General features: G+C 50.7%; 51 protein-coding genes, 8 tRNA genes, 1 pseudogene and 1 riboswitch (1 of these 61 running past the window's edge). Of the genes and pseudogenes, 52 read left to right on the top strand and 8 right to left on the bottom strand.

The genetic code is table 11. The features are described from left to right. The first annotated feature begins 170 nt into the window (after nucleotides 1-170). From V8I28_RS10705 to V8I28_RS10675, 7 genes are all read left to right on the top strand, one after another. Nucleotides 171-1,268, top strand: coding sequence for a GntR family transcriptional regulator (locus tag V8I28_RS10705; protein ID WP_341780083.1), 1,098 nt, complete (start codon nucleotides 171-173; stop codon nucleotides 1,266-1,268). Nucleotides 1,269-1,901: 633 nt separating this feature from the next. Beyond that, nucleotides 1,902-3,302 carry a sugar porter family MFS transporter gene (locus tag V8I28_RS10700; protein ID WP_341780082.1) on the top strand — a complete coding sequence of 467 codons (1,401 nt, stop codon included), beginning with the start codon at nucleotides 1,902-1,904 and terminating at the stop codon, nucleotides 3,300-3,302. Between the two features lie 37 nt (nucleotides 3,303-3,339). Beyond that, nucleotides 3,340-4,941, top strand: coding sequence for a xylulokinase (locus V8I28_RS10695; protein WP_341780081.1), 1,602 nt, complete (start codon nucleotides 3,340-3,342; stop codon nucleotides 4,939-4,941). A gap of 17 nt (nucleotides 4,942-4,958) precedes the next feature. Next, nucleotides 4,959-5,687, top strand: a complete 729-nt coding sequence (locus V8I28_RS10690) for an L-ribulose-5-phosphate 4-epimerase (protein ID WP_168898982.1) — start codon at nucleotides 4,959-4,961, stop codon at nucleotides 5,685-5,687. 50 nt (nucleotides 5,688-5,737) lie between these two features. Beyond that, entirely contained in the window at nucleotides 5,738-7,162 is a 1,425-nt protein-coding gene (gene araA / locus V8I28_RS10685; protein WP_233668382.1) for an L-arabinose isomerase, read from the top strand. 94 nt (nucleotides 7,163-7,256) lie between these two features. Then, the gene (locus tag V8I28_RS10680; RefSeq protein ID WP_341780080.1) at nucleotides 7,257-7,820 is read left to right on the top strand and encodes a sugar O-acetyltransferase; all 564 of its coding nucleotides are present in this window, start codon (nucleotides 7,257-7,259) and stop codon (nucleotides 7,818-7,820) included. Nucleotides 7,821-8,233: 413 nt separating this feature from the next. Next, a complete protein-coding gene (locus V8I28_RS10675; RefSeq protein WP_341780079.1) occupies nucleotides 8,234-9,643 on the top strand; it encodes a sugar porter family MFS transporter in 1,410 nt (469 codons plus the stop codon). A gap of 616 nt (nucleotides 9,644-10,259) precedes the next feature. Here the strand turns inward: V8I28_RS10675 and V8I28_RS10670 are convergent. Further along, nucleotides 10,260-10,454: a hypothetical protein gene (locus V8I28_RS10670; protein WP_341780078.1), complete on the bottom strand. Its 195-nt coding sequence runs from the start codon at nucleotides 10,452-10,454 to the stop codon at nucleotides 10,260-10,262. A 177-nt stretch (nucleotides 10,455-10,631) separates the two neighbouring features. On the opposite strand from V8I28_RS10670, the gene V8I28_RS10665 reads away from it, so the two are divergent. The 6 genes and pseudogenes from V8I28_RS10665 (at nucleotide 10,632) to V8I28_RS10640 (ending at nucleotide 15,477) form a co-directional block, all read left to right on the top strand. After that, nucleotides 10,632-10,949, top strand: coding sequence for a glycine cleavage system H protein (lipoate-binding) (locus V8I28_RS10665; RefSeq protein ID WP_341780077.1), 318 nt, complete (start codon nucleotides 10,632-10,634; stop codon nucleotides 10,947-10,949). Between the two features lie 15 nt (nucleotides 10,950-10,964). Further along, a pseudogene (locus V8I28_RS10660) lies at nucleotides 10,965-11,852 on the top strand (RluA family pseudouridine synthase). A gap of 2 nt (nucleotides 11,853-11,854) precedes the next feature. Then, nucleotides 11,855-12,631 (top strand): DUF1003 domain-containing protein, encoded by a 777-nt coding sequence (locus V8I28_RS10655; RefSeq protein WP_341780076.1) that lies wholly within the window; start codon nucleotides 11,855-11,857, stop codon nucleotides 12,629-12,631. Between the two features lie 206 nt (nucleotides 12,632-12,837). Continuing rightward, entirely contained in the window at nucleotides 12,838-13,425 is a 588-nt protein-coding gene (locus V8I28_RS10650) for a GNAT family N-acetyltransferase (RefSeq protein ID WP_341780075.1), read from the top strand. A gap of 144 nt (nucleotides 13,426-13,569) precedes the next feature. Next, nucleotides 13,570-13,977, top strand: coding sequence for a hypothetical protein (locus V8I28_RS10645; protein WP_341780074.1), 408 nt, complete (start codon nucleotides 13,570-13,572; stop codon nucleotides 13,975-13,977). A gap of 228 nt (nucleotides 13,978-14,205) precedes the next feature. Further along, complete coding sequence (locus V8I28_RS10640; RefSeq protein WP_341780073.1) at nucleotides 14,206-15,477, top strand: uracil-xanthine permease family protein; 1,272 nt, start codon at nucleotides 14,206-14,208, stop codon at nucleotides 15,475-15,477. A 473-nt stretch (nucleotides 15,478-15,950) separates the two neighbouring features. Here the strand turns inward: V8I28_RS10640 and V8I28_RS10635 are convergent, their stop codons facing one another. Together V8I28_RS10635 and V8I28_RS10630 are read right to left on the bottom strand one after the other, a co-directional pair. Further along, entirely contained in the window at nucleotides 15,951-16,286 is a 336-nt protein-coding gene (locus V8I28_RS10635; protein WP_341780072.1) for an AzlD domain-containing protein, read from the bottom strand. After that, nucleotides 16,277-16,981 carry an AzlC family ABC transporter permease gene (locus V8I28_RS10630; protein ID WP_341780071.1) on the bottom strand — a complete coding sequence of 235 codons (705 nt, stop codon included), beginning with the start codon at nucleotides 16,979-16,981 and terminating at the stop codon, nucleotides 16,277-16,279. Before V8I28_RS10630 ends, V8I28_RS10635 begins: the two co-directional genes overlap by 10 nt. 347 nt (nucleotides 16,982-17,328) lie before the next feature. Between V8I28_RS10630 and V8I28_RS10625 the strand changes: the two genes are divergently transcribed. Next, nucleotides 17,329-17,610: a MerR family transcriptional regulator gene (locus V8I28_RS10625; RefSeq protein ID WP_341780070.1), complete on the top strand. Its 282-nt coding sequence runs from the start codon at nucleotides 17,329-17,331 to the stop codon at nucleotides 17,608-17,610. A gap of 184 nt (nucleotides 17,611-17,794) precedes the next feature. Here V8I28_RS10625 and V8I28_RS10620 read toward each other — a convergent pair whose 3' ends face one another. Together V8I28_RS10620 and V8I28_RS10615 are read right to left on the bottom strand one after the other, a co-directional pair. Next, entirely contained in the window at nucleotides 17,795-18,520 is a 726-nt protein-coding gene (locus tag V8I28_RS10620; protein WP_341780069.1) for a DUF4811 domain-containing protein, read from the bottom strand. After that, on the bottom strand, nucleotides 18,517-20,004 hold the full coding sequence (locus tag V8I28_RS10615; RefSeq protein WP_341780068.1) for an MDR family MFS transporter: 1,488 nt from the start codon (nucleotides 20,002-20,004) through the stop codon (nucleotides 18,517-18,519). The genes V8I28_RS10620 and V8I28_RS10615 overlap by 4 nt, the downstream gene beginning before the upstream one ends. Nucleotides 20,005-20,220: 216 nt before the next feature. On the opposite strand from V8I28_RS10615, the gene V8I28_RS10610 reads away from it, so the two are divergent. The 7 genes from V8I28_RS10610 to V8I28_RS10580 all read left to right on the top strand — a co-directional run bounded on the left by V8I28_RS10610 (nucleotide 20,221) and on the right by V8I28_RS10580 (nucleotide 26,192). Further along, nucleotides 20,221-20,664 carry a MerR family transcriptional regulator gene (locus V8I28_RS10610; protein WP_341780067.1) on the top strand — a complete coding sequence of 148 codons (444 nt, stop codon included), beginning with the start codon at nucleotides 20,221-20,223 and terminating at the stop codon, nucleotides 20,662-20,664. Between the two features lie 793 nt (nucleotides 20,665-21,457). Further along, on the top strand, nucleotides 21,458-22,021 hold the full coding sequence (locus tag V8I28_RS10605; RefSeq protein WP_341780066.1) for a GNAT family N-acetyltransferase: 564 nt from the start codon (nucleotides 21,458-21,460) through the stop codon (nucleotides 22,019-22,021). A 274-nt stretch (nucleotides 22,022-22,295) separates the two neighbouring features. Then, the gene (locus V8I28_RS10600) at nucleotides 22,296-23,195 is read left to right on the top strand and encodes a cation diffusion facilitator family transporter (protein WP_341780065.1); all 900 of its coding nucleotides are present in this window, start codon (nucleotides 22,296-22,298) and stop codon (nucleotides 23,193-23,195) included. Nucleotides 23,196-23,247: 52 nt separating this feature from the next. Beyond that, on the top strand, nucleotides 23,248-23,895 hold the full coding sequence (locus V8I28_RS10595; protein WP_341780064.1) for a metal-dependent transcriptional regulator: 648 nt from the start codon (nucleotides 23,248-23,250) through the stop codon (nucleotides 23,893-23,895). Nucleotides 23,896-24,158: 263 nt separating this feature from the next. Then, nucleotides 24,159-24,941 (top strand): threonine/serine exporter family protein, encoded by a 783-nt coding sequence (locus V8I28_RS10590; protein ID WP_341780063.1) that lies wholly within the window; start codon nucleotides 24,159-24,161, stop codon nucleotides 24,939-24,941. A 12-nt stretch (nucleotides 24,942-24,953) separates the two neighbouring features. Next, a complete protein-coding gene (locus V8I28_RS10585; RefSeq protein WP_341780062.1) occupies nucleotides 24,954-25,403 on the top strand; it encodes a threonine/serine exporter family protein in 450 nt (149 codons plus the stop codon). 120 nt (nucleotides 25,404-25,523) lie between these two features. Next, nucleotides 25,524-26,192, top strand: coding sequence for a phosphatase PAP2 family protein (locus V8I28_RS10580; protein WP_341780061.1), 669 nt, complete (start codon nucleotides 25,524-25,526; stop codon nucleotides 26,190-26,192). A 234-nt stretch (nucleotides 26,193-26,426) separates the two neighbouring features. Here V8I28_RS10580 and V8I28_RS10575 read toward each other — a convergent pair whose 3' ends face one another. After that, entirely contained in the window at nucleotides 26,427-27,215 is a 789-nt protein-coding gene (locus tag V8I28_RS10575; RefSeq protein ID WP_341780060.1) for an alpha/beta hydrolase, read from the bottom strand. A gap of 163 nt (nucleotides 27,216-27,378) precedes the next feature. Here V8I28_RS10575 and V8I28_RS10570 point away from each other — a divergent pair, with 163 nt between their 5' ends. From V8I28_RS10570 to rpoC, 17 genes are all read left to right on the top strand, one after another. After that, nucleotides 27,379-27,927 (top strand): GNAT family N-acetyltransferase, encoded by a 549-nt coding sequence (locus tag V8I28_RS10570; RefSeq protein ID WP_341780059.1) that lies wholly within the window; start codon nucleotides 27,379-27,381, stop codon nucleotides 27,925-27,927. Nucleotides 27,928-27,983: 56 nt separating this feature from the next. Beyond that, nucleotides 27,984-28,165, top strand: a riboswitch (Lysine riboswitch). Between the two features lie 118 nt (nucleotides 28,166-28,283). Beyond that, nucleotides 28,284-29,801 (top strand): amino acid permease, encoded by a 1,518-nt coding sequence (locus tag V8I28_RS10565; RefSeq protein WP_445928205.1) that lies wholly within the window; start codon nucleotides 28,284-28,286, stop codon nucleotides 29,799-29,801. A gap of 239 nt (nucleotides 29,802-30,040) precedes the next feature. Continuing rightward, the gene (locus V8I28_RS10560) at nucleotides 30,041-30,673 is read left to right on the top strand and encodes a deoxynucleoside kinase (protein WP_341780058.1); all 633 of its coding nucleotides are present in this window, start codon (nucleotides 30,041-30,043) and stop codon (nucleotides 30,671-30,673) included. A 786-nt stretch (nucleotides 30,674-31,459) separates the two neighbouring features. Continuing rightward, nucleotides 31,460-32,731, top strand: coding sequence for a serine--tRNA ligase (gene serS, locus V8I28_RS10555; RefSeq protein WP_341780057.1), 1,272 nt, complete (start codon nucleotides 31,460-31,462; stop codon nucleotides 32,729-32,731). A gap of 884 nt (nucleotides 32,732-33,615) precedes the next feature. Beyond that, nucleotides 33,616-33,688 (top strand) — tRNA-Val (locus tag V8I28_RS10550). Nucleotides 33,689-33,727: 39 nt separating this feature from the next. Further along, nucleotides 33,728-33,809: transfer RNA gene (locus tag V8I28_RS10545), tRNA-Leu, on the top strand. A gap of 36 nt (nucleotides 33,810-33,845) precedes the next feature. Continuing rightward, nucleotides 33,846-33,918 (top strand) — tRNA-Thr (locus V8I28_RS10540). A 27-nt stretch (nucleotides 33,919-33,945) separates the two neighbouring features. Next, nucleotides 33,946-34,017, top strand: a tRNA-Gly gene (locus V8I28_RS10535). 11 nt (nucleotides 34,018-34,028) lie between these two features. Next, nucleotides 34,029-34,114: transfer RNA gene (locus V8I28_RS10530), tRNA-Leu, on the top strand. A gap of 20 nt (nucleotides 34,115-34,134) precedes the next feature. Next, nucleotides 34,135-34,208: transfer RNA gene (locus tag V8I28_RS10525), tRNA-Arg, on the top strand. Nucleotides 34,209-34,242: 34 nt separating this feature from the next. Next, nucleotides 34,243-34,316, top strand: a tRNA-Pro gene (locus V8I28_RS10520). Between the two features lie 37 nt (nucleotides 34,317-34,353). Next, nucleotides 34,354-34,427 (top strand) — tRNA-Pro (locus V8I28_RS10515). Between the two features lie 273 nt (nucleotides 34,428-34,700). Then, entirely contained in the window at nucleotides 34,701-35,168 is a 468-nt protein-coding gene (locus tag V8I28_RS10510; RefSeq protein ID WP_341780056.1) for a CtsR family transcriptional regulator, read from the top strand. 17 nt (nucleotides 35,169-35,185) lie between these two features. Further along, nucleotides 35,186-37,678, top strand: coding sequence for an ATP-dependent Clp protease ATP-binding subunit (locus V8I28_RS10505; protein WP_341780055.1), 2,493 nt, complete (start codon nucleotides 35,186-35,188; stop codon nucleotides 37,676-37,678). A gap of 729 nt (nucleotides 37,679-38,407) precedes the next feature. Further along, the gene (locus tag V8I28_RS10500) at nucleotides 38,408-39,007 is read left to right on the top strand and encodes a TetR/AcrR family transcriptional regulator (RefSeq protein WP_341780054.1); all 600 of its coding nucleotides are present in this window, start codon (nucleotides 38,408-38,410) and stop codon (nucleotides 39,005-39,007) included. A gap of 239 nt (nucleotides 39,008-39,246) precedes the next feature. Continuing rightward, complete coding sequence (rpoB, locus tag V8I28_RS10495; RefSeq protein WP_341780053.1) at nucleotides 39,247-42,861, top strand: DNA-directed RNA polymerase subunit beta; 3,615 nt, start codon at nucleotides 39,247-39,249, stop codon at nucleotides 42,859-42,861. 21 nt (nucleotides 42,862-42,882) lie between these two features. Then, nucleotides 42,883-46,530 carry a DNA-directed RNA polymerase subunit beta' gene (rpoC, locus tag V8I28_RS10490; protein ID WP_341780052.1) on the top strand — a complete coding sequence of 1,216 codons (3,648 nt, stop codon included), beginning with the start codon at nucleotides 42,883-42,885 and terminating at the stop codon, nucleotides 46,528-46,530. Nucleotides 46,531-46,652: 122 nt separating this feature from the next. Here rpoC and V8I28_RS10485 read toward each other — a convergent pair whose 3' ends face one another. Both V8I28_RS10485 and V8I28_RS10480 read right to left on the bottom strand, forming a co-directional pair. After that, nucleotides 46,653-46,820, bottom strand: a complete 168-nt coding sequence (locus tag V8I28_RS10485; protein ID WP_341780051.1) for a hypothetical protein — start codon at nucleotides 46,818-46,820, stop codon at nucleotides 46,653-46,655. Nucleotides 46,821-46,932: 112 nt separating this feature from the next. Then, complete coding sequence (locus V8I28_RS10480; protein ID WP_341780050.1) at nucleotides 46,933-47,589, bottom strand: prepilin peptidase; 657 nt, start codon at nucleotides 47,587-47,589, stop codon at nucleotides 46,933-46,935. A gap of 267 nt (nucleotides 47,590-47,856) precedes the next feature. On the opposite strand from V8I28_RS10480, the gene rpsL reads away from it, so the two are divergent. The 14 genes from rpsL to rpmC all read left to right on the top strand — a co-directional run. Continuing rightward, nucleotides 47,857-48,270: a 30S ribosomal protein S12 gene (gene rpsL / locus V8I28_RS10475; RefSeq protein WP_011668504.1), complete on the top strand. Its 414-nt coding sequence runs from the start codon at nucleotides 47,857-47,859 to the stop codon at nucleotides 48,268-48,270. 72 nt (nucleotides 48,271-48,342) lie between these two features. Next, nucleotides 48,343-48,813, top strand: coding sequence for a 30S ribosomal protein S7 (gene rpsG / locus V8I28_RS10470; RefSeq protein ID WP_020090150.1), 471 nt, complete (start codon nucleotides 48,343-48,345; stop codon nucleotides 48,811-48,813). 192 nt (nucleotides 48,814-49,005) lie between these two features. After that, the gene (gene fusA, locus V8I28_RS10465) at nucleotides 49,006-51,105 is read left to right on the top strand and encodes an elongation factor G (protein ID WP_168900804.1); all 2,100 of its coding nucleotides are present in this window, start codon (nucleotides 49,006-49,008) and stop codon (nucleotides 51,103-51,105) included. 226 nt (nucleotides 51,106-51,331) lie between these two features. Then, a complete protein-coding gene (locus V8I28_RS10460) occupies nucleotides 51,332-52,660 on the top strand; it encodes an MATE family efflux transporter (protein WP_341780049.1) in 1,329 nt (442 codons plus the stop codon). 377 nt (nucleotides 52,661-53,037) lie between these two features. Beyond that, complete coding sequence (gene rpsJ / locus V8I28_RS10455) at nucleotides 53,038-53,346, top strand: 30S ribosomal protein S10 (RefSeq protein WP_003638059.1); 309 nt, start codon at nucleotides 53,038-53,040, stop codon at nucleotides 53,344-53,346. A gap of 38 nt (nucleotides 53,347-53,384) precedes the next feature. Further along, nucleotides 53,385-54,035 carry a 50S ribosomal protein L3 gene (gene rplC, locus V8I28_RS10450; protein ID WP_020090147.1) on the top strand — a complete coding sequence of 217 codons (651 nt, stop codon included), beginning with the start codon at nucleotides 53,385-53,387 and terminating at the stop codon, nucleotides 54,033-54,035. A gap of 21 nt (nucleotides 54,036-54,056) precedes the next feature. Continuing rightward, complete coding sequence (rplD, locus tag V8I28_RS10445; RefSeq protein ID WP_341780048.1) at nucleotides 54,057-54,680, top strand: 50S ribosomal protein L4; 624 nt, start codon at nucleotides 54,057-54,059, stop codon at nucleotides 54,678-54,680. Continuing rightward, nucleotides 54,680-54,967: a 50S ribosomal protein L23 gene (gene rplW / locus V8I28_RS10440; RefSeq protein WP_020090145.1), complete on the top strand. Its 288-nt coding sequence runs from the start codon at nucleotides 54,680-54,682 to the stop codon at nucleotides 54,965-54,967. The genes rplD and rplW overlap by 1 nt, the downstream gene beginning before the upstream one ends. Before the next feature lie 26 nt (nucleotides 54,968-54,993). Next, nucleotides 54,994-55,842: a 50S ribosomal protein L2 gene (gene rplB / locus V8I28_RS10435; RefSeq protein WP_341780047.1), complete on the top strand. Its 849-nt coding sequence runs from the start codon at nucleotides 54,994-54,996 to the stop codon at nucleotides 55,840-55,842. 78 nt (nucleotides 55,843-55,920) lie between these two features. Continuing rightward, nucleotides 55,921-56,196, top strand: coding sequence for a 30S ribosomal protein S19 (gene rpsS / locus V8I28_RS10430; RefSeq protein WP_168848736.1), 276 nt, complete (start codon nucleotides 55,921-55,923; stop codon nucleotides 56,194-56,196). Between the two features lie 16 nt (nucleotides 56,197-56,212). Next, on the top strand, nucleotides 56,213-56,569 hold the full coding sequence (gene rplV, locus V8I28_RS10425) for a 50S ribosomal protein L22 (RefSeq protein WP_048735501.1): 357 nt from the start codon (nucleotides 56,213-56,215) through the stop codon (nucleotides 56,567-56,569). A gap of 3 nt (nucleotides 56,570-56,572) precedes the next feature. After that, complete coding sequence (rpsC, locus tag V8I28_RS10420) at nucleotides 56,573-57,232, top strand: 30S ribosomal protein S3 (protein WP_020090141.1); 660 nt, start codon at nucleotides 56,573-56,575, stop codon at nucleotides 57,230-57,232. 1 nt (nucleotide 57,233) lies between these two features. After that, on the top strand, nucleotides 57,234-57,668 hold the full coding sequence (gene rplP / locus V8I28_RS10415) for a 50S ribosomal protein L16 (RefSeq protein ID WP_341780046.1): 435 nt from the start codon (nucleotides 57,234-57,236) through the stop codon (nucleotides 57,666-57,668). After that, on the top strand, nucleotides 57,658-57,671 hold the 5' end (the start) of the coding sequence (gene rpmC, locus V8I28_RS10410) for a 50S ribosomal protein L29 (protein ID WP_020090139.1). Its footprint extends 181 nt past the window's final position; only the first 14 of its 195 coding nucleotides appear in the window; it begins with the start codon at nucleotides 57,658-57,660; its stop codon lies beyond the right edge, outside the window. Before rplP ends, rpmC begins: the two co-directional genes overlap by 11 nt.

The raw sequence follows: 57,671 nt of genomic DNA, 5'->3' as shown, positions 1-57,671 counted from the left end.
TGGTGAATTGGCATTTCGGTGAAAATTTGCTATGCTAAGATTAACCAGATAAATTACGAACAAATTTGTAACTGCCGATTTGGGTGCGGTAGGGTTTGCGCAAATGAGCGAAAACGTTACCAACGGGAGTGCTGCAGTGCAGGTTGGCTACAAACTATGGGAGAGTAAACATGGAAAATAAATACCAACGGGTCAAGGATTCCCTGAAAGAAGCGATTCTTTCGGGTAAGTATCCGATTGACGAAAAATTACCAACGGAAACGGAACTTATGGAACAATTTAAGGTCTCGCGATACACAATCCGCCGTGCGGTGGGGGATTTAGAGACGGAACACTTCATCTATCGGATTCAGGGTGGGGGGATGTTTGTCCAGGACTGGCATAAGGACTGGGCCACCGAAAATGATAGCAAGATGATTGGGGTCATCACCACCCACATCGCCGACTACATTTTTCCACAGATTATCTACGGCATGGACAAGGTCATTTCCGATGGCGGTTACTCGCTGCTACTGGGTAACACGCACAACAACCACGATAAGGAACGCAAAAACCTCATCAACATGTTGAACAGCAAGGTGGCCGGGCTCATCATTGAGCCCACGCAAAGTGCCTTGCCTAATCCCAACATGGACCTGTATCAGGAGATTAAAGACGACCAGATTCCGGTGCTCTTCATTAACGCGGCCTATCCGCAGCTGGACTTTCCGTACGTGACTACGGCCGACGTAAGTGCGGAGAAGAAATTAATTGATCACCTTTTGCGGATGGGCCACGAGAGCATTCTGGGCATCTTCCAGGTCGATGATATTCAGGGGGTCCACCGGATGAACGGATTCGTTCAGGCCTATCAGGAACATCCGGACATTTCCTATAAGAGCAATTTAATTATGTATCAGTCCGGGGATGACTTTGCCCGGATTACCAGTCGGATTTCTTCGTATCTGAAGGACGCGGAACGGCCGACCGCGATCGCCTGTTACAACGATCAGCTGGCGATTCCGGTGATGGCCTTCGTGAAGGAACAGGGCTTTCGGGTGCCGCAAGACATCTCGATTGTGGGCTTCGATAACTACCAGATGTCCCAGTACATGAGCCCCGGCTTGACCACGCTCAACCATGAGAAAGAAATCATGGGCGAGGACGCCGGTCGGATGATGTTCCAGCTACTGAACAAGCAGCCGGTGCAGTCGATCACGTATGAACCGGAATTGGTGATTCGCCAATCGACCGGGGCCCCCAAGTCGACCTCAGATAGGTTAGGATGAATTTCGAACCAACCTAGGTCATCAGTCGTCACCTCGTTCAAAAGTTAGGCTCAACCTAAGCGTGCCGCTACTCGGCGCGCTTTTTTAGTAAAATAAATCAAAATGAAAGCCTGAAAACCAGCAGGTGACCGGCTGATCGGGGGTCGTTGACTAGTCGGAGTCGTCTAGACAATGGCGTCGTCAAGCGGGCCACCACGGGTTTAGTCATAATCAAGTGATTAGCGAATAGGGTAAGCGTTGGCACGTCAAAAGCAACGAATGAATTTAAAAATTTCACATTAATCAGAGAATTATTGAAATAGATTCGAGAATCGTAAAACGCTTAACCTAGCACTATTCGGAAACGCTTTCAAAAAAGTTGAATCAATCAAAACCGCGTTGTATCAAGGGATTTGCCCAAATATTAATCCGCATATAAAAAATAAGTGTTGATTTATGCGTATAAATATAATACACTAAGTTTGTTCAGAAATGAAAACGCTTCACAAAGGTCATCATCTTTTCCGCGCTGGCCGGCCAGTGCGAAGGGGGGGATGAAACCCCGGTGGCGTTAGCATTTCTATCAATAGTTAAGTGGGAAAAGCCATTATTTGTTTTTTATCTTTACCCCTTTAAACTTAGGAGGAACGAAATTTGGAAGCGAAAGCGAAAAAGAAAGTCTCAAGTGGTTTCATATTCTTCTTTGGATCATTTGGTGGAATTCTGTTCGGTTACGATATCGGTGTTATGACCGGTGCCTTACCATTCTTGAAGACCGACTGGGCCTTAACCAACGCCTCACTGATTGGTTGGGTGACGTCATCAGTTATGTTCGGTGCCATCTTCGGTGCCGCAATTGCCGGTCAATTAGCCGATAAATTAGGTCGGCGGCGGATGATTCTGATGTCATCCTTAATCTTCGCCATTGGGTCAATCCTGTGTGGGTTCGCTCCTAACGGTGGGACTTACTACTTAATCGGGATGCGGATCTTCTTAGGGTTAGCCGTTGGTGCTGCCTCCGCCTTAGTCCCAGCCTACATGTCAGAAATGGCACCGGCACGGTTACGTGGTAGCTTGTCCGGGATTAACCAGACGATGATTGTTTCTGGGATGTTAATCTCTTACATCGTCGACTTCGTATTGAAGGATTTACCAGGGAACTTATCATGGCGGTTAATGTTAGGTTTGGCTTCTGTGCCTGCCTTCATCCTCTTCGCCGGTGTTCTCCGGTTGCCTGAATCACCACGGTTCTTAATCAAATCTGGTAAGTTAGACGAAGCACGGACGGTTCTGTCCTACGTTCGTAAGCCAGACGAAGTTGAACCAGAAGTTAAGTCCATTCAAGATACGGCTAAGACCGAAGAAAGCAACTTGGAAAAGACCTCATGGGCAACCTTGTTCAACGGCAAGTACCGTTACCTGGTTATCGCCGGTGTTGGGGTCGCTGCCTTCCAGCAATTCCAAGGGGCCAACGCGATCTTCTACTACATTCCATTGATTGTTGAAAAAGCAACTGGGAATGCCGCAAGTTCCGCTCTGATGTGGCCAATCGTTCAAGGTGTTCTGTTAGTTCTTGGTTCATTACTCTACATCTGGATTGCTGAAAAATTCAATCGTCGGACGTTGTTAACTATGGGTGGTACGGTTATGGCACTGTCCTTCCTGTTACCAGCTATCATTAACAAGTTAGTCCCTAACGCAAGTCCAATGATGATCGTTGTCTTCTTGTCCATCTACGTTGCTTTCTACTCATTCACTTGGGCACCACTTACCTGGGTTCTGGTTGGTGAAATCTTCCCATTGGCTATCCGGGGCCGTGCATCTGGTTTAGCTTCATCCTTTAACTGGATCGGTTCATGGGCTGTTGGTTTGATCTTCCCAATCATGACGGCTGCAATGTCACAAGAAGCTGTGTTCGCTGTCTTCGGTGTTATCTGTGTCTTGGGTGTTCTGTTCATTCGCTTCTGTGTCCCAGAAACGCGTGGTCACACTCTTGAAGAAATCGAAGCTCGTGGGACTGCTCACGCTGCCAAGAAAGAAGCAGGCAACAACTAGTAATTCTCGATTTTAAAATTATTGGGAGGTAAGTTAAATGAACTTAGTTGAAACGACTCGCGCTATCGAAGCCGGTGAGGTTTCCTTAGGGATTGAGTTAGGTTCAACCCGGATTAAAGCGGTATTGGTCACTGATGACTTCAATACCATCGCCTCAGGCAGTTATGTTTGGGAAAACCGCTTTGAAGACGGTGTCTGGACATACCCGATCGACGAAGTTTGGACGGGGATTCAACAGAGCTACACGCAAATGGCCGCTGATGTTCAAAGCAAGTACCACAGTGCTTTGACCAAGATTAGTGCCGTTGGGGTTAGTGCCATGATGCATGGTTACTTAGCCTTCGATAAGAGTGGCGAACTGTTGGTACCATTCCGGACTTGGCGGAATAACATCACGGAACAATCCGCTGATGAATTGACCAAGTTGTTCGATTTCAACATTCCACAACGTTGGAGTATTGCTCATCTGTACCAAGCTATTCTGAATGGTGAAGATCACGTTCGTAACGTCAACTTCATCACGTCATTGGCCGGGTACGTGACTTGGAAATTATCTGGCGAAAAGGTCTTGGGTGTGGGGGATGCCTCCGGTGTCTTCCCAATCGATGACCAGACGGGTTCTTACGATAAGAAGATGCTGGAGAAGTTCAGCAACCTCGACAACGTGAAGAAGTACCCTTGGAACATCGAAGACATCTTGCCAAAGATCTTGCCAGCTGGTAAGGTTGCCGGTCATTTGACCGCTGAAGGGGCTAAACTCCTGGATGCTAACGGCAACTTGGAAGCCGGTTCTGTGATGGCTCCACCTGAAGGGGATGCTGGTACCGGGATGGTTGGGACGAACAGTGTACGGAAGCGCACTGGGAATATCTCCGTCGGGACCTCATCCTTCTCCATGAACGTCTTGGACAAGCCACTGACTAAGGTTTACCGCGATATCGATATCGTGATGACGCCAGATGGCTCACCTGTTGCCATGGTCCACGTTAACAACTGTTCTTCAGATATTAACGCTTGGGCGAGCGTCTTCAATGAATTTGCGCAACGACTCGGGGTTGAACTCAAGCCGGACCGTTTATACGAAACGCTCTTCTTGGAAGCAGCCAAGGCTGATCCGGATGCTGGTGGCTTGGTTAACTACAGTTATCAATCTGGTGAAAACATCACCAAGATTAAGGCTGGTCGGCCACTGTTCGTTCGGACACCAAACAGCAAGTTTAACTTACCTAACTTCATGCAAACGCAGTTATACGCTGCCTTTGCCCCACTGAAGATTGGGATGGACATCTTGATTAATCAAGAACACGTTCATACTGATGTGATGATTGCCCAAGGTGGGTTGTTCCGGACGCCAGTGATTGGTCAACAAGTCTTGGCCAATGCGTTGAACGTTCCAATCACGATCATGAGTACTGCCGGCGAAGGTGGTCCATGGGGGATGGCGGTCTTAGCGGTTTACGCTAAGCGCGATACCGATGAATCACTGGAAGACTTCTTGGATCAAGAAGTGTTCACCAACCCAGAATCCATGACGTTGAGCCCAGAACCTGAAGGGGTTGCGGGTTACCAGAAGTTCATCGAAAAGTATCAAGCTGGCTTGCCGGTGGAAGCTGCCGCTGGCGATGCAATTAGCGACTAAGAGAGGAAGTTAATTGAATGTTAGAGGAATTAAAGCAAGAGGTTTACGAAGCCAACATGAAGCTGCCTAAACTGGGCCTGGTTACCTTTACTTGGGGTAACGTTTCCGGAATTGACCGGGAAAAGGGTCTGTTCGTCATCAAGCCTTCCGGGGTTGATTACGACAAGTTAAAGCCTAGCGACTTGGTCGTCGTAAACTTGAAAGGTGAAGTTGTTGAAGGGGACATGAACCCATCTAGCGACACACCAACGCATACGGTACTTTACAACGCATTTCCAAATATTGGTGGGATTGTGCACACGCACTCTCCATGGGCAGTGTCCTTCGCTGGCGCTAACTTAGACGTCCCAGCCATGAACACGACCCACGCCGACACGTTCTACGGTGATGTTCCAGCGGCCGATGCTTTGACCAAGGAAGAAATCGAAGAAGACTACGAAGGCAATACGGGTAAGACCATTGTCAAGACCTTCAAGGAACGTGGTTTGGATTACGAAGCAATTCCAGCTGCCTTAGTGAGTCAACACGGACCATTTGCCTGGGGCCCAACCGCAGACAAGGCCGTTTACAACGCTAAGGTCTTGGAAGTAGTTGCTGAAGAGGATTACCACTCCATGCAATTAACCCACAAGAACCTGGAATTACCACAATATCTGTTGGATAAGCACTATTACCGTAAGCACGGTAAGAACGCTTATTATGGGCAAAACAATGCCAAGTCGCAGAGTCATGCGGCGCGTGAATAATTGGGTATCATGCTTTACTAACAATCATATATAGAAGGAGTGCTTAAATTATGTTATCAGTTCCTGATTATGAATTTTGGTTTGTTACCGGTAGTCAACATCTCTATGGTGAAGAACAATTAAAGTCCGTTGCCAAAGACGCACAAGACATCGCTGACAAGTTAAACGCCAGCGGCAAGTTACCTTACAAGGTTGTCTTCAAGGATGTTATGACGACTGCTGAAAGCATCACTAACTTCATGAAGGAAGTTAACTACAACGATAAGGTTGCCGGGGTTATTACCTGGATGCACACGTTCTCTCCAGCCAAGAACTGGATCCGTGGGACTGAATTGTTGCAAAAGCCTTTACTCCACTTGGCTACGCAATACTTAAACAACATTCCATACGCTGACATTGACTTTGATTACATGAACTTGAACCAAAGTGCGCATGGTGACCGTGAATATGCTTACATCAATGCTCGTTTGAAGAAGAACAACAAGATCGTTTACGGCTACTGGGGCGACGAAGCAGTTCAAGACAAGATTGCTGCTTGGGAAGACGTTGCTGTTGCCTACAACGAAAGCTTCAAGGTTAAGGTTGCTCGTTTCGGAGACACCATGCGTAACGTTGCCGTTACTGAAGGTGACAAGGTACAAGCACAAATCCAAATGGGCTGGACTGTTGACTACTACGGTATCGGTGACTTAGTTGAAGAAATCAACAAGGTTAAGGATGCTGACATCGACAAGGAATACGCTGACTTGGAAAGCAAGTACACCATGGTTCAAGGTGACAACGATGCTGAAACTTACAAGCACTCAGTACGTGTTCAATTGAAGCAATACCTTGGGATCAAGAGCTTCTTGGAAAAGGGTGGCTACACTGCCTTCACCACGAACTTCGAAGACCTCTGGGGTATGGAACAACTCCCTGGCTTAGCCGCACAATTGTTAATTCGTGACGGTTATGGCTTCGGTGCCGAAGGTGACTGGAAGACCGCTGCGCTTGGCCGTGTCATGAAGATCATGTCCCACGGTAAGAAGACGGCCTTCATGGAAGACTACACGCTTGACTTACGTAAGGGCCACGAAGCTATTCTTGGTTCTCACATGCTGGAAGTTGACCCAACTATCGCTTCCGACAAGCCTCGTGTTGAAGTTCACCCATTGGATATCGGTGGTAAGGCTGATCCTGCACGTCTGGTCTTCACTGGTTCAGAAGGTGACGCCATTGACGTTACGGTTTCTGACTTCCGTGATGGCTTCAAGATGATCAGCTACGCCGTTGACGCTCACAAGCCAGAGGCTGAAACCCCTAACTTGCCAGTTGCTAAGCAACTCTGGACGCCAAAGGTTGGCCTTGAAAAGGGTGCCTTAGCTTGGATGCAAGCCGGTGGTGGTCACCACACCATGCTCTCATTTGCTCTGACTGAAGAACAAATGGAAGACTTTGCAACCATGGTTAACATGAACAAAGCATTCATCAAATAGTCATTGACGACTGATAAAAACGGTTGGGGTTGCCGAGAGCAGCCTCGGCCGTTTTTATTTTGGAAGCAACATATCATAAGGAGGAAGAGAAAGCATGGGAAAAACAGAACAAGAAAAAATGGTTGCCGGCGAACTCTTTGACGTTTACGACGACGAGTTAGTGGCGCAACGGGCGGCTGCCAGAAAGCAGGTTGAAGCCATCAACGCCTTGGGCGAAAGTGACCCTGAACAGACCGAAAAGCTGATTAAGAAGCTCTTCGGTTCGACCGGTAAGGACGTCAGCGTTCACGCCGACTTCAAGTGTGACTACGGCTACAACATCTACGTAGACGAAGACTTCTTCGCTAACTACGACTGTGTCATGCTGGACGTGGCCCCCATTCGGATTGGCAAACACTGCCTGCTCGGACCGAAAGTTCAGATTTACTCGGTGAACCACCCAGCCGATCCCAAGCTACGGCGGAACGGCGCCATGGGAATTGGTCGGCCCGTGACTTTAGGCGATGACGTCTGGGTCGGTGGCGGTGCCATCATCTGTCCTGGCGTCACGTTGGGGAACAACGTGATCGTCGGTGCCGGTGCCGTGGTCACGAAGTCCTTCGGAGATAACGTGGTCGTTGCCGGTAACCCAGCACGAGTTGTGAAGCATTTGGATTAAACGCATCATATCAGGTTTCCGCCCTCGAAGATAGGGTTGGCCGGAAACTTCCTATGAAGTGGCTCATCGGAGCGTTTCCATTCCTAACGGGTGGGGCTTTCGCTGAGCCACTTTTTTGCGCTCAAAAGTCAATTTTCGAAAAAAATTTGAGAGCAAGCGGTTGCTTTCATACCGGGGTTTGCGAAAGAAAGCGCTTTGCAAAATTGTCCGCACAATAGAATTAGTTATTGATTTATCCGTATAATTGTTTTAAACTACTTGTATTGCGTTAGTGAAAACGTTTTACCTGGTTTTTGGGTAAGCGGTGTCTTCACTGACATTGATTCGTTAGCGATGATTTATCGGACCAATTTTAAATCGCCTTATTTTCGGCAGAGAGAATACGTTAGAGAGACTTTTAGGAGGTTATTTGCGTGAAAGGCAACAAGAAAATTTCAAGCGGTTACATCTATTTCTTCGGCTCCTTCGGGGGCATCTTATTCGGGTATGATATTGGGGTCATGACGGGGGCGCTGCCCTTTCTGGAAACGGACTGGAACCTGTCCAACGCCACACTAATTGGCTGGATTACCTCAGCCGTTATGTTTGGGGCCATCTTCGGTGGGGCCATTTCCGGTCAGTTATCGGATAAATTAGGTCGACGGAAAATGATTCTGATCTCGGCACTCATCTTCGCGTTGGGTTCCCTGATGTCTGCCATGGTGCCGAACCTGGGTGAATACTACCTGATTGGCGTCCGAATCTTCCTTGGATTGGCCGTAGGGGCCGCTTCGGCGTTAGTCCCAGCCTACATGTCCGAAATGTCCCCAGCCCGTCTCCGGGGCCGTTTAACCGGGATTAACCAGACGATGATCGTCTCCGGGATGTTGATCTCCTACGTGGTCGATTTCCTGCTGAAGGGATTACCGGAAGCCTTCGCCTGGCGCTTAATGCTGGGGTCCGCTGCGGTGCCAGCCATCATCCTGTTTGCCGGGGTATTGCGGCTGCCCGAATCACCACGCTTCTTGATTAAGAGCGGCCAACTCGATGCCGCCCGGACGGTGCTGAGCTACATTCGGCCGGCCGATGAAATCGAAACGGAAATGACGACCATTCAGAGCACGGCCAAGACGGAAAGTGCAGCGGCCAAGAATACTTCATGGGCCACGTTATTTTCCGGGAAATACCGGTACCTGGTCATCGCCGGGGTCGGTATCGCGGCGTTCCAGCAGTTCCAAGGCGCTAACGCCATTTTCTACTACATTCCATTGATTGTGCAACAAGCTACCGGGAGTGCCGCCAGCAGTGCGCTGATGTGGCCAATTATCCAGGGGATTATCCTGGTTGTGGGGTCCTTAGTCTTCCTGTGGATCGCCGACAAGTTTAACCGCCGGACGCTTCTGATTCTCGGGGGTGCCGTGATGGGCTTATCCTTCCTGTTGCCGGCCTTCTTAAACGTGACGCGTCTCAACAGCAATCCCATGCTGATTGTGGTCTTCCTGTCCATCTACGTGGCCTTTTACTCTTTCACCTGGGCACCCCTGACTTGGGTGCTGGTCGGTGAAATCTTCCCACTGGCTGTGCGGGGCCGGGCTTCCGGTCTGGCATCGTCCTTTAACTGGATTGGCTCGTTTGCGGTGGGCCTGCTGTTCCCCGTGATGACGGCGGCCATGTCGCAAGAGGCGGTCTTCGCCATCTTCGGGATTATCTGCCTGCTGGGTGTGGCTTTCGTCCGGTTCTGCGTCCCAGAAACCAAGGGTCGTACGCTGGAAGAAATCGAACAACAAGGAACCCATGCGAAATCAGCCGAAGCGGTTGAAGCCTCAAGTGACTTGACAGAATAGAAAGCAAAACGGCGTTGCTCTCCTGACTGGGAGACAACGCCGTTTGTTTTGGGTTTAGAACGTTTTTGGTAGGTTGGTGTGGGCTGGTCGCCTTACCGTTCGCGGAATCTAGGCTGGATCGCTGGGGAAGGCCGGTCCGAGCCAAAGAGCGGTCTCGAACCTTGCTTTGAGCCGGAAGAACACCGTCTCAAAGTCACCAATTTAGCGGCAAAGACCGCCCCTAAATTCCCTGGCTGAGCCTAGATTCCGCTTCACTCTCGGCTACGGTAGTTAGGCAACCATCATGATTGACTGAAGACGCTAGACTGACGTCGTTGCCACTCACGTCAAGTAGGTGTTTAGCTTCGCAACGTGGACGGCGGTTATCGCTGATTGCGGTAGCGTCATTATCTAGTGTAGTTGCTAATCTGCCGCGCAGCCGTGAGTGAGACAAATTTGGTCTCAGCCGTGGGATTTTACAAGTGATTTTCTTGTAAAATGGCGTCTTTGAGACGTGGTTTTCGGCTCAAAGCGAGGCTAAAGACCGCACCATCAGGCTCAGGGCGTCCTACCCACCGCGTTCCAGCTCATCTTGGACGAACGGCAAGGCGGCCAGCTCCCACCACCGCAGTAACTGCTAAATCAGGCAAACCCAGCTCCCCATGCCGAGTAGGCCGACCGCCAGCACGGTGAAGATGATCAGCAGTGCCCGCGTGTCCGCGTCGCCGGTCTGGTTTGTTCGTGGAAATAACTTAAAGATCAGAAAAGCCAGTAGGACAATCCCCGTGATGAGAATCAGGGCCCCCGTTAAGATATTGTGTGACATCATCATGATTTTCTCCCCCTTTGATGATTTCTATTATACCGACTTCGCTTAGAAAAGGGTGAAATAACTCCCGTCAATTCTGCGGCTATGTTAAAATATATCGTGATTGGAAGATTTTCCACTTAACGAAGTCACAAACGTCGATTTTCAGCTAGCTGAATCAGCACAGGAGGGGTGACCAGCATGATTGATAAACTTGAAGTAAGTGCCAGCGCACTGTGGTTAACGCCCAAGGCGCAGGGCATCGTCCGCATTGGATTCGCCGATGATGGTCGTGAATTGTTAGGCCCCGTTCGAAAGATTACGTGGCAGGTCACGACCGGGCGGGTGCACATGGGAACCCCGTTTCTGATTGTTAGTGGGGCGCACGAAGAGTTAACGCTGCACTTTCCTTTCGCTGGCCGCATCGTGCGCATCAACGAGGGCTTGGCCGACCATCCGGAATGGCTGAATAATCGCAACGACGATCTGGATTGGATGGTCGATCTGGTCGATGAGTAGAAGGGAAATTGTGGCATGGACTTAACTTGGCAAGTAACAACGCCGGTGACTAGCCTCAAGCGGTTCTTGAACCAGCAGGGTGTTAGCCACCGCGTTTTTAGTGATTTAAAACAAAATGGTGTGATTAAGGTTAACGGCGCGGTGGAAACGCCTGCCGTGACGCTGAAGGTGGGGGACACGGTGACGGTTCAGTTGCCCGCCGAAGTGGCCGATCCGGCCGTGGCGGTCAGCACGGTGCCCATCACGGTGTTATTTGAGAATCGCGATTGGCTGGTCGTGGATAAGCCAGCGGGGCTCAACGTGGTGCCCGGTCCCGCCAACCGCACGGACACGTTGGTTAACCGAATTAAGGGGCACTGGGCGGCGATTCAGGCCGAAAACCAGGTACCCCATATTCTGACGCGTCTCGATCGTTTCACCAGCGGCGTGGTCTGGGTGGCCCGCCACCGCTTAGCCAATAGTTTGGCCAGCTAGTTACAGGCGGCTCAGCAGGTGGATAAGCGCTATCTGGCGGTCGTCAGTGGCCAGCTGAAGCAGGACCATGGCCTCATTGATGCGCCGCTAGCCAGCGATCCCACCGGCTACAATCAGATGGTCTCGCCGGCTGGCAAGGCGGCCCTAACGGAATACTGGGTGCAGGAGCGGTTGGCCAACGCTACGGTGGTGGCCGTCAAGCTCCACACGGGCCGGACGCATCAGATTCGCGCCCACTTCGCCTACCTGGACCATCCCCTGACTGGCGACCACCTGTACGGCGGCCCCGAGTTGGGCGGGATGACGCGTCAGGCTTTGCATGCCCGATCGCTTAGCTTTACCGATCCCTTTACCCAGGAAGACCGGACCTTCGAGAGCCCACTTCCGGCCGACTGGCAAGCGTTACTCAAGCAGTTAAGGAGTGAATAGACATGGCAGATGAAAAGGAACTGCGCTGTCTGGTTGACGGGGAGCCCGTTAACCTGGAGGGTAGCCTGCGCCTTTCGGAATTGGAGGTCGGGCTGCGTAACCGGATTAAGCGTGATTACCCGCAAAGTAAGGTCGATGACTATATCTGTGGCCATCACCTGTTGAAATACCGGCTCGAACACGTCGATGCCCTGATTAACGCGGATATGAAGCAGACCCGAAAGATTAATCAGAAGCTGACCAAGGCGCTACAGAGCGATGACTACGACATTATTGACGTCAACGACACCTTAAAGGACAGTCTGACGTTTGGGCAAAAGGTCTCGGACGACGTGGCCCGTTTTGGGGGGTCCTGGGGCTTTATCTTCGTGTTCATGTTCGTGTTAATCGGCTGGATGTTGGTCAACGGCCTCCACTTATTTGGGGTGAACTTTGACAACTACCCCTTCATTCTGTTAAATTTAGTGTTGAGCTGTGTGGCGGCGATTCAGGCACCCATCATCATGATGAGCCAGAACCGTTCCGCCGACCGTGATCGGATGATGGCCGAAAACGACTATCACGTGAACCTGAAGTCGGAGCATGAACTACGCTTACTCCACGCCAAGGTCGATCATTTAGCACAGAACCAGGTCCCCCACACCATGGAGATCGCACGGTTTCAGTTAGAAATTTTGGGTGAAATTCGACAAGAACTAGCCGAGCTACGAACGCGTGAACCGCGGCGTGATTCGGCAAAACGAAGGGAGTCTCACCATGAGAACATGGATCACAGCTAGCGTCTTATTTGTCGTTGGCTTGGTTTTTGGCAAACGGGCCACGATTCGCCGGGCCCATTAAGCAATGAGTAGTCGTGAGGAACCTCACTGACCACTCGGCTGAATCACGGATGACTAGGGGGTGGGGCCGCGGTCCCATCAAATCCGTTGACAAAGCTGCAATCCTCCGTTAGGCTAGTGAGAGAACTAGAAATGGAGGATTTTTTGTGATAATACGCGAGGCGCAACCGGCGGACGCCCCTCAGATAGCGCCGCTGATGAACTTGATCTACGATGAGATGGAACTGACGGACTTGGAAGACGTTCCCGAACCCGACTTACTAAAGGCCATTACGGCGGCGTACCGGACCCGGACTTATTTGTCCGGACCGGCAACCACGGTGGTGGCCGAGGCCGATGGCCAAGTCGTGGGGATGGCCTTTGGCTACCCCGGAGAACGGGAAGACGTTGTGGACGATGTCTTTACGCAAATCACCGCAAAAAGTGCAGCGTTTGACGTTCCCTTCGAGACCCAGTCGGAAACGGCCAAAGGTGAGTGGTACCTGGACTCACTGGCGGTGTCGCCCGACCATCAGGGGAAGGGAATCGGTCACCAGTTACTGCGAGCTCTGCCCTACTACGCCCGGCGCGACAACCAAGCCGTGATTGGGCTGAACGTGGACTTAGAGAACCCGGCAGCCATGCGGCTCTACGAACGCATGGGCTACGAGGTATCCGGCAAACAAATGATTGGGGACCATCACTACTATCACATGCAACTGGAAATTGGCCAACGGGCTAAGGTTGCAAACTAATTCGAATGGTTGACGTGAGCCTGGGACGAAACTTCCCGGGCTCTTTCGTGTCACTTTTACAGGGCTGAAACGTGGGCCAACGGGCAGCCGGGAATACTGGGATACGAGGACGACTAAAGAACGATTAAAAAAGGAGCTTTACCGATGAAGGATAATCTACAATTAGGCGATGACGACTTTGCCAAGATGATGTTGGTGTTAAAGGAACCGGTAACGCAGGCCAACCACAAGGAATTTAAATTTCTCGATGGAACCGAAACTGGCGAGATGCAAGAGATTGCGCCGGATATTTGGGCCATGCCCGCCTATATGCAAGCGGACGATGACTTCACCATGTTTTTCCTGACCACGCAGATCGAATCGGGCGAAACGGTCATGGCCTTTGCCACCGGCGAGACGGCCGACGGGGACTTCCGGCTGAGCCAGCCGCTGGTCACCGGAGCGGGGTTAAACCTCCTGCACGCCCAACAACCCAACCGGGCCAAACGCGTCTTGAAGTTCCTAAACGACATTTCCAAGGCCGATCAGGGTGATTGGCGAATGGTGGATTAGACCGTTAGTCATGGTGGAACCACACGGTTAACCCACTGGCTACGATTGTCCTTGACAAGCGCTCGGACTTCACCGTATAATTAACAAAATTTAGTTCCTTTAACATCGTCCCGTGAGGCGGTGAAGGGTTCGACTTCCGGCGCAAGCTGGGCTAACTGGGCGAGCACGCTTCCTCACGGGACGGGCGCGTCTTTTTTTAATACCATTTTGAACTGGAGGTCGTCTAGTATGAAAGAACCATCGCGTTACCGGAATCCGGATGCGTTGATTGATATTTGGGAACGTCCCAGCTGGGGCCAGTGGTTTGGGCTATCGTTACAGCACTTATTCTCCATGTTTGGCTCAACCGTCCTGGTGCCCATCCTGGTGGGGTTAAATCCCGGGATTGCGCTGTTTAGTTCGGGTGTCGGGACGCTCATGTACATCCTGATTACCCGGGGCAAGATTCCCGCCTATATGGGGTCGAGTTTCTCGTTCATCGTGCCCATGGTGGCGTTGATGAAGACCACGGGGTATCCCGGCATCGCGCAGGGGACCATGGCCGTGGGGCTGGTGTACCTGATTGTGGCCGTGGTGGTTGCCCTGGTCGGTTCGGACTGGATTAATAAGGTCCTGCCGCCAATCGTGGTGGGGCCGATGATTATGGTGATTGGGCTGTCGCTGGCCGGTAGCGCGGCGCAGAAGGCCACGGTGGACAGTAACGGCACCTATCATTGGCAATTCTTTTTGGTCGCCATGGTGACGTTACTATTGACGGTAGCGTTTAATCTGTATCTCAAAGGGTTCCTGGGCCTGATTCCGATTCTACTGGGGATTGTCTTCGGTTACCTCGTGGCGGCCTTCGCCGGACTGGTAAATTTCCAGCTGGTGATGGACGCGGCCTGGTTTCAGCTACCGAAGTTTGAACTCCCGGGGGTCAGTTATCCCCTGCATTTCTACTGGGGAGCCGTGCTGAGTCTGGCGCCGATTGCCTTCGTCACTATGACCGAGCACATCGGCCACATCACGGTCTTAAACGAACTGACGCACCGTAACTTCTTCGAAGATCCCGGCCTGAATCATACGCTCGCTGGGGATGGGCTGGCCTCGATTGTGGCTAGCCTGGTCGGGGGCCCGCCCGTCACGTCCTACGGGGAAAACGTGGGTGTGCTGGCGATTACGCGGGTCCACAGTGTCTACGTTTTGATTGGTGCCGCGGTCTTCGCCGTCATCTTCAGTTTTGTCGGCAAGCTGAGTGCCTTGATTGAAAGCATTCCGAATCCGGTCATCGGGGGGATTAGCTTCCTGTTGTTCGGGGTGATCGCATCCAGTGGGATGCGAATTCTGATTGAAAAACATGTGGACTTCAATAAGCGTCGTAATCTGATGATTGTCTCGGCTATCCTGGTCATTGGGATTGGGAACGCCTACCTCAAGTTGGGCCAATACGAGTTCTCCGGTTTGGCGGTGGCCGCCGTCTTGGGGATTACGCTGAACCTGATTTTACCTAAAGACATTTAAGGCGGTTCAACCCGCAAATAAAAAACGTTGCCGACACCTTTGCGTCAGCAACGTTTTGCGTTCTCAGGAGAAAGTTGAAAGAAGTTCCGACTTATTGGACTAAGCAGGACTAAACGAGTTGTCACGAGTCACCTGTGTCTGCCAGAAAGCGCGGCGTTGTGGGTATTGTGGGGATAATCTGCGACCTGGAAGATAACGGTTAAAAGCCACAAAGTTTACGGGGGCATCAGCCAGTGCGGCAGCGCTCAATCACGGTCATAGTTGGATTTCCGTGTAGCCGAGAGTGAGTCAAATTTGGTCTCAGCCGTGGGATTTTTTCAAGGGGTCTGCTTGGAAAAATGGCGACTTTGAGACGTGATTCTTCGGCTCAAAGCGAGGGGAAAGACCGGGCTTTGGCTTTCCCCGTCCTGCCCACCGCGTTCCAGACCAAGTTTGGCGAACGGTAAGGCGGCCAGTTCCAACCCAACTGGCCATTAACCGCCGATTGCGAAGTAGCGAAGCACCGCCATCGCCATGATGCCCACGACAACGACCATCAGGAGGCTCTTTGTGAGGATGCCGGCGAGGGTGGCGGGGATGGCCGCCAGACAATTGGCCACGTTAAGGGTTGCGAAGTGCCCGGGATTGGCCACGAAGAGACTTTGGCAGCACAGCGCCGTCATGATGGTAATCGGCACGAAGGTGAGAAAATTAATCAGCCACGCCGGCATCTTAACCTGTTTGACAAAGGCGAAGGGTAAGACGCGAGACGCCACGGTAATCACGCCGCAGCCGAGAATCACCCAGAGTTCAGTTAGTGTCATCGACATTTCTTCATCTCCATTCCGAATAGACAGCCGGCAACCGTGGCGACCAGCAGGGCAAAGTTCTGGCTCATCAGACCAATCGCAAAGTAGTAGACCAGCGCGACAAAGACCATGACCGTTAACTGGAGGGATAGCCCCAGGTGCCGGTCACTGATGAGTTGCAAGTACACCAGGCCGATGAACATCGCGGTCAGTGCGAAGTCGAAGCCAAATTGCGTGGGATTGGCAATCATCCCGCCGAGAATGGCGCCGACAATGGTGGCCAGGCCCCAGACCAGGTAGGCCACCAGATTAGCGGCGGACTGCCAAGCAAAGCTGAGCTTACCCTGGGTGCGGTTCTGCTTGTTCATGGCCAACGCGAAGGTCTCGTCGGTGACGAGGGTGCCGATTAGGAGATTCTTCAGGAGTGATTCGTGCCGGAAATACTGGGCCAGACTGGTACTCATCAGAATCATCCGGGAGTTGACCAGAAAAGTAGAAATAAAAATGGCGGACAGGGGATCGTGGAGGAGGAGCATGCTGGTAATGATGAATTGCGCCGAGCCGGCGTAGACAATAAAGGACATGCCACCCACGACCAGTAAGCTGAGATGACTGGTGTGCGCGACAATTCCGAATGCTAGGCCAACGCCAATGTAGCCAAAAACGGTCGGTAAGACATCGCGGACGCCAGTCTTAAAGGTTAGTGATGGACCCATAGACAGACTTCCTCTCATGAAAAATTAATGAAGTTATTTACCAGTCTAGCGCTATCACGGGCGAAGGTAAACCAGGAATCTTAATTGTTTGATCGACTTTCGAAATTTACCGATTTTGCGAGGGAAAAGGCGTTTAAATGAGACCAAAATGTGAGCGCTTAACCGGGTCTAAGAAAAAGTTATCAGTCCCTAAAACTTAACTCGTCACTAACCCAATGATTCGCAACAAAACCTTGCTACGACGGGAATTGTTGGCCTTTTGACTGGCCTAGCCCAATCTGCAATCGAAATGTAAAATTTCTGTGAAAAATACTTAGCTGAAAAGCCTTGCTTTTTGCCGATGGGGGTTGTATGATACTCTCATTAACAAAGAAGAAAGCGGGGTAAAGATGATGAAGATGAACTTAACTGAACTGGCAAAGGCAGCTAATGTTGATGCCAGCCGAATCACGGAATACGTTCAGCATGGCTTGCTAGGGACTGACCACTCTGCAACGGAATTTGACGATTCGGATCTCTACTGGATCGACATGATTCAGTGTTTTCAGGATAACGGGACGTCTTTAGACGACTTATCCGGCCTGATGCCACGATGCCGGAAGGGTCAATCTCGACTCATGCAAGTTTAGTAACAAACGTGTAAATATGGAACCAATTAACGCCGTGCTGTTTAGCCGCAGGCGTTATTTTTTGCGCAGAGTGGGGCGGTTGGGTCAAGCCGTTAGGTCGGGGGCGGCCTTACGGGCTGAGCGACCGGCTTGAAATCACAAAAAAGGCAACCACCGCGCGGGTGATTGCCTAGGGCGTTACCGACTATTCAGCCTTAACTTGCTTGATTAGCTGTTGCATGGCCTTGGCTTGGTAAGCGGCCGCGGCTTGCTGGGTAACTTTCTTCTGTTCTGCTGCGGACATGGTTGGGTTCTTGGTCATCGCTGCCATGACTTGTTGCTTGACGTAGGCAGTGGCGGCCGTCTTTTGCTTAGCCTTGAAGGCCTTGGAGCTGGCCATCTTCTGGAGCTTCTTGGCTTGCTGAGCACTCAACACGGTCCAATTCTTATTGATGTAAATGGTGTTGGTTTCCTTCACGTACTGGTGACCGTTGCCGGAAAGACCGAACCAGAAACTGTACATATCATTCTTGTATTCGCGATAAACCTTTTTGGTCACAATCCGGTTGGCCCCAGTCGTCCGCTTGACCACGTTTTTCGTGGTGACCTTAGCCTTGGTGTGACTGGTCTTCTTGGCGTTGGCACTGGTCTTGTGGACGTAGACCTGGTGCTTGTCGGCCGTTCCAATGGATTGGTAAATCATCATCGGCATCTGTTTTGAAGGGGAAGCCGAGTAAATCTTTTGCGTCGAAGTGGTCGTCACGTTGTGCAGGCCGTAGTGGTCATGATCGTTTTTCACCATGAAGAAGACACTGGTGAGCAGGCCAATGATGGCGAGCACGGTCAGGCTATTAGCCAGTACCCGGTTGGACAGGTACACGTAGAAAACGAAAGCGAGGACCGCACAGAGAACTAACGTAATCACTATCACTTTGCGGCACCTCCTTTGATAGAATCTTCATCCGCCATGTGAACGGAGTGGGAGCCTTTTAACTGGAAGGCCACGAACAGGGCAACCACGCTGAACCCGATGGCAATCCAGAAGGCAGCGTGATACCCGTTCAACGTGGCATCGATGGCCCGGGAGGCGTAGCTCAGAGGGTTAGTGGTTAAGACGTGTTTAGCCGGCATACTGTTCTTGGTAACGTTCGTTAAGACACTGACCATGATGGCCGTCCCGACGGAGCTGGCGACTTGCCGCTGCGTGTTGTTTACGGCGGTCCCATGAGAAATCATGTTCATCGGCAAAGCGTTCATCCCGGCGGTCGTGGCTGGCATCATGACCATGGCGATCCCAAACATCCGGATAGCGTAGAGAATCACGATGTACAGCGTCGAGGTGTTCTTCGTAATCCAAACGAAGGGTAAGGTCCCAACCGTTAAGAGGAACATCCCCATCGTGGCTAAGCGTTTCGCCCCGAAGCGGTCAAATGCCCGCCCGGTAATCGGACTCATAATCCCCATCATCAAGGCGCCGGCTAACAGCGTCAGTCCGGAATGAAAGGCCGACATCCCTTTAACCATTTGGAGGTAAAGGGGAATGACCATTTCAACACCGACCATGGCCATGTTAACCACGGAACTCAAGATGGCTGAAACCGTAAATTGCTTGGACTTGTAAACTCGGAAGTTCAGGAAAGGATCGTCCATGACGAGCTGACGCCAAACGAATAATCCCACGAAGACGAACCCAATGACCAAGGTAGACAGAACCTTCACGCTGCCCCAGCCGTCATCCCCAACGGAGGAGAAGCCGTACAGCATGCTCCCGAACCCGATGGTGGAGAGAATGGCTGACAGGACATCTAAGGGTTCCTTGCGCGTTTCCAAAACGCTACGCATAATCCAGAAGCTGGCGATGATGACGATGGCCACGATTGGAATAATCATGCCGAAGAGGTCGCGCCAAGTCCAGTTGTCAATGACCCACCCGGAAAGCGTCGGGCCAATGGCTGGTGCCAGACCGATAACGATACCGGCGAGCCCCATGGCCGTCCCGCGCTTGTTGGCGGGGAAGATGGTCAGCATCATGGTCTGGAGGAGTGGCATGGAAACCCCAACCCCGACGGCCTGAATCAGCCGGCCGGCCAGTAACATGGGAAAGTTAACGGCGGCCCAGCAGGTAATCGTCCCAACGAGGAAGGTCGTCATGGCACTGATATACAAAACCTTGGAGCTGATGGTGTTCAGCAACCAAGCACTAATGGGAATCATAATCCCGTTGACTAACAGAAAGCCCGTGGTCAACCATTGAACGGTTGAGGTCGAGACATCAAAGGCCTTCATTAAGGTTGGAAAGGCCGTACTTAAAATGGTTTGGTTTAAAACGGTACAGAAAGTCCCAATTAATAGGAGTACAACCAGGAGGTTCCGGTTGTAGGGCTTGCCGTTTGTATCAACTGTTGCATTTCCCAAAGTAATTCCCTCTTTTTCCTAAAATTAATTCTGGAATCACTATACGCAGAATGAACTAATTTGTCAACTAGCTTGACATGCATTTTAAAAAATATATACTGGTTGGAGAAAAGCGAACAATGACTTTAAATTAGTTCACAAAAATCACAAACGCTTTCATTGTAGATAAACGGGCATTTTCAAAATTGGCAGAAATCGGAAGGTGGGTGATCGGTCATGATTAATGATGAAACAGAATTAATTAAAAAATTTCCAGTGGAGCACTTGGTCTTAGGAATTGGCGACGTCGCCGCGGCAACGGGCGTTTCTCAAAGTCAGCTGCGTTACTGGGAACGTAAGGGTTATATCCAAAGTCGCGTGGTGGCGGGCCGGAAGAATCGTAAATTCAGCTATAAGACGCTGTTAAAGGTCCAGCAGATTAAGACGCTGCAAGACGAGGGGCTCACGCTAGTGGCGGCCGTTAAGCAGTCTCAGCAGCGCGATGCCGTCTTCGATACGTTGCGGTCCTTCGTGGATGGGCGGTTTGCGCAGATTCAGATGGACGATGAGGATCATATTCAGATTAATATGGGGCCGTTCGATCCGGACCCCACCCAGGACCTGGTGGCGGAACGCATTGCCGGGAAATGGCAGTTTAAGCTGATTCCGACCGCAAAATAGGCGTATTTGATTGTTTATCGGCGGTAACAATGGTAATCTGAAGACACGGGAGGTTCTTTATGCCCTAGGCAGAAAAAACTTTCGATGCCAATCGATCTTCTGGCTGGATTGGTGGTCAATCATGTTGTTGACGTGTTGTGAAACCAGGCGAATAACCATGAGTAATAGCGCGTTTATCTCGCGCATGGACTACGTCGGCACAAGTTGACGTAAGCAATCGTGAAACCTAAACGACGTGTTTTTTGAAAAATTAAGACTGTTTTGATTTTTCTCTCGCCTAGGGGCGGCTCCCGTGGCGACCGGTCAAGTTTAGAAAGTTCTTGACCGGTCGTTTTTTTTGCGCTTTTTTTGGGGAAGTTAGGGAAAGAAACCAGCGAACAGTCAAGACTTGGATACCTGAAGTAACGAGAACTTGGCGACTAGGGGATGATTTGATTCATCGTCTGACAAATGGCTAAGGTAATGACTGGCGTTACGTGCTTAACCGGGCGTTGTGGCTTGGGCCGGCCTTCCCCAGCGATCCAACCTAGATTCCGCGAACGGCAAGGCGGCCAGTTCAGCAAGTCCTGATGAAAACCGCATCCCGATTACGGCCAATCATTAGTGAGAAGATCATGAGAAAATGAAAGAAAAATGAAGCTGGAAATTTCTCGTGAAAGCGATGAGACCGGCTTTTTCATTTGTGTCAATTTACACAGAAGAAAAAAGTTGGTCAAGATGGTTGTATTTCCTCGTCAGCGTGTTAATATTACAAAATCGCTTTAAACCAAAAACATGAAGGATGGTGTTACACATGCTGTTACGACAAGCTACTATGGCGGACTTACCACAAATTGAATCAATCATTCGTGATGGTCGTGAATTATTGGCGGCCCAAGCAATTGATCAGTGGCAGGGCGCTTACCCCAACACGGCGGTCTTAGTTGACGACATTCACCAAGGGTGGACGGTCGTGTTGGAAGAGAACAATGAAATCTTGGGGACTGCCGCCATTATTCCGGGCGAAGACCCAACGTACAAACAGATTGAAGGTCAGTGGTTGACCAAACAGGCGCCGTACCTGGCGATTCACCGTGTAGCGGTATCCAGTCACCATCATGGCCGGGGCTTAGCCGGTGAACTGTTCAGTCGCCTCTTTGAACAGATTGACCAAGCCGCCGATATTGAAAGTATTCGGATTGATACGCATCCACAAAATATGGCGATGCAACACGTCATCAAGAAGAATGGCTTCACGGAGACCGGGACGATTGACTTAGCCGCGGTGGATATGCCCGGGGTTAAGGACTTCGCTTACGAACGACTGACGGCTAACGTTCAGCCAGCTCACGTGGTTCACTCGGTGACCACCAAGTAAGTCACGGCGTCACTAAGGTTAACGATCTGTTAAATTAACGTATATATAATAGTAGGATTGATTCCGCTTTCATGGCAGGATCAATCCTTTTTTAGTATCATAAATCCCATTGCACCGGGGATGGACGGCCTCACTTCCTCGCAAATTCGGGTGAGTTAAGCATCTCGTGCTAGGCGGTGTCGGTTGCGTAAAAGTCAGGTTCCCCGAAAACCACCTTTTCATTCGACCTAAATTCTGCGATAATAGGGGTAGTCAACCATGGGGGCGGTTAGCAATGGAGAAACGGAGTCTATCGGGTGGCCGATTTTTCTTGGTCACCATCTTAAATGTGGTCATCACGGTCTTTGAATTTTTAGGTGGGTTATTGTCCGGGAGTCTTTCGCTCCTGTCCGATGCCTTCCATAACTTCGGTGATGCCCTCTCGATTGTCCTGAGCTACGCGGCCCATCGGATTGGCGGGCGGCAACAGACGCGGGCCAACACCTACGGCTACCGGCGCGCGGAGATTCTGGCCGCGTTGCTGAATGCCTTGGTGCTGCTGGTCATCTACGTGATTCTAGCCGTTGAGGCGGTCCGCCGGATACTTCATCCGGAGCCGGTTCAGGGGACGGTGATGTTGGGCGTGGCCGTGGTTAGCTTCGTGGCCAACCTCTTGTCTACGATTCTCCTCAATCACGGGGCCCAACATAACCTCAACATTCGCGCGACCTACCTGCACCTGTTGAGCGATGCGCTGGCCTCGGTCGGGGTGATCATCGGGGCGTTGATGATTACGCTGTGGCAGGTGGAGTGGGTCGATCCGCTGATTACGATTCTTGTGGGTGGCTACATCGCCTGGGAGTCCTGGCCGATTATCAAACAAACGCTGGGAATTCTGATGGAGGCCTCGCCGCACCTGAACTATGAGGCCATTGCGACCGACCTTGAGGCCTTGCCTGGCGTTGAAGGCGTCCATCACCTGCACGCTTGGCAGATTGACGAGAACAACATTATCTTTTCGGTTCACGTGAATATGGACAATTTACCATTGGCTCAGATTGAGCCGATTTACCGACAGATTGAAACCTTGCTCTGTCGGAAGTATAATGTAAATCATGTGACGATTCAGGCGGAGTGTCATCGGGGAGAACACGAGTCCTTATTTTATGATCAGAATGATTGGCGCCACGAGTAGGGGGACAGTCGAATTGATGAGTTGGTATTTAATTTAGATGAGGTGAACAGTGATGACTCCGATGAAGGAGGATTATTTAAAAATTATTTTTGAGCTGGGAGGCAAACAAAAGAAAGTCTCCAATAAGCAGATTGCGATCAGCTTGAATATTGCTGCCGGTTCGGTAACCGAAATGGTCAACAAGATGACGGCGGAGGGCCTGGCCGAACACACGCCTTACGCCGGCATTTCCCTGACCAATAGGGGCATCCGACTGGCGGAGGACTTGGTTCGTAAGCACCGGATCTGGGAAGACTTCTTGGTGGAGAAGTTGGGTTATGAATTGCCCGATGTCCACGAGGAGGCCGAGGTTTTGGAGCATGTGACGAGTCCCAAGTTAATTAATTCGCTGGATGACATGCTGGGACACCCCACGCATTGTCCGCACGGCGGGGTCATTCCCGACCGGTACGGACACTACCACGAAGACAGCCACACCGTGCTCAACGACGCGAAGGACGGTTCGGTCGTGACCGTCGATCGGTTCATCGACAACCGGGATTTACTGACGTATCTGGGCGACCTCAAGTTAGATATTGGCGACCAACTGCGCATCATCAAGCACGACCCGTTCGAGGGACCGGTGACCGTTCAGAACTTGACGGATGACGCCGAACTCATCGTCAGCTACAAGGCGGCGCACTACATCTTTATCAATTAAATAATGAAGAGCGGTGGCGAGGAGCTGCCGCTTTTTTCGTACATTTTGGTAAGAAATGATGGGTAGGGGCTAAAAGATTACTTTCTTACGGTAGGTGAGCATGACGAAGCTCGCTGACGTTGTGGTGTTTGATTAAGTAGTAAGGCGACCAGTCCCCTCAAAACGTAACCAGTGTCCCCAGCAAGATGGGTACCGAATTCTTAAGTATTTGCGCAATCCGTCAGATTGTTACTGCCAGAACCCCATCGACTGTCGTATAATGAATGAAAAACCGGCGGGAGGGACTGAGCGTGAGTAGTCAGAAGAAACGGGACCAGTTAATTTTACATACAGCCTTAACCGCTGGGCGCATCATGATTGAGAATGGATCGGAAGTCGAGCGGGTCGAGGATACCATGGAGCGGATTGCCCACAATGCGGGTGCTAAGACCAGTCAGCTCTTCGTGATGATCACTGGAATTTTAATGGCGATTAACGGCGAGGTTGGCGCGCAGATTGAGCCCGTCAAACGGCGGACCTTTGACTTGGAAAAAATCTCTGTGGTCAATGACCTCTCGCGGCAATTCGCGGCGCATAAGATTACGCTCCAACAATTTTCAAATCAATTGGATCATCTGGATAAGTCCACCAAATACTTTCCCTTTTGGCTTCAGCTCCTAGCGGCGGCCATGGTCAGTGGGCCGCTGGAAGTGGTCTTTCGCCACAACCTACCGGACTTCTGGATTACCTGTGTCGTGGGGACCGTGGGCTGGTTAGTCTTCTATCTCCTGAGCAAATTCATTCAGATTCGATTCCTGTCCGAATTCGCGGCCGCGGCCACGATTGGGGTGCTGGCCATCTGGTCGGTCCATTTGGGATTGGGCAATAGCGTGGACGACATCATTATCGGGAGCGTCATGCCGCTGGTTCCCGGGGTGCCGATTACCAACTCGGTTCGTGACATTCTGGCCGGTAATCTGGTGAGTGGTCCGGCCAGAGGGGTCGAGGCCCTGGTGAGTGCCGCGGCGATTGGCTTTGGCATTGCCATGGTCTTACAATTTCTTTAGGGAGGCTGCCAGATGTCTATTACTGAATTTTTTATTGAGGCTGCGGGAAATTACGTAGCCACCATTGGCTTCGGCATTCTCCTGAACATTCCGCGGCGGGCGTTGAACTACGCCGGCTGGATTGGCGTATTGGGTTACTTTGTGTACAAATTCCTCGTCATCTGGGGCGGCGGGTATGTCGTGGGCAACATGCTGGGGGCCGTCGTGATCGGGGTGGCCTCGCTTCAGGCCGCGCGCATCAAGAAGATGCCGATGATTCTCTTCAACATTCCGGCGCTGGTGCCGCTGGTTCCCGGGGGTCAAGCCTATCAGATGATTAAATACTTTGCACTAGGGCAAAACGCGACAGCCTTTACCTTTTTGATTCAGGTGGTCATGATCTCTGGGGCCATCGCCTTTGGCTTTCTCCTCTCGGAACTGGTCAACCGAGTCCAGCAACGGGTGTGGCGCCATCGCAGATAAGTTAAGGAGACTTTAAGGAAATCTGTTAATCTCGCGCGGAGCCTAGAAATCTCGCGGTGGGGTGGTATACTCATTGCTAGGGGTTTCCCAGAATCGGGTATGACGAAAGGAATTTTTATCATGATGTTATTTAATCGAGATCGGGATCGACCGTGGAAGTTTACCTTAACTACGGTGTTATTCCTGATTGTGGCCTACTTTGTTAAGGCCCAAAACGCTTACGTGGATTTTTTGGATTCTTCAATTATTGACGTCATTCAAAAAAATCAGCCGGATTGGAAGACGCTACTGTATCGGGGCGTCACCAGTCTAGCGGAACCGAAACTTGCTATTATTTGGGCGTTGATTATCGCCTTCTTCTTGTGGGGCTTTAAATTCAAGATCCCGGCGTTATGGTGCCTAGCGACCTTAGCGGGTGGGGATGTGATTGCCGCGCTGGTCAAGAAACTGGTGGCGCGGGCCCGGCCCTCAACCCATTTAGCCATTGACGATGGGTTTAGTTTCCCCAGTGGACATGTTTTTGGGACATTTTTAGTCGTTGCCATGATTTGGGTGATTCTGCTACCGATGATTGAAAAGTCCTGGAAGGCGTGGTTCTTGCGAATCATCCTGATTGTGTGGATGCTGCTGGTGATGATTTCGCGAGTTTACCTCAACGCGCACTTCCCAACGGATACGATTGGGGCCGTTCTGCTGGCCTACCTGTGGCTACAGGTAGCCGAGGGGCTGTACATCCGCCTTGCACCGGTGATGCAACATTGGCCGTTGCTTAAGAAATCCGAAGTTTAAGGGTAAAACGTCAAAAGACATGGTCGTTAGCGGCCATGTCTTTTTCTTCATAAATTTATTGAGTTGATGGTAAGTTTGGATAACCCCATGTCCGCCTAATCGGGTTCTAGCTTTAGCTGATGCCTGACGGGCGTCCTGCCCGCCGCGCGCCAGCTCAGCTGGGGTGAACGGTAGGCGGCCAGTTCAGACTAGCTTGCCTCAATGGTCTTCGCCACGGCAGGCGGAATCTCATGATTAATCCAGTTCGTCCAACCATTCGTTGGCGAGGTCCATCCAGTGGGCCACATGTGGTAGCGCCGTTCCCGGCTTCCAAGCCGTCACGTGATTGGCTAAGGCTAAGCCGTGAGAGCCGTGGTGGAAGACGTGCAGGTCCGTATCCACGTGATGGGCCAGCGAGGCCTGCGCGTAACTCATGGCGTTTTGGACCGGAACCAGTGGGTCGGCAGCCGTTACCCAGACGAAGGTCGGCACGTTTTGGTCGTTGACCAGCTCATCTGCGGCGATGCTGTCGGGATCACTGGTCCAACTGGCTAAGACCTGTTGATCGGTTGGAAAGCCCAGCTTGGGTGAAATCACGGGATAGCCGAGAATAACGGCATGGGGCTTTACCTGTTCGGGTTGGGTCCCAGCCAGCTGGTTAATCTTAGCATCGTGCCAGAGGTCGTTGAACAACGCCACGATGTGCCCGCCCACGGAGAAGCCGGCTACCGAGATTTTAGCCGCATCGACCTGCCAGTCGGCCGCGTGTTGGCGGATGGCCGCAACACTTTGGGCCAATTCAACCACCGGTGCCGGCAGTAGGGGTGTCTTTTCCCCGACGAAGCTGTAGCGTAGGAAGAAGGCTTGGTAGCCGCGTGCGGACCAGGCCAGCGCTAAGTCTTCGGCCTGTTGTTCCGGGATGTGGGTGTAAGATCCCCCGGGCACAATAATCATTGCCGGATAGGTAGTGGCGTCTCCCTGACGGAGATAGCCTTGTAGGTAAGCCGCGGAGTTTTCAGCCAGCGACTGGGTAATAATTTTCATGACGAATCCTCCTTGATAAAGTCAAATACATGGTAAGATGAGTGTACGTTATAAATTAAGAGGTCGATAGCGGACGCTGAACAGCGGTGTCTCGGCTACCGTACACACATACTTATATTGTAACGCAGTTAGTGAAAAAACCTAGTGGAAAGAAGGGGGCGGCGTGACGACCATTTTAAAAACAACGCGATTGGACTTGCGGCCGTTAACGGACAGTGATTATCCGGCCTACAAACGCTTGGTGGCCAACCCGGCGATTGCCCAGCCGGCGGGATTGATGGGCAATCCCGATGATCAACAGGTTCACCACTGGTATCGCGCGGATCGCCAGGCCCCGCGGTCCTACGCGGTGGTCCTGCACCGGACGAACGCGCTGATTGGCATTGTCCTCTTCTACGGCTGGGTCGATGAGCAGGGGGCACCGGACGAAACGAGTCTGGAACTCGGCTACTTCATGGACCCGGACTTCTGGGGGCATGGGCTGATGTCGGAGGCGGTTCGGGCCTGTCTCAATGACCTGGCACAAGACGGCTCACCGGTCCAGACCATCTGGGCGAATTGCCTGCTCAGCAACGAGAAATCCTGGCGATTATTAGAAAAATTATCTTTCCAAACAATCAGTGACCAATTAATCGGCGTGATTGGTGGTAGCCAAACGTTGCAACGACAGGCTTTGTTGCGCCTTGACCTCAATTATTGGGAAAATAATTGACGCTAATCTAAATTTAATCTTGCAATTTTCAGAATTCATGAGTATACTTCAATGTATCGAATAGAAGAGGCGCAATCAACATGAGTCGCTTTCCTGAGGTGGGTAACACCGATGACGGAAAGTTAAAGGGGCGATTGCCGAAATTCTCGCGTGACTACCTAGTGCGGGGATTGGGTCCTGGTTTAACAAATCAGGGACTGTCGCAGCCAAATATCGGCTGCGGGGCGCTTTCAACGATATTGACTTGGAATAATGAATTTTCCAATCTCTCTCGCAAAGCTTTTCTGCGGGAGAGGTTTTTTAATTCACTGGGTCGTTTCGAGGAAGTCCTTCTATAAAAAGAAGGAGGAAACATTATGGAACAAAGCATGTCAAACGCAACAACCAGCGAGGCCTCTGATCAGGTTAAGCGGGGACTCAAGACGCGTCACGTTTCAATGATTGCGTTAGGTGGCTGTATCGGAACTGGGTTATTCGTCGCAAGTGGGTCGGCGATTTCGACGGCCGGGCCTGGTGGTGCGTTAGTTGCGTATATTGCCATGGGTTTGATGGTTTACTTCCTGATGACCAGCTTGGGTGAAATGGCCACGAACATGCCAATCTCTGGTTCGTTCGCCGCTTACTCCGCCAAGTATGTTGACCCAGCGTTAGGGTTCGCCATGGGCTGGAACTACTGGTTCAACTGGGCGATTACAGTTGCCGTTGACATCTCAACCGCCGCATTGGTGATGAAGTTCTGGTTACCCGGGGTTCCCGGTTGGATCTGGAGTGCTGTTGCGTTGCTCTTGGTCTTCACCATCAACGCCTTCTCCGTTCAAGCCTTTGGTGAAACGGAGTTCTGGATGTCACTGATCAAGGTGGTCACGATCTTCGTCTTCTTGGCCGTTGGGTTAATGACCATCGTGGGTATCATGGGTGGTCACGCCACTGGTTTGGAAAACTTCACGTACAAGAAGGCCCCATTCGTGGGTGGTTTCCCCGCAATTCTGAGTGTGTTCGTGGTCGCTGGGTTCTCGTTCCAAGGTACCGAATTAGTTGGTATCACGGCCGGTGAATCTAAGGACCCGTCACACAGTGTTCCTAAGGCAATCAATTCTGTATTCTGGCGAATTATTTTATTCTACATTCTTGCTATCTTTGTTATCGCCGCTGTCTTACCATACACGAGTCACGATTTGTTAGGATCTTCTGCTAGCGATATTGCCATCAGTCCATTTACGTTGGTCTTCAGACGGGCTGGTTTAGCCGCTGCCGCTAGTGTCATGAACGCCGTTATCTTAACGGCCGTTATCTCCGCTGCCAATTCCGGGATGTACGCGTCAACACGGATGCTGTTCTCCCTTTCCAAGGAAGGTTACGCACCAAAGCTGTTCGAACGGACTGGTAAGAACGGGATTCCTTACCCTGCTTTGTTTGCGACGACCATCATTGCCGCTTTGACCTTCATCAGTAGTATTGCCGGCCCTAAGATTTACATGTGGTTAGTGGCTGCTAGTGGGTTGACCGGGTTCATCGCTTGGTTCGGGATTGCCTTATCTCACTTACGGTTCCGTCGGGCATTTATCCTGCAAGGTCACAAGCTGTCCGAATTGAAGTACCATGCAAAGTGGTTCCCATTAGGTCCAGTCTTGGCCTTAGTCCTCTGTATCGCTGTGATTGTTGGGCAAGACCCACAATCCTTCTTCACTGGTAACTGGGAACAAGTGCTGGTCACTTACATGAGTGTGCCGTTGGTCTTAGTCCTCTACATTGGCTACAAGATCAAGAAGCACACGAAGTTGATTCCGTTGAAGGACGTTGACGTTTCCCCAGTTCACCGCGATGGGACGCTAAAGGAATCTGCCAATGTTACGAGTGATACGACAAACGATTAGGTTAAAATTGTGTGGGCGATTTTAATTAAATAAAAAAAGTTAAACGGCGACTAGGTCGAGTGAATCCCGACTGGTCGCCGTTTTGTATCCCCCAAAGGGACAGAACGCTAAAATCGCCGAATGGGAATTTCCCACGACATATTGTCTTTTACGGATAGGGTTGGTACAATATGTAGTGTTGAATTTTAGACCGGATGAAAACGATTTCCGGAATGTGCGTAAATCAAAGGAGAGATAGCATGCTTGTACTATCAGGAACAATTGGGGCCGGCAAGACGAGTTTAACCAACTTATTAGCCGAACACTTACACAAACCAGCTTTTTACGAATCGGTGGACGACAATAAGATCTTGCCACTGTTTTACCAAAACCCACAAAAGTATGCTTTCTTATTGCAAATCTACTTTTTAAACAAACGCTTAGACAGTATCAAGGCCGCTAACGCCGATGACGAAAGTGTCTTGGACCGTTCAATCTTCGAAGATTCCTTACTCTTTCATCTGAACGCCGACCTCGGTCGCGCAACCAGCACGGAAGTGGACATCTACGACTCCTTACTGGCCAACATGATGCAGGAATTACCCGACGCCGTTCACAAGAAGAACCCGGACCTGTTGATTCACATCAATATCTCCTTCGAGACGATGTTGGAACGGATCAAGAAACGCGGGCGGTCCTACGAACAGATTGACCACGACCCTAGCCTGTTCGAGTACTACAAGGAGCTCGACCAACGCTACGTGGACTGGTACGACAACTACGACAAGTCCCCGAAGATGCAGATCGACGGCGACAAGCTGGACTTCGTGGAAGACCCAGCTGCGCGGCAACAAGTCTTAAAATTAATCGACGAAAAGATTGCCTCACTCTAGGCAGTTCATCTGAAACGTCATTAGAAAAAGTGCTGACTGCGGTTGGCACTTTTTCTTTTGAGAACCCGTTGATGGCGCAGGGGGATTGGCCGCCTTACCGTTCGCCGGGTGAAAGATACCAGATGATTAGGTAAATAGGGAAGTGCTGGTAGGCCTGAGTCTTGACTGCGGTTGTAGCGGCCTTTTCGATGATCGTGAGCGATTGGGGATGAAATTAACGAGTGGAATATCACCTTGCTGGTTTTGGGGGGACTTAGCCAACCTGGTTGCAAATAGTCTGTTTAGCCGTGAGTGAGTCAAATTTGGTCTCAGCCGTGGGATTTCCCAAGTGATTTTTTTGGGAAATGGCGTCTTTGAGACGTGGGCTGGCGGCTCAAAGCGAGGGCCAAGACCGGGTTTTGGCTTGGGCCGTCCTGCCCACCGCGTTCCAGGCCAAATTTGGCGAACGGTAAGGCGACCAGCGTGAACCAGACTAAATCAATTTTAATTTTCCAGCCAGTTAGCAATTGTCATCGCCGGGAAAATGCGGTATGATGGGCTTAATCAAAAACACGAGGTGCCTATCAAGTAGACGGCCAGAGAAGCGGGGAAAGCTGCAAACCGCTACGTCGAACATTCCAGCACAAACTAAAGTGGGCGGGTAATGCCGCACGGTGCAGACCGTTATCATGTTCAAGGGTATGGCTGAAGATTGCAGTCATGAACTTGGGTGGTACCGCGAAGGTCTTCGTCCCATGTGACGGAGGCCTTTTTTGTATCATCCGGAAAATCGAAGGGAGCAAGCAGATGTTAGATTTAAAATTAATTCGTCAAGAACCAGATTTCATTAAAGAAAAGTTAGCGACGCGGGGAGTCGACCCAGCCGATATCGACGACTTACTGGCTTTAGATGCTAAGCGTCGGGAATTAATCGTCAAGAGTGAAACGATGAAGGCCCAACGGAACACGGTGTCCGATGAAATTTCCCAACTCAAGCGGAACAAGCAAGATGCCAACGATAAGATTACCGAAATGCGTCAGGTTAGTGCCGATATCAAGAAGATTGACGCCGACCTCGATACGTTAAAGGCCCAGGTCCAAGACGCGGCGGCTCACCTGCCGAACATTCCTAACGACAACGTTCCCGTTGGTTTGACGGAAGACGGGAGTGTTGAACTGCGCAAGTGGGGTGAGAAGCCGAACATGGACTTCACGCCTAAGGCCCACTATGAACTGGGAGAAGATCTGGGGATTTTAGACTTCGAAGCCGGGGCCAAGGTTTCGGGGAGTCGTTACCTCTACTACCTCGGTCTGGGCGCGCGTTTGGAACGGGCCGTCTACAACTTCTTCTTGGATGAAAACACCAAGGCGGGCTTCAAGGAAGTCTTGCCCCCATACATCGTCAACGATGACTCCATGTACGGGACCGGCCAATTCCCGAAGTTCAAGCAAGACGTTTACCAATTGCGGGATGAAGATATGACGTTGATTCCAACCGCCGAAGTGCCGTTGGTCAACTACTACCGTGACGAAGTGATTCCGGAAGCCGACCTACCAGTCTGGTTCACGGCGTTGACGCCGGCGTTCCGGTCCGAAGCCGGGAGTGCCGGCCGGGATACCCGGGGATTGATTCGCCTTCACCAATTTAACAAGGTTGAAATGGTGAAGTTCTGTAAGCCAGAAAACTCATGGGACGAATTGGAAGCCTTGACGAAACACGCTGAGAGCCTCTTACAGAAGCTAGGGTTGGCTTACCACGTGATTACGCTGACCACCAGCGACATGAGCTTCACGGCCGCCATGACGCATGATTTGGAAGTCTGGTTCCCAGAACAAAACACGTATCGCGAAATCTCAAGTTGCTCCAACACCACGGACTTCCAAGCACGGCGGGCCCACATTCAATACCGCGATGACAACGGCAAGTTGCAGTATGTCCACGCACTGAACGGTTCTGGTTTGGCGGTTGGCCGGACTGTTGCCGCTATTTTGGAAAACTACCAAAACGCGGATGGTTCCGTCACGATTCCAGAAGTCCTGGTTCCATACATGGGCGGCGTCACGAAGATCACCAAGTAATTCATCGTTAGTCATTTCTTGGTTAAATGCAGCAGTTGCCTGCGGCTGCCAGCAATTCCGCCGCTGTGGGGACCGCCTACAGCCAAGGAACGGGCTTCCGGCTCGCTTGGAAGCCTCGCAAGGCCCGCGAGTCTCCCAAGTCGTCCCACGGTCTAAGCTGGCATAAAACGCCAGCTAACACCGTTGTCACGGCTGGCTCCATTACTGGCCTCCTCCGGCGTGGGTGACTTGTCAATTGTGACCGGTCGATGATGCGAGGGGATATTCTTCGCTGGCGAGAGTTTACCCGATTGGTGCCGAAGAATTAGGCCGCCCTACAGCTCGGGTTGGTCCTGCCCATAGCGAGCCGTCAGTCCACCTGTCACGAATGGTAAGGTAGCCAGCCGTAGGCAATAACGACCGGCCGCAGGCACATAGAGAAAACAACTTAAGTATTTATGCACCATTAAATGTGAGGCGCTCACCGACTAGTCCTGTCGGTGAGCGCCTTTTGTGATGCGGAACCATGGTCGTGCCGGTTCGGTTGGAAGGCGGTGAATAAACTTTTTGAGTATTTTTGCAATTTCTTATTGACGAGGGGTAGGGACTTCGTATAAAATAGTTTCTGTTGGTTAATTCGGGCGGCAGCGACGGAAGTTGGCTAAGGCTTGCACTGACAATCTTTCTTGAAAAGATAGCAATTCAAAAGTTTGCAAGAAAATGCAAAAAAGAGTAGCTTTTTCCGGAAAGATGAGATACAATATTATTTGTTGTTAAGCGAGTAGTTATTCAGCTAACGAATATTTATTCAAAATAATTCGAAATTGTTGTTGACAAGATTCGCTGAGCATGGTAAATTGTAATAGTTGTTTCGAGCAAGGCGCTTTGCTTGCTTCGAAAAATATGGAGGATTAGCTCAGTTGGGAGAGCGTCTGCCTTACAAGCAGAGGGTCACAGGTTCGAGCCCTGTATCCTCCATCGGAACCCAAAAGTTCCTGGCGTTAGTTCGCCAACGTTGCAGGTGTGGCGGAACTGGCAGACGCGCTAGATTTAGGTTCTAGTGTCTTATGACGTGGGGGTTCGAGTCCCTTCACCTGCATTAATCAAATATAGCAAAATATTCAAACAATATTTTGCCGACTTAGCTCAGTTGGCAGAGCATCTCACTAGTAATGAGGAGGTCGGAGGTTCGAATCCTCTAGTCGGCATGGCACCATTAATCAAATAGCCAATTTGCGGAAGTAGTTCAGTGGTAGAACATCACCTTGCCATGGTGGGGGTCGCGGGTTCGAATCCCGTCTTCCGCTTTTGCCCTTTTGCCGGGGTGGCGGAATTGGCAGACGCACAGGACTTAAAATCCTGCGGTCAGTGATGACCGTACCGGTTCGATCCCGGTCCTCGGCATTTAACTTAATAATAATTATGCACCCATAGCGCAATTGGATAGAGTGTCTGACTACGAATCAGAAGGTTGTAGGTTCGACTCCTACTGGGTGCATTTTTGTTGCTTATAAGCGATTGTAAGCAATTTTCGGGAAGTAGCTCAGCTTGGTAGAGCACCTGGTTTGGGACCAGGGGGTCGCAGGTTCGAATCCTGTCTTCCCGATTTGACTGACAAGATTAGTGGGTCAGTGAGCTTTCTTCGGGAAGTAGCTCAGCTTGGTAGAGCACCACGTTCGGGACGTGGGGGTCGCAAGTTCAAATCTTGTCTTCCCGATTTTTTTATTCTCACAATTACATATATAATGATAGAAACGGCCGCTTCCGTACAGATTGTTTGGAAGCGCGCCGTTTTTTTGGTACCATAGATTACTAGAACTTCTATGAAATGGCGACGGCGAGTGACGGGACCTTTACCGCCAGACCGGTTCGTTGTTAAGAAATTAAAACTTCTCACCGATCGGCGGTCTAATCCGTTGCAATTTTACTGGAAATTCGTATAATATTAGTCAACATTAGTCAAGAACACTGCACTGAAGGGGGGACGATAATGGAGAATCAAAATATTTCGGATATTATTGAATCTTACCTGAAGCAGATTTTGGCTGAATCCCAGCAGGTGGAGATCCGCAGAGCAGAAATTGCGAATCAGTTTAACGTCGTGCCATCGCAGATTAACTACGTGATTAAGACCCGGTTTACGATTCAGGACGGTTACGTGGTCCAGAGTAAACGAGGTGGCGGTGGTTATATTCGGATTGAAAAGGTCAAGTTGCTGGATAACTTAGACTTTATCGATTCGTTGGTGACCGCGGTCGGGGATCACATTACCCGGCACGATAGCTTATCCGTGGTTCGAAGCCTGTTTGAGGCCGGAGCGATTAACCGCAGCGAGGCCAACATCATTTTCGCGGCGATTAACAAGGACGCCATTAACACGGGAGACCGGCAAGCTGACGAGCAGATTCGCGCGCAGATTTTAATTTCTATTTTGAATCACCTACGTTATGAGAGTTAAGAAAGTGAGGAGCTGCAATGGATAATCTATTTACACCAAGCGCTAAGAGTGTCCTCGTCTTGGCACAGGAACAAGCAAAGTACTTCAAGCACCAAGCAGTGGGGACGGAACACTTGCTGCTGGCCCTCACCATTGAAAAAAATGGCATTGCCAACAAAGTTCTCCAGCAATTCTCCGTTACCGAAGATGACGTTCGCGAAGAGATTGAACGCTTCACAGGTTACGGCACGCTGACGAACACCGATAAAGATAGCTACCTACCCTACTCACCCAAAGCCAAGTCGATGCTGGCCATCGCTGGTGACGAGGCGAAACGGCTAGGCGCAACGAAGATTGGAACGGAACACCTCCTGTTGGCGTTGCTCAGTGACGAAACGATTTTGTCTTCACGGATTCTAAAGAACCTGAACGTTCAGCTCACGGACGCCCACAAGGTGGTCTTACGGAAGCTCGGGATTACCGATACGCCTAAGCGTCGTGGCGATAATCGCAACCGGCGAACGGCTCAGGGAGGCACCCCGACGCTGGATTCACTGGCCCGGGACCTGACGCAATCGGCTAAAGAGGGTCGCATGGATCCGACGGTCGGTCGTGACAAGGAAGTTAAGCGGGTCATTCAGATTCTGAGTCGGCGGACCAAGAACAACCCTGTCTTGATTGGGGAACCCGGTGTCGGGAAGACGGCGATTGCCGAGGGCCTGGCCCAACGGATTGTCGCCGGTGATGTCCCGGAAGATATGCGCAATAAGCGGTTGATGATGCTCGACATGGGGTCCTTAGTGGCCGGAACCAAGTACCGTGGTGAGTTTGAAGACCGGTTGAAGAAGGTTATTGAAGAAATTTACAACGACGGGCAAGTTATCCTGTTCATCGATGAATTACACACGCTGATTGGTGCGGGGGGTGCCGAAGGGGCGATCGATGCCTCGAATATCCTGAAGCCGGCCTTGGCGCGGGGTGAACTCCAAACCATTGGGGCCACCACGTTGGACGAGTACCAGAAGTACATCGAATCCGATGCAGCTCTGGAACGACGGTTTGCCACGGTTCAGGTCAACGAACCAACCAGTGCAGAAGCTTTGGAGATTCTCAAGGGCTTGCGGTCACGGTATGAAGACCACCACCACGTCAACATTACGGACGATGCGCTGGAACAGGCCGTTAAGCTGTCAACCCGTTACATCAGCGACCGGTTCTTACCCGATAAGGCGATTGACCTGATGGATGAAGCCTCCGCCAAGGTGCGAATCGACCAGATGGATAAGCCAACGCCAGCCAGCAAGCAAGCCAAGGAATTGTCCGATTTAGCCGATGAGAAGGAAGCCGCCATTGAGCAGCAGGACTTCGAACGCGCGGCGAAGTTACGGACCGAGGAAATGGCCTTACGCCAAAAGGTTGAGGCTCGCGAGGCTAAGGCGGCCGCAACGGCAACGCCGGACCATCAGTACGCTACCGATGTAACCGGTGAAGACGTGGCGGACGTGGTGGCCGAGTGGACGGGCGTTCCCGTTACACAGTTGAAGCAAACGGATGCCGACCGACTGGTTAACCTGGAAAAGATCCTGCACAAGCGGGTCATCGGCCAGAAGGAAGCCGTTTCGGCGGTTGCGCGGGCCATCCGGCGGGCACGTTCGGGTCTGAAAGATCCGAACCGGCCAATTGGGTCCTTCATGTTCCTCGGACCAACCGGGGTCGGGAAGACCGAATTAGCCAAGGCCTTGGCCGAAGCCATGTTTGGTTCCGAAGACAACATGATTCGGGTCGACATGAGCGAGTACATGGAGAAGTACTCCACGAGTCGTCTGATTGGGTCCGCCCCGGGTTACGTGGGCTACGACGAAGGTGGTCAGCTGACGGAGAAGGTTCGGCAGAAGCCATACTCCGTGGTGCTCTTTGATGAAGTGGAAAAGGCCCACCCGGATGTCTTTAACATTCTGTTGCAGGTCTTGGACGACGGCTACTTGACGGACTCCAAGGGACGGAAGGTTGACTTTAGAAATACCATTCTCATCATGACCTCGAACCTGGGGGCTACGAAGTTGCGGGATGAAAAGACCGTTGGATTCGGTGCCGAGGACTTGGCCAATAGTTACCAAGCTATGGCGCAAACCATTCGTGAGACCTTGAAGCAATCCTTCCGGCCAGAATTCCTGAACCGGATTGATGAAACGGTCATCTTCCACTCCTTGAAGAAGGATGAGCTCCACGAAATCGTGAAGTTGATGGCTAAGCGGATTATCGACCGGGTTGCCGACCAGAACATCAAGCTGAAGATTACGCCAGCGGCTATCGAAGTGGTGGCCAAGGCCGGCTTTGACCCCGAGTATGGTGCACGGCCGATTCGTCGGGCGCTACAGACGCAGGTGGAAGATAAGCTGAGCGAATCTCTGCTGAATGGCGAGGTCAAGGCCCACGATCAAGTGACGATTGGGGCCACGCGAGGTGAAATCACGGTAAGCGTGAAGACTCCGGATAAGACGGACAAGCCAACGGCGGTAGCCAGTCACTAATTGACTTAAATTTAAAAAGACGAAGTAGCGGTGTCCTTCCTGAAGGGGAGGGGCCCGCTACTTTTGTCGTTGGGAGCTGAGGGCGCTGAATACAGGTCTAAGCGGGTATGTTGACTACGAGAAAGACCACCGTATTAGGCGTTGGCTATGGACACCCAGTAGTCCTTGCCTCCGGTCTGCTAATTTAGGGACCAAGCCGGACGATTAGTGACAGTGCGTCGGGCTATATCGGGATAGGTTAAGCAGCGTCAACACTTAGTGGGTGGGAGATGACGCTCGCCGCCGTAGCCGAGAGTGAAGCGTAGGATGAGCTCAGCCGTGGGATTATCTTAGCGGCGAAAGCCGGTTAGATAATGGCGACTTGGAAACACCGGGTCGTGGTGGTTCCAAGCGAGGTCCAAGACCGCTTCTCAGGCTTGGGCCGTCCTGCCCACAGCGATCCAGCTCATCCTGCGCGAACGGCAAGGCGTCCACCTTCATCTAAAGCTGCCAACCCCCACGAACTTAACCGTTATTTAACCGCTTTGACCTAGCTGGTGATAAGTGACTGTGGTACACTTAACTCATGATTATGGTATATTAGATAGGTTGAAAGATTACGGGCCACCCCGCAATCCAGCGGCTTTCCCGGCAACCAGACCCCAGTGGTCGGTGGTCCGGAAGAGCCCAGTCGTTTCATCAAATAAGCCATAAAGGTTACTTCACCACAGAAAGGAAGACGGCCCGCTCATGAAGAGAGAAGAACAGTTGACCCAGACGCACGCCGCGATTTTAAAGGCCGCGCGGGAACAATTCCTGGCGCAGGGTTATCAAGCCACCTCGACCCGTGATATTGCCAAGCAAGTCGGCATCACGCAGCCGGCGTTGTACCATCATTTTAGTGATAAGGAGGTTATCTTCCTCGAAGTCATTAAGACGGTGGGGGCGGAGATTAAGGCCGGCATCACGACCGTGGTTGAGCAGATTCAGCCGGACGCCGACCCCGTCGAGGCATTGACGGCGGTTACCGAGGTGTTAACAGCGGCCCATCCCCGCGACGTCTTCACGGTGATTCACGGGAGCTTCAAGTTCCTCAAGCCGGAGAACCAGCGGCAGTTGGGGATGGTCTTCATGCAAGACTACTTGATGCCCTTGACCAGTTTCTTCGAGACCAGTGTCGTCACGCTTCAGAGTGGGATGCAGGCCAAAGACGCCGCTTCCTTCTATCTGACCAGCTTGAGCCCACTGTTTAACACGTTCCATCACGTGGGTCCGGCCGATGCCTCCCAGCACGAACAGACGCTGACGCTGGTGCGGTTAATTTTATTTGGCGTTGCCGTAAAGAAGTAGAACTTCTTTATTGACAATGACTCAGAATTCGAGTACTATATCATTTGTATGCAACTGTGAACTGAAATTGGATGCGCCGATCTATTGTCCGGTAGCGTCCATTATAAGAAGCCAAAAGCAAACTGCGGGTTTGTTTTTGGATTTTTTTTGCCAAAAAACCGGCTGATTACGCAAATGTAATCAAAATGTAACATTTGGTTTTTGACCAGTCCACAGAATAAATAGGAGAGGTGAACAACTTGGCAGGACACTTAGTGAAATACGGGAAACACCGTACTCGCCGTAGCTATTCGCGGATCAAGGAAGTCCTTGATCTCCCTAACTTAATCGAGATTCAGACCAATTCCTACAACTGGTTCCTCGATGAAGGTTTACGGGATATGTTCGACGACATCATGCCAATCGAAGATTTTCAAGGAAACCTTTCGTTAGAGTTTGTTGATTATCAATTACTGGAACCCAAATATACGGTCGATGAAGCACGGGAGCACGATGCGAACTTCTCAGCACCACTGCACGTGACCTTACGCTTAACCAACCATGAAACGGGCGAAATCAAATCGCAAGACGTCTTCTTCGGTGACTTCCCATTAATGACGGCCCAAGGGACCTTTATCATTAACGGGGCAGAACGGGTTATTGTTTCTCAATTAGTCCGGTCACCAGGCGTTTACTTCAATGAAGATACTGATAAGAACGGTCGGACCGTCTTCGGCGCCACGGTCATCCCTAACCGGGGGGCTTGGCTCGAATTCGAAACCGATGCGAAGAACATTTCCTACGTCCGGATTGACCGGACGCGGAAGATCCCAATGACCGAATTAGTTCGGGCCTTAGGGTTCGGTTCCGACGATGAAATCCTGGATATCTTGGGCGATAACGAAAGCCTGACGAACACGTTGGAAAAGGATATTCACAAGAATACCGACGATTCCCGTGTTGAAGAATCCTTGAAGGATATTTACGAACGCCTGCGTCCAGGTGAACCTAAGACGGCCGACTCTTCACGGAGCTTGTTGACGGCTCGGTTCTTTGACCCGAAGCGTTACGACATGGCCCCTGTTGGTCGTTACAAGACCAACAAGAAGCTTAGCCTGAAGACCCGTTTGCTCGGCTTAACCTTAGCTGAAACGTTAGCTGACCCAGATACTGGTGAAGTTATCGCGCAAAAGGGCACGGTGGTCGACAAGGATGTTATGAAGACCTTGGCCCCATACCTGGACCAAGACGACTTCAAGATGGTGACGTTCCAACCTTCCGATGAAGCGGTGGTTACGGAACCACTGAAGTTACAAATCATTAAGGTGCAATCACCTGACGATCCCGAACAAGAAGTGCCCGTAATTGGGAATGGCAACATTGATATCAAGCTGAAGCACATTCGCCCAGCCGACATCATTGCTTCCATGAACTACTTCTTTGACTTACAAATTGGCATTGGGAGTACCGATGACATTGACCACTTGGGTAACCGGCGGATTCGTTCCGTGGGTGAACTTCTGCAAAACCAATTCCGGATCGGGTTATCCCGGATGGAACGGGTTGTGCGTGAACGGATGTCGATTCAAGACGCTGCGACGGTAACGCCACAACAATTGATTAACATTCGCCCAGTCGTGGCTTCCATTAAGGAATTCTTCGGTTCCTCTCAATTGTCACAATTCATGGACCAGACCAACCCATTGGGTGAATTAACCCATAAGCGGCGTCTGTCCGCCCTGGGACCTGGTGGTTTGACGCGTGACCGTGCCGGTTATGAAGTCCGGGACGTGCACTACACCCACTACGGTCGGATGTGCCCAATTGAAACGCCTGAAGGACCTAACATTGGGCTGATTAACAGTCTGTCCAGTTACGCCCGCGTTAACAAGTATGGCTTCATCGAAACGCCATATCGTCGGGTTTCATGGGACACGCACATGGTTACCGATAAGATCGATTACCTGACTGCCGATGAAGAAGATAACTACGTGGTGGCTCAAGCCAACACGCCATTGAACGATGACGGTTCCTTCGCCACGGATACCATCATGGCCCGTGATGAAGATAACAACATCGAAACCACGGCCGACAAGATTGACTACATGGACGTTTCGCCTAAGCAAGTTGTTGCCGTGGCCACCGCATGTATTCCTTTCTTGGAAAACGATGACTCCAACCGGGCTCTGATGGGGGCCAACATGCAACGGCAAGCTGTGCCATTGCTGGATCCTCACGCACCGCTGGTTGGGACCGGTATCGAATACAAGGCTGCGCATGACTCCGGAGTGGCTTTAATTAGCCAACACGCCGGGACCGTTGAATACGTTGATGCTCGTGAAATCCGGGTACGGCGTGACGACGATGCGTTAGACACTTACAAGTTGATGAAGTTCCGCCGGTCAAACGGTGGCAAGAACTACAACCAACGGCCAATCGTTAAGGTCGGCGACCATGTCGACAACGATGAAATTTTGGCTGATGGGCCTTCCATGGAAAATGGGGAACTTGCTTTAGGGCAAAACCCATTGGTAGCCTTCATGACTTGGCAAGGGTACAACTTCGAAGATGCCATCGGGATCAACGAACGGTTGGTTCGCGATGACGTTTACACGTCGATTCATATTGAAGAATACGAATCAGAAGCACGTGATACGAAGCTGGGACCTGAAGAAATGACCCGTGAAATTCCTAACGTCGGTGAAGATGCCCTGAAGAACTTGGATGAAGACGGGATTATCCGTATCGGTGCCGAAGTTCAAGACGGGGATATCTTAGTTGGTAAGGTAACGCCTAAGGGAGTTACGGAATTATCAGCCGAAGAACGTCTGCTCCATGCCATCTTTGGTGAAAAGGCCCGTGAAGTACGGGATACTTCCCTGAAGGTGCCACATGGTGGTGGCGGGATCATCCAGGACGTTAAGATCTTTACCCGTGAAAATGGGGATGAATTATCACCTGGTGTCAACATGATGGTTCGGGTCTACATCGCCCAAAAGCGGAAGATCCAAGTTGGTGACAAGATGTCTGGTCGTCATGGGAACAAGGGGACGGTTTCCGTTGTTATCCCACAAGAAGACATGCCATACATGCCAGATGGTACGCCAATCGACATCATGCTGAGTCCTATGGGTGTGCCTTCCCGGATGAACATCGGGCAAGTACTCGAATTGCATTTGGGGATGGCCGCTCGTAAGTTAGGGATTCATGTGGCAACGCCAGTCTTCGATGGTGCCCGGGATACCGATATCGCGGATGCCTTGAAGGAAGCCGGCATGGCCAAGGATGCCAAGACGGTCTTATACGATGGCCGGACCGGTGAACCGTTCGATAAGCGGGTTGCCGTTGGTGTCATGAACTACCTGAAGTTGGCCCACATGGTCGATGATAAGATGCACGCCCGTTCCATTGGACCTTACTCACTGGTTACCCAACAACCCCTTGGTGGGAAAGCACAATTTGGTGGCCAGCGGTTTGGTGAAATGGAAGTTTGGGCCTTGGAAGCTTACGGTGCCGCTTATACGTTGCAAGAAATCCTAACGTACAAGTCCGATGACGTGGTTGGTCGGGTTAAGACCTACGAAGCCATCGTTAAGGGCGATCCGATTCCAAAGCCTGGTGTCCCTGAATCATTCCGTGTTCTGGTCAAGGAACTCCAATCCTTAGGGCTGGACATGAAGGTCTTAAACGGGAACAACGAAGAAATCGAACTCCGTGATATGGACGACGATGACGATGAAGTTGTGAACGTTGATGCTTTGAGCAAGTACGCCCAACAGCAAGAAGAGCAACGCAAGGCGCAAGCTCAGGCCGACAGTGCCAAGACCACACCAGAAACTACTAAAAATGAAAGTCAACCGAACACACAAGACTAATTAATAAGGGAGGTCGCTTCTTTGGTCGATGTCAATAAGTTCGAAAGCATGCAGATCGGGCTGGCTTCACCTGATAAGATCCGTAGCTGGTCTTACGGGGAAGTTAAGAAGCCTGAAACCATCAACTACCGGACGTTAAAGCCTGAAAAAGATGGGCTATTCGACGAGCGGATTTTCGGTCCTACCAAGGACTGGGAATGTGCCTGTGGGAAATACAAGCGGATCCGTTACAAGGGTGTCGTTTGTGACCGTTGTGGTGTTGAAGTTACCCGTTCTAAGGTTCGTCGTGAACGGATGGGCCATATCGAATTGGCTGCACCTGTAACCCACATCTGGTACTTCAAGGGGATCCCAAGTCGGATGGGCTTGGTCCTCGACATGAGTCCTCGGGCTCTTGAAGAAATCATCTACTTCGCATCCTACGTGGTCTTAGATCCAGGTAACACGCCATTGGAAAAGAAACAACTCCTTTCCGAACGGGATTACCGTGACAAGCTCGTAGAATACGGTAGCAAGGCCTTTAAGGCTGAAATGGGTGCCGAAGCCATCAAGAAGTTGTTGATGGCCGTAGACCTAGATAAAGAAGTTAAGGAATTAAAGGAAGAATTGAAGGAAGCCACTGGCCAAAAGCGGACGCGTGCCGTTCGTCGTTTGGACATCTTGGAAGCCTTCGTCACATCGGGTAACCGTCCGGAATGGATGGTCATGGATGCGATTCCGGTCATTCCACCTGACTTACGGCCAATGGTGCAACTCGAAGGTGGACGGTTCGCAACGTCTGACTTGAACGACTTGTACCGGCGGGTTATCAACCGGAACAGCCGGTTGAAGCGGTTGTTAGACTTAAATGCGCCTGGCATCATCGTTCAAAACGAAAAGCGGATGCTTCAAGAAGCCGTTGACGCCTTGATCGATAACGGTCGTCGTGGCCGTCCAGTCGCTGGTCCTGGTAACCGGCCACTGAAGTCTCTTTCACACATGTTGAAAGGGAAGCAAGGGCGGTTCCGTCAAAACTTGTTAGGGAAGCGGGTTGACTACTCTGGTCGTTCCGTTATTGACGTTGGTCCTTCCCTCAAGTTTAACCAAATGGGGTTGCCAGTTCCGATGGCCTTGGAATTATTCCGGCCATTCATCATGAAGGAACTGGTTGCTCGGGGCTTAGCTTCTAACATTAAGAACGCCAAGCGCCAAATTGACCGCGAAGATGACGATGTCTTCAACGTGCTTGAAGATGTCATCAAGGAACACCCTGTTCTGTTGAACCGGGCCCCTACGCTTCACCGTTTAGGGATTCAAGCGTTCGAACCCGTCTTGGTTAGTGGTAAAGCGATGCGGTTACACCCATTGGCTTGTGAAGCTTACAACGCCGATTTCGATGGGGACCAAATGGCCATCCACGTGCCATTATCCGACGAAGCACAAGCTGAAGCACGTTTGCTGATGCTGGCCGCTCACCATATCCTGGCGCCTGCCAGTGGTAAGCCAGTGGTTGCACCTTCTCAAGATATGGTTATCGGGAACTACTACCTGACCATGGAAGAAGCTAACCGTGAAGGGGAAGGCATGATCTTTACCGACCTCAACGAAGCCGTCTTGGCTTACCGGAACGGGTTAGTTCACTGGCACACTCGGGTTGGGGTGCAAGTCTCCTCAATGCCGAACAAGCCGTTTACCGACGAACAACGCGGTAAGGTTATGGTTACGACCGTTGGGAAGTTGATCTTTAACAACATCCTACCAAAGTCATTCCCATACCTGAACGAACCAACCAGCACGAACTTGAACGGCTCCGTCCCTGACAAGTACTTCTTGGCACCGGGCGAAGACATTCATGATTACCTGCAAAATGCCGAATTAATCGGACCCTTCAAGAAGGGCTTCTTATCCGACATTATCGCTGCCGTTTACCAACAATATAAGGTTACCGAAACCTCTAAGTTGTTGGACCGGATCAAGGATTTGGGTTACGACGAATCCACGAAGTCTGGACTGACAGTGGGGATGGTCGATGTTACCGACCTGAAGGAAAAGCCAGAAATTATCGATGCTGCCCACAAGCAAGTATCGACGGTAACGAAGCAATTCCGGCGTGGGTTGATTACCGACCACGAACGTTACGAACGGGTCATTGGTATCTGGAACGATGCTAAGGACGAAATTCAAAACGCCTTGATTCACAGTTTCGACCAACAGAACCCTATCTTTATGATGAGTGATTCTGGTGCGCGTGGTAACATTTCTAACTTTACGCAGCTTGCCGGGATGCGGGGCTTGATGGCCGCTCCTAGTGGTGACATCATGGAGCTGCCAATCACGTCTAACTTCCGTGAAGGCCTGTCCGTGATGGAAATGTTCATTTCGACCCACGGTGCTCGTAAAGGGATGACCGATACGGCCCTCAAGACTGCCAACTCAGGTTACCTGACGCGGCGGCTGGTCGATGTTGCGCAAGACGTTATCATTCGGGAAAAGGATTGTGGGACCGACCGTGGCTTGAAGATTCGTGCCATCACTGATGGTAACGAAATGATCGAACCACTGTACGACCGGATCTTAGGGCGTTACACCCAAAAGACCGTCTACGATCCAAAGACTGGGGACGTCATTGTTCCTAAGAACCAGATGATCGTTGAAGACACCGCTCAAAAGATTGTCGATGCCGGTGTTGAAGAAGTTACCATCCGTTCCGCCTTTACTTGCAACACTGAACATGGTGTTTGTGAACATTGTTATGGCCGGAACATGGCTACTGGTGACGAAGTTGAAGTTGGTGAAGCTGTCGGAACTGTTGCCGCACAATCTATCGGTGAACCAGGGACGCAGCTGACCATGCGGAACTTCCATACCGGTGGTGTGGCTGGTAACGAAGATATTACCCAAGGGTTGCCTCGTGTTCAAGAATTGTTTGAATCTCGGAACCCTAAAGGTAAAGCTGAGATTACCGAAGTTACTGGGACGGTTGAATCAATCGAAGAAAACCCAGCAGAACGGACCAAGGAAGTTACTATCAAGGGTGAAGCCGATACGCGGACTTACACGTTGCCAATCACTGCCCGTATGCGGGTTAGCGAAGGTGACTTCATCCACCGTGGTGGCGCCTTGAACTATGGGTCTGTTGATCCTAAGGAATTACTCCGGGTTCGGGATGTCTTATCAACTGAAACTTACATCTTAGGTGAAGTGCAACGGGTTTACCGGATGCAAGGTGTGGCTATCAGTGATAAGCACGTTGAAATCATGGTTCGTCAGATGCTGCGGAAAGTTCGGATCATGGATCCGGGCGATACCGACGTGTTACCTGGGACTTTGATGGATATTCAAGACTTCCGGCGTGCCAACTACCAGACGTTAATCTCTGGTGGGATTGCGGCCACCGCTCGTCCAGTTATCCTGGGGATCACCAAGGCTGCCTTGGAAACCAACAGTTTCTTGTCAGCCGCTTCCTTCCAGGAAACGACGCGTGTCTTGACCGATGCTGCTATTCGGGGCAAGAACGATCCATTAGTTGGTTTGAAGGAAAACGTTATTATTGGGAAGATTATTCCTGCCGGGACTGGGATGCCAGATTACCGTCAGATCAAGCCCAAGGAAGTTGGCGGTTCGTCAACCGAAGGCGTCTACTCAATCAGCGATTTGGAAAAGCAAATGCAAGAAGACTCTCAAGCTTAGTGACAACTAGCTTGTTGGTCGGGGACTCGTCAGAGATGGCGGGTCCTTTTTGTATTCAAAAAGAGGCTTAGGCTTACACGCCGAGACCTCTGGGTAAACGATATTTACTTTTTAGGTGATGACTATTCTGGAAATTGGCGCGACAATTCTCGTTGGGCCTCAGCGACCGCCCGTTGATATTCCGGCGAGTGGATACGCTGGTGCAGGGCGCCCCGTTCTGTCGGCGTGAGCTTACGGTCGAGCGTATCGTCGACGATTAGTGGATCGGGTTCAGGGGTGGTATTCTTCAAAAGTCACGGCCTCCTTATGGTAGAGCTCATCGGTTGCAAGTAAAATAGCCTCTTGATTGGGGAAGCCTGGTTGCTTGAAGCTAGTATACCTGACCTGATAGAAAAGGTTCACTCATCGCATCAGCCACCACCCCACCGCGCTCATCACCAAATAAGGAAGAAAGGCCAGTCGTTCACCGCGGCGTGCCCGCCACAACGCCAGTCCACAGGCGACGAGTAGCCACTGGGCGGTGGCCGGGAGCCCCCACAGAAGACCGTAGCTGAGAATCATTTCCAGATCGCCATCGCCCACCAATGGTCGCGACCAGCGCGGCCAGAGCATCCGAATCAGGTCGAATCCCAGAATCCCCACGAGCCAGATGAGGGGCGGCTGGGCCAGCAGATCGACGCCGAGCGCCAGCCAACTCACCCAGCCGGGAAACGTCTGACACCGGGCATCACACAGCGCGGCAAAGGTCCAGAGTCCCAGCCACAGGGCGATCCGCAGACTGAAGGGCGTGGCAACGGTGGTGGCAATCAATCCGGCGCCGACCTCGAGAATCAAGGTGATTGGTGGAATGACGGCCGTGCAGGTACGGCATTTTCCTCGCACCAGGAGGTAGCTCAGCACCGGCACCAATTGCCAGTAGGCCAAGGGGGTCTGACAGGTATCGCAATGGGACCGCGGAAAGAAATAAGACGTTCCCGCCGCGTATCGACTCGCGAGGGCCACCAGTAGGGAACCGCAGCAGGCCCCGTAAATAAATAGAATTGGGATTAACATGGACATCACCTCTACCCCTTAACTCCGGTAAAACTGGCGAAATGTTTGTGGGAAATACCCGAAACCTTTATTGACATGGGTTTTCAGGCGTGGTATTCTATTAAAGGTGCTTTTCGCAGACAGGTCTCGGGTATTCACTACCAGACATGCTGACTGACGGCGGGAGGGACACTTCAATTGAACCCGCGTCTGAGTGGCCTTTTTTCTTTAACGAAAAATGAACCACCTGGATGTGTGGACTAAACTCAAGAATAGGAAAGGAGGACTATTTAGATGCCTACTATCAACCAATTGGTGCGTAAAGGTCGTAAATCTAAAAGTTCTAAATCAGATGCCCCAGCTTTAAACTACGGGTATAACAGTTTCAAAAAAGCTCAAGTTAAGAATCCAGCTCCACAAAAGCGTGGGGTTGCTACTCGTGTCGGTACCATGACACCAAAGAAGCCTAACTCAGCTTTACGGAAATATGCACGTGTGCGGTTGTCCAACTTAATTGAAGTGACTGCTTACATTCCTGGTATCGGTCATAACCTTCAAGAACATAGTGTTGTCTTAATCCGTGGTGGCCGGGTAAAGGATTTACCTGGGGTTCGTTACCACATCATCCGTGGTGCGCTCGATACTGCCGGTGTTACTGACCGTCGTCAAGGTCGTTCCAAGTATGGGACTAAGAAGCCTAAGGGCTAAGACGAACTATTAAACTGACTTGCACGGTTGCCGTCAAGCAGTTTGAAACAACATTCGAGGAGGATATTAACAATGCCTAGAAAAGGAAACGTACAAAAGCGTGAAGTCCTTCCTGATCCAATTTACAACTCAAAGTTGGTTACTCGTTTGATTAACCACACGATGATGGATGGGAAACGCGGGACTTCTACTAAAATTATTTATGGTGCCTTCGACATCATTAAGAACGAAACTGGTAACGATCCAGTTGAAGTTTTCGAAGAAGCAATGAAGAACGTTATGCCAGTCTTGGAAGTTAAGGCTCGGCGTGTTGGTGGGTCAAACTACCAAGTTCCAATCGAAGTACGTCCAGATCGCCGGACCACTTTAGGTCTTCGGTGGATGGTTCAGTACTCCCGTCTTCGTGGCGAACACACGATGGTTGAACGTCTTGCACGTGAAATCATGGATGCTGCCAACAACACGGGTGCAGCTGTTAAGAAGCGTGAAGATACGCACCGGATGGCTGATGCTAACCGTGCCTTCGCACACTACCGTTGGTAAAAAGCAGCTATCGCACTGCATTGCCAACAGTGTGATAAAATGTTGGAGCGGAGTGTTTTTGACACTTTCGTCTCTGGCTTAAGGGATTATTCCTTTAATCGAGAGGTGGCTACTAAATCAGTGTGATGATAGTAGCCACCTTTTGGCACAATCACAACCTATGATCAAATTGAGAGGAGTTACACATTAATCATGGCTAATACTCGTGAATTTCCGCTTGAGAAGACGCGTAACATTGGTATCATGGCTCATATTGATGCCGGTAAAACGACGACTACTGAGCGTATCCTGTATTATACTGGTAAGATCCACAAGATTGGTGAAACCCATGATGGGGCTTCACAAATGGACTGGATGGAACAAGAACAAGAACGGGGTATTACGATCACTTCCGCCGCTACTACTGCGGAATGGAAAGAACACCGGATCAACATCATCGATACACCAGGACACGTGGACTTCACTGTTGAAGTTGAACGTTCCTTGCGGGTCCTTGATGGCGCGATCGCTGTCTTAGATGGTCAAGCCGGGGTTGAACCTCAGACCGAAACGGTTTGGCGTCAAGCCTCCGACTTCGATGTTCCCCGTATCGTTTTCGTTAACAAGATGGACAAGCTGGGTGCCGACTTCGACTTCTCAGTAAACTCCCTCCACGAACGTCTTCAAGCCAATGCCGTTGCTTTGCAAATGGCTATCGGTGCCGAAGATGACTTTGCCGGTGTTGTTGACTTAATCGAAATGAAGGCCTACATCTACGATAAGGATAAGTTAGGTTCTTCATGGGATACGGTTGAAATTCCTGATGACATGAAGGAAGAAGCCCAAAAGCGCCATGAAGGGATTATCGAAAGCGTTGCTGACGTTGACGATGAAATCATGGAAAAGTACCTCGAAGGTGAAGAAATCACCAAAGAGGAATTGAAGGCTGCTATCCGTCGTGCAACTTTACGTTTGGACATGTTCCCTGTCTTTGCTGGTTCTGCCTTCAAGGATAAGGGTGTTCAGATGTTGATGGATGCCGTTATCGACTACTTGCCATCACCATTGGATGTTAAGCCATACAACGCCACGGTTCCTGATACTGACGAAGCCGTTACGTTACGTGCTAACGATGACGATCCGTTCGCTGCCTTGGCTTTCAAGGTTGCCACTGACCCATTCGTTGGTCGTTTGACTTACATCCGGGTATACTCCGGGACTCTGGAAGCTGGTTCTTACGTGCTTAACTCCACGAAGGACAAGCGTGAACGGGTTGGTCGTTTGCTGCAAATGCACTCTAACCACCGTCAAGAAATCCCAGAAGTCTTCTCCGGTGATATCGCCGGTGCCATTGGTTTGAAGAACACCACGACTGGTGACTCTCTGACCGATCCTGATCACCCATTACACTTGGAATCAATGAACTTCCCAGATCCTGTTATCCAGGTTGCCGTTGAACCTAAGACGAAGGCTGACCAAGACAAGATGAACAACGCTCTGCAAAAGCTGTCTGAAGAAGACCCAACTTTCAAGGCTGAAACTAACCCTGAAACTGGTGAAACTCTGATCGCCGGAATGGGTGAACTTCACTTGGACATCATCATCGACCGGATGAAGCGTGAATTTAAGGTTGAAGCAAACATTGGTGCTCCTCAAGTTGCCTACCGTGAAGCCTTCACGAAGTCAACTAAGGTCCAAGGTAAGTTTGTTCGTCAATCTGGTGGTAAAGGTCAATATGGTGACGTTTGGATCGAATTTACCCCTAACGAACGTGGTAAGGGTTACGAATTCGAAGACGCTATCGTTGGTGGGGTTGTTCCTCGTGAATTTATCCCTTCAGTTGACCAAGGTCTGCAAGAAGCCATGGCAAACGGTGTCTTAGCCGGTTACCCATTGGTTGATGTTAAGGCCAAGTTATACGATGGTAGTTACCATGAAGTCGATTCTAGTGAAGCAGCCTTCAAGGTTGCCGCTTCCTTGGCTTTACGGAATGCCGTTAAGTCTGCTGGTCCCGTTATCCTGGAACCAATCATGAAGGTTGATATCCTGGTACCAGAAGAATACATGGGTGATATCATGGGCCAAGTTACCGCTCGTCGTGGTAAGGTTGATGGTATGGAAGCTCGTGGGAACGCACAAATGATTCACTCCTTCGTTCCGTTAGCCGAAATGTTCGGTTACGCGACGACGTTACGTTCTGCTTCTCAAGGTCGTGGTACCTTTACCATGACGTTTGACCACTACGAACCAACGCCTAAGAGTGTTCAAGCTGATATTATCAAGAAGAATGGCGGTACTCCAGTCGAAGACTAGAGTCGCGTGATTCTCTGAAACGAAACGTCCTGCCGTCATGGTGGGGCGTTTTTTTTTTACGCCTTTTTCGAGCGGCGACGGCCGGACGGGGACGGTCACAGCCGGCATGGTGCGGTGGGGGCGGAGCGGTCACCAGAATAGCGGCTTCAACGGCCACCTGACAGAACGTGGTGTTTTGCGGTATAATAAGCCTCGTGCGTCTACGTTAAGTATTGGAGAGTGAGTTATGGAAGAATTGTTTGAACGGGCGCCGATTCCGCGAGCTTATTTTAAGTTGGCACTGCCCGTGGTCTTAAGCATGGTGGCCAGCATGATTTACAATCTGGCCGATACCTTCTTCGTGTCGCAAACGCAGAACACCAACCTGGTGGCTGGGGTGGCGCTGTGTACGCCACTATTCTCATTTCTGATTGCCATTGGTGATATCTTCGGCCTCGGGGGAAGTTCGCTCATCTCGCGATTGCTAGGTGAAAAGGCCTACGCGACTGGGAGCCGCGTCAGTAGCTTCTGCCTGTACGGGGCAGTGGTACTGGGCCTCATCACCACGGTGGTCCTGTTGGTCTTTACCCGGCCGATTCTCCACCTCTTGGGGGCGACGCCGGCGACTTACCGGTATGCGTCGCAGTTTTATCGGATTATGGCGGTCGGGGCGATGCCCATCATCGTGTCGATTGTGCCGGGAAACCTGATCAGAACGGAAGGCTTCGCGACCCAGTCCATGGTGGGCACGATGGTCGGAACGGTTATTACCATCATCCTCGATCCGTTGCTGATCTTCCCGTTGGGTATGGGCGCAGCCGGAGCGGCTTTGGCGACCGTGATTGGTTACACGATTTCGGCCCTGTTGTTGGTTTATCTGACCAAACGCTATTGCCAGGTCATCTCGATTGACCCCAAGATTAGTCGGATCGACCAGCAGTTGATTCGCCAGGTTCTCTTCATCGGGATTCCCGGGTCAATCACCAACCTGATGCAAGCGTTCGGGACGGCCGTCTTGAATCGCTATCTGGTGGATTACGGCCCGACCCGCGTGGCCGCCATGGGGATTGTGCTCAAGGTCTACATGATTATTATGCTGGTCATGGTCGGCTTTGCCTTTGGGGCGCAACCAATGATTGGTTACACCTTTGGGGCGAAGAACATGGCCCGTTTCAGAAAGATTTTGCACTTCGACCTGCTCGTCGAGGTGGGCTACGCGTTGGTCTTTGCTGTCGTTCTCATGGTCTTTGCGCCGCAGATTATTGCGCTGTTTCTCCATAACACGGCGGTCATCACGGCGGGAACGTACATGCTACGGGCCTTCCTGGCGACGACGCCGTTCGTAGGGGCGGTGCTGGTTTACACGACCGTCTTCCAAAGTACGGGGAAGGCGAGTGGGGCCTTTATCATGTCGATTGCTCGGCAAGGGGTGGTCTTTTACCTGATGATTGTCCTGGGAGCCCACCTATTCGGCTACCACGGGGTCATCTGGGCCCAGCCGGCCGCCGATGTGGTGACGTGTCTGATTGGTTGGCTCCTGGCCAAGGTGCTATTTAATAGGAAGAAGTCGGCTTGATTGGCGATCGTTAACTGGGTCAATCCGTTGGCGCCGTAATGATGAGCAGCCCTTAACGGGGAGGCTTATCGTTGGTGGTTAAAACGGGGCAGGCGGTTATAAAATATTTTGGGTTAAGTTGACCGATATCAAATTGGTCAGCGATTTCATAAGAAAATTCGATTAATTGTGCGAAAACCCTTGCCAGCCGGCGTTTTATTTAGTATGATAGTCAAGTGCTGAAATTCTGACGGTGTTTTGAACACCCCGGGGTAAGCTCAAAAGTTTAAGCGATGATGTGGGAGATTGCGACACACCCGGCCGCTTTGCCATGAGGGTGTGGCGGGAATTTCCACGGAGTTAGTCTTATTTTTAAAATAGACGAAGGAGGGAACACAATGGCAAAACAAAAAATTCGGATTCGGTTGAAGGCGTACGAACATCGTATCCTCGACCAATCAGCGGACAAGATCGTTGAAACGGCTAAGAGAACTGGTGCCACTATTTCTGGTCCAATTCCATTACCAACTGAACGGACGATCTACACCGTCTTACGTTCACCACATAAGTTTAAGGACTCACGTGAACAATTCGAAATGCGGACGCACAAGCGTTTGATCGATATCGTTAACCCAACGCCAAAGACAGTTGACTCATTAATGAAGCTCGACTTGCCTAGTGGTGTGGACATCGAAATCAAGTTATAATTTTTCAAAATAAATACAATATAATCGGAGGTGTACTCATGACCACAAAAGGAATCTTAGGGAAAAAGGTCGGGATGACGCAAGTCTTCACTGATGCTGGCGAATTAATCCCCGTTACGGTTGTCGAAGCAACCCCAAACGTCGTGTTACAAGTTAAGACGATGGAAAACGACGGTTACGATGCCATTCAACTTGGTTACCAAGACAAGCGTGAAGTACTCAGCAACAAGCCCGAACAAGGTCATGTAGCAAAAGCAAACACGACTCCTAAGCGCTTCATTCGTGAATTCAGAGATGTTGAGCTGGGAGATTACAAGGTAGCAGACGAAGTTAAAGTTGATACCTTCCAAGCAGGAGACATCGTTGATGTCACTGGTGTCACTAAAGGTCATGGATACCAAGGTAACATTCATAAGGATGGTCAAAGCCGTGGCCCTATGGCCCATGGTTCTCGTTACCACCGTCGTCCAGGTTCTCTGGGTGCTATCATCAACCGGGTCTTCCCTGGCATGAAGCTTCCAGGTCGGATGGGTAACAAGCAAGTTACTATCCAAAACCTTGTGATCGTTAAGGCCGACGTTGATAACAACGTTCTGTTGATTAAGGGTAATGTGCCTGGTGCCAACAAGTCACTCGTTACGGTTAAGAGTGCTGTTCGCCCACCACGTCCTAAGCATTCAGAAAACTAATTAGGAAGGGAGGATAATTAAATGACAAGCGTAGCATTATACAAACAAGATGGTAGCCAAAACGGCGACGTTACTTTGAACGCCGATATCTTCGGTGTTGAACCTAACGAAAACGTCGTATTCGACACGATCCTGATGCAACGGGCATCCATGCGCCAAGGAACTCACGCCGTTAAGAACCGGAGTGCTGTTCGTGGTGGTGGTAAGAAGCCATGGCGTCAAAAGGGTACTGGTCGGGCACGTCAAGGTTCAATCCGTTCACCACAATGGGTTGGTGGTGGTGTGGTCTTTGGCCCTACCCCTCGCTCTTACAGTTACCGCCTTCCTAAGAAGGTTAGCCGTTTAGCATTAAAGTCCGTTCTTTCTCAAAAGGTTCTCGATGATAACTTCGTCCTTGTTGACGGTTTAGCATTCGATGCACCTAAGACGAAAGAATTTGCTTCAGTGCTTGCTGGTTTGAATGTCACGACTAAGACGTTGGTTGTCCTTGAAGATGACAACGTTACTGCTGCTTTAGCAGCCCGCAACTTAGCCAACGTTAAGGTTATTCCTGCCAAGAGCTTGAATGTCCTCGACATTGCTGATGCTGACAAGTTAGTGATCACGCAACCAGCTCTTTCTCAAGTAGAGGAGGTGCTCGCATAATGGAAGCACGTGACATTATTTTACGCCCAGTTGTTACTGAAGCCTCAATGGCAACTATGGACGACAAGCGTTACACGTTCGACGTTGATGTACGAGCAACTAAGACTCAAGTCAAGCATGCCATTGAAGACATCTTTGACGTTAAGGTTGTCAAGGTCAACATCATGAACTTAAAGGGTAAGAAGAAGCGTCAAGGACGTTACGAAGGCTACACTAAGAAGCGTCGTAAGGCCATTGTCAGCTTATCTGCCGACTCAAAAGAAATCAAGTTATTCAACGAAGAATAAAATCTCAGATATAGGAGGGAAATAACGTGGCGATTAAGAAATACAAACCAACAAGCAATGGTCGTCGTAATATGACGAGCTTGGTTTACAAAGACGTCATCACTAAGACGACTCCTGAAAAGTCATTGCTTGATTCACAAAGTCACACTGCCGGCCGTAACAACGCTGGTCGTATGACTGTCCGTCATCGTGGCGGTGGTAACAAGCGTCAATACCGGATCATCGACTTCAAGCGTATCAAGGATGATGTGCCAGCAACTGTTAAGGCTATCGAATACGACCCTAACCGGACTGCTAACATTGCCTTATTAGTTTACGCTGACGGTGTTAAGTCTTACATTATTGCGCCTAAGGGCTTAAAGGTTGGCGACAAGGTTCAATCTGGTCCAGAAGCTGATATTAAGACGGGTAACGCTTTACCATTAGCTAACATTCCATTCGGTACTGTTATTCACAACATCGAATTGAAGCCAGGTAAGGGTGGCCAATTGGTCCGTTCTGCTGGGACTTCAGCACAATTGTTAGGTAAAGCTAACGATGACAAGTACGTGTTAGTTCGGTTATCATCCGGTGAAGTTCGGATGGTTCTGAAGGTTAACCGTGCAACCATCGGTGCCGTTGGTAACGAAGAACATGAATTGGTTAACGTTGGTAAAGCCGGCCGTACACGTTGGGCTGGTCAACGTCCTCACGTTCGTGGTTCAGTTATGAACCCTAACGATCACCCACATGGTGGTGGTGAAGGTAAGGCACCTGTTGGTTTACCATCTCCTCTTTCTCCATGGGGTAAGAAGACTGTTGGTAAGAAGACGCGTTCTAAGAAGAACAAGAGCAACAAGTTCATCGTACGTCGTCGTAAAGGTTCCAAGATGTAATAATCCGGTTATCCGGATGTCAAGAGACCTGGTGATCATCGCCCTAAGCGATGCGCCACAAGTAGAGGAGGTTTCATAATGGGTCGTAGTTTGAAAAAAGGACCTTTCGCCGATGCGCACTTATTGAAGAAGATTGATGCGCAGAAGGATCAAGACAAGAAAGCTGTCATCAAGACCTGGTCCCGCCGGTCTACTATTTTCCCTAGCTTTATTGGTTATACCATTGCTGTATATGATGGACGGAAGCATGTCCCAGTTTACATTCAAGAAGATATGGTAGGCCACAAGCTTGGCGAATTCGTACCAACCCGGACTTTCCGTGGTCATGGTGGCGACGATAAAACAACTCGTTGATAAGGAGGATTAACTAATGGCTGAACAAGTTACATCAGCGCAAGCGACTGCTAAGACGGTTCGGATTGCTGCTCGCAAAGTCCGCCTTGTCATCGATCTTATCCGCGGCAAGAGCGTCGCTGAAGCGATCGCTATTTTAAAGTTCACACCGCGTGGAGCATCACCGGTTGTGGCAAAGGTATTGAACTCAGCAATTGCTAACGCAGAAAACAATTTTGACTTAGATCGTCAAGATTTAGTTGTTAGCGAAGCCTATGTGAACGAAGGACCAACCCTCAAGCGGTTCCGTCCTCGTGCCAAAGGCTCTGCTTCACCAATCAACAAACGTACGAGTCACATTACGGTTGTTGTATCTGAAAAAGAGGAGGGATAACGCGTGGGTCAAAAAGTAAATCCAACTGGATTACGGGTCGGTATCATTCGCGACTGGGAAGCAAAGTGGTATGCTGAAAAGGATTTCGCTGCTTACCTGAAGGAAGACCTTCAAATCCGTAAATTTATCGAAAAGCGTCTCGTTGACGCATCTGTATCAACTGTTGAGATTGAACGGGCTGCAAACCGCGTCAACATCTCAATTCACACTGCCAAGCCAGGGATGGTTATTGGTAAGGGTGGTTCAGAAGTCGAAAATCTCCGTAAGGAATTGAACGACTTGACTGGCAAGCGTGTCCACATCAACATCGTGGAAATCAAGAAGCCAGATCTGGACGCCAAATTGGTTGGCGAAAACATCGCCCGTCAATTGGAAGGTCGGGTTGCATTCCGTCGCGCTATGCGTGGAACCATGCAACGGACCATGCGTTCTGGTGCCAAGGGTATCAAGACGCAAGTATCAGGCCGTTTGAACGGTGCTGACATGTCCCGTGTCGAAAGCTATGCTGAAGGTACGGTTCCTCTGCACACGTTACGTGCTGATATCGACTACGCTTGGGTAGAAGCGCACACCACTTATGGTTCTCTGGGTGTTAAGACCTGGATCTACCGTGGTGAAATTTTACCTGAAAAGAAACAATCTAACGGACAAGGAGGGAAATAGCATGCTGGTACCTAAGCGAGTAAAGTTCCGTCGTGTCCACCGTGGTAAGCTTCGTGGCGAATCCAAGGGTGGCAAGAGCGTGGCTTTCGGTGATTACGGTTTGCAAGCGTTGGATTCCAAGTGGATTACCAACCGTCAAATCGAAGCAGCCCGTATTGCAATTACGCGTTATATGAAGCGTGGTGGGAAAGTTTGGATCAAGATTTTCCCTCACAAATCCTACACCAGTAAAGGTGTTGGGGTCCGGATGGGTAATGGTAAAGGTACGCCTGATGGCTGGGTAGCCCCAGTCAAGCGTGGCAAGGTAATGTTCGAAGTCGGTGGCGTTTCTGAAGAAACGGCCCGCGAAGCATTACGGCTTGCAGCCATGAAGCTTCCCGTTCGCACTAAGGTCTTAACTCGAGAGGAAGTAGGTGGCGAATCTAATGAAGACTAAAGA

This window comes from Levilactobacillus sp. HBUAS70063, from assembly GCF_038374745.1.
In the GTDB taxonomy this organism is placed as follows: Bacteria; Bacillota; Bacilli; order Lactobacillales; family Lactobacillaceae; genus Levilactobacillus.
This window is presented reverse-complemented; position numbering and strand designations above follow the sequence as displayed.

What these genes read in the sequence shown, in the direction of transcription:
- V8I28_RS10480 (WP_341780050.1), bottom strand. Translation starts at nt 47,589, where the DNA reads ATGTCCATGTTAATCCCAATTCTATTTATTTACGGGGCCTGCTGCGGT.
- V8I28_RS10510 (WP_341780056.1), top strand. Translation starts at nt 34,701, where the DNA reads ATGGAGAATCAAAATATTTCGGATATTATTGAATCTTACCTGAAGCAG.
- V8I28_RS10580 (WP_341780061.1), top strand. Translation starts at nt 25,524, where the DNA reads ATGATGTTATTTAATCGAGATCGGGATCGACCGTGGAAGTTTACCTTA.
- rpsL (WP_011668504.1), top strand. Translation starts at nt 47,857, where the DNA reads ATGCCTACTATCAACCAATTGGTGCGTAAAGGTCGTAAATCTAAAAGT.
- V8I28_RS10460 (WP_341780049.1), top strand. Translation starts at nt 51,332, where the DNA reads ATGGAAGAATTGTTTGAACGGGCGCCGATTCCGCGAGCTTATTTTAAG.
- V8I28_RS10645 (WP_341780074.1), top strand. Translation starts at nt 13,570, where the DNA reads ATGAAGGATAATCTACAATTAGGCGATGACGACTTTGCCAAGATGATG.
- V8I28_RS10705 (WP_341780083.1), top strand. Translation starts at nt 171, where the DNA reads ATGGAAAATAAATACCAACGGGTCAAGGATTCCCTGAAAGAAGCGATT.
- V8I28_RS10585 (WP_341780062.1), top strand. Translation starts at nt 24,954, where the DNA reads ATGTCTATTACTGAATTTTTTATTGAGGCTGCGGGAAATTACGTAGCC.
- V8I28_RS10595 (WP_341780064.1), top strand. Translation starts at nt 23,248, where the DNA reads ATGACTCCGATGAAGGAGGATTATTTAAAAATTATTTTTGAGCTGGGA.
- rplC (WP_020090147.1), top strand. Translation starts at nt 53,385, where the DNA reads ATGACCACAAAAGGAATCTTAGGGAAAAAGGTCGGGATGACGCAAGTC.
- V8I28_RS10630 (WP_341780071.1), bottom strand. Translation starts at nt 16,981, where the DNA reads ATGGGTCCATCACTAACCTTTAAGACTGGCGTCCGCGATGTCTTACCG.
- V8I28_RS10565 (WP_445928205.1), top strand. Translation starts at nt 28,284, where the DNA reads ATGGAACAAAGCATGTCAAACGCAACAACCAGCGAGGCCTCTGATCAG.
- V8I28_RS10605 (WP_341780066.1), top strand. Translation starts at nt 21,458, where the DNA reads ATGCTGTTACGACAAGCTACTATGGCGGACTTACCACAAATTGAATCA.
- V8I28_RS10670 (WP_341780078.1), bottom strand. Translation starts at nt 10,454, where the DNA reads ATGATGATGTCACACAATATCTTAACGGGGGCCCTGATTCTCATCACG.
- rplV (WP_048735501.1), top strand. Translation starts at nt 56,213, where the DNA reads ATGGCTGAACAAGTTACATCAGCGCAAGCGACTGCTAAGACGGTTCGG.
- V8I28_RS10590 (WP_341780063.1), top strand. Translation starts at nt 24,159, where the DNA reads ATGAAAAACCGGCGGGAGGGACTGAGCGTGAGTAGTCAGAAGAAACGG.
- V8I28_RS10690 (WP_168898982.1), top strand. Translation starts at nt 4,959, where the DNA reads ATGTTAGAGGAATTAAAGCAAGAGGTTTACGAAGCCAACATGAAGCTG.
- araA (WP_233668382.1), top strand. Translation starts at nt 5,738, where the DNA reads ATGTTATCAGTTCCTGATTATGAATTTTGGTTTGTTACCGGTAGTCAA.
- rplW (WP_020090145.1), top strand. Translation starts at nt 54,680, where the DNA reads ATGGAAGCACGTGACATTATTTTACGCCCAGTTGTTACTGAAGCCTCA.
- V8I28_RS10500 (WP_341780054.1), top strand. Translation starts at nt 38,408, where the DNA reads ATGAAGAGAGAAGAACAGTTGACCCAGACGCACGCCGCGATTTTAAAG.
- V8I28_RS10635 (WP_341780072.1), bottom strand. Translation starts at nt 16,286, where the DNA reads ATGTCGATGACACTAACTGAACTCTGGGTGATTCTCGGCTGCGGCGTG.
- fusA (WP_168900804.1), top strand. Translation starts at nt 49,006, where the DNA reads ATGGCTAATACTCGTGAATTTCCGCTTGAGAAGACGCGTAACATTGGT.
- V8I28_RS10680 (WP_341780080.1), top strand. Translation starts at nt 7,257, where the DNA reads ATGGGAAAAACAGAACAAGAAAAAATGGTTGCCGGCGAACTCTTTGAC.
- V8I28_RS10665 (WP_341780077.1), top strand. Translation starts at nt 10,632, where the DNA reads ATGATTGATAAACTTGAAGTAAGTGCCAGCGCACTGTGGTTAACGCCC.
- rplP (WP_341780046.1), top strand. Translation starts at nt 57,234, where the DNA reads ATGCTGGTACCTAAGCGAGTAAAGTTCCGTCGTGTCCACCGTGGTAAG.
- V8I28_RS10575 (WP_341780060.1), bottom strand. Translation starts at nt 27,215, where the DNA reads ATGAAAATTATTACCCAGTCGCTGGCTGAAAACTCCGCGGCTTACCTA.
- V8I28_RS10640 (WP_341780073.1), top strand. Translation starts at nt 14,206, where the DNA reads ATGAAAGAACCATCGCGTTACCGGAATCCGGATGCGTTGATTGATATT.
- rpsJ (WP_003638059.1), top strand. Translation starts at nt 53,038, where the DNA reads ATGGCAAAACAAAAAATTCGGATTCGGTTGAAGGCGTACGAACATCGT.
- V8I28_RS10505 (WP_341780055.1), top strand. Translation starts at nt 35,186, where the DNA reads ATGGATAATCTATTTACACCAAGCGCTAAGAGTGTCCTCGTCTTGGCA.
- V8I28_RS10610 (WP_341780067.1), top strand. Translation starts at nt 20,221, where the DNA reads ATGATTAATGATGAAACAGAATTAATTAAAAAATTTCCAGTGGAGCAC.
- rpsS (WP_168848736.1), top strand. Translation starts at nt 55,921, where the DNA reads ATGGGTCGTAGTTTGAAAAAAGGACCTTTCGCCGATGCGCACTTATTG.
- rpsG (WP_020090150.1), top strand. Translation starts at nt 48,343, where the DNA reads ATGCCTAGAAAAGGAAACGTACAAAAGCGTGAAGTCCTTCCTGATCCA.
- V8I28_RS10695 (WP_341780081.1), top strand. Translation starts at nt 3,340, where the DNA reads ATGAACTTAGTTGAAACGACTCGCGCTATCGAAGCCGGTGAGGTTTCC.
- V8I28_RS10655 (WP_341780076.1), top strand. Translation starts at nt 11,855, where the DNA reads ATGGCAGATGAAAAGGAACTGCGCTGTCTGGTTGACGGGGAGCCCGTT.
- rplD (WP_341780048.1), top strand. Translation starts at nt 54,057, where the DNA reads ATGACAAGCGTAGCATTATACAAACAAGATGGTAGCCAAAACGGCGAC.
- V8I28_RS10600 (WP_341780065.1), top strand. Translation starts at nt 22,296, where the DNA reads ATGGAGAAACGGAGTCTATCGGGTGGCCGATTTTTCTTGGTCACCATC.
- V8I28_RS10560 (WP_341780058.1), top strand. Translation starts at nt 30,041, where the DNA reads ATGCTTGTACTATCAGGAACAATTGGGGCCGGCAAGACGAGTTTAACC.
- serS (WP_341780057.1), top strand. Translation starts at nt 31,460, where the DNA reads ATGTTAGATTTAAAATTAATTCGTCAAGAACCAGATTTCATTAAAGAA.